At 72.2% G+C, this 57060-nt stretch carries 51 protein-coding genes and 5 tRNA genes (2 of these 56 cut by a window edge); 22 read left to right on the plus strand and 34 right to left on the minus strand.

Annotated elements, in window-relative coordinates:
• Positions 1-988, minus strand: the 5' portion of a protein-coding gene (recG, locus tag ACF09K_RS00705; RefSeq protein WP_392240317.1) for an ATP-dependent DNA helicase RecG. It extends 1217 nt beyond the left edge of the window; the window shows 988 of its 2205 coding nt (coding positions 1-988); its start codon is at positions 986-988; its stop codon lies off the left edge, out of view.
• Between the two features lie 167 nt (positions 989-1155).
• Here recG and ACF09K_RS00710 point away from each other — a divergent pair, with 167 nt between their 5' ends.
• Together ACF09K_RS00710 and ACF09K_RS00715 are read left to right on the plus strand one after the other, a co-directional pair.
• On the plus strand, positions 1156-3000 hold the full coding sequence (locus ACF09K_RS00710; RefSeq protein WP_392240318.1) for an HSP90 family protein: 1845 nt from the start codon (positions 1156-1158) through the stop codon (positions 2998-3000).
• Positions 2997-5999, plus strand: coding sequence for a tetratricopeptide repeat protein (locus ACF09K_RS00715; RefSeq protein ID WP_392240319.1), 3003 nt, complete (start codon positions 2997-2999; stop codon positions 5997-5999). Before ACF09K_RS00710 ends, ACF09K_RS00715 begins: the two co-directional genes overlap by 4 nt.
• A 49-nt stretch (positions 6000-6048) precedes the next feature.
• On the opposite strand, the gene ACF09K_RS00720 is transcribed toward ACF09K_RS00715, so the two are convergent.
• Positions 6049-7770 carry a DAK2 domain-containing protein gene (locus ACF09K_RS00720; RefSeq protein ID WP_392240320.1) on the minus strand — a complete coding sequence of 574 codons (1722 nt, stop codon included), beginning with the start codon at positions 7768-7770 and terminating at the stop codon, positions 6049-6051.
• Between the two features lie 255 nt (positions 7771-8025).
• Here ACF09K_RS00720 and rpmB point away from each other — a divergent pair, with 255 nt between their 5' ends.
• On the plus strand, positions 8026-8211 hold the full coding sequence (rpmB, locus tag ACF09K_RS00725) for a 50S ribosomal protein L28 (protein ID WP_004924906.1): 186 nt from the start codon (positions 8026-8028) through the stop codon (positions 8209-8211).
• Between the two features lie 217 nt (positions 8212-8428).
• Here rpmB and thiD read toward each other — a convergent pair whose 3' ends face one another.
• Both thiD and ACF09K_RS00735 read right to left on the minus strand, forming a co-directional pair.
• Entirely contained in the window at positions 8429-9250 is an 822-nt protein-coding gene (gene thiD, locus ACF09K_RS00730) for a bifunctional hydroxymethylpyrimidine kinase/phosphomethylpyrimidine kinase (protein ID WP_392240321.1), read from the minus strand.
• Positions 9247-10212 carry a thiamine-phosphate kinase gene (locus tag ACF09K_RS00735; protein WP_392240322.1) on the minus strand — a complete coding sequence of 322 codons (966 nt, stop codon included), beginning with the start codon at positions 10210-10212 and terminating at the stop codon, positions 9247-9249. Before ACF09K_RS00735 ends, thiD begins: the two co-directional genes overlap by 4 nt.
• A 206-nt stretch (positions 10213-10418) precedes the next feature.
• Here ACF09K_RS00735 and ACF09K_RS00740 point away from each other — a divergent pair, with 206 nt between their 5' ends.
• Positions 10419-10652 carry an Lrp/AsnC family transcriptional regulator gene (locus ACF09K_RS00740; protein ID WP_392240323.1) on the plus strand — a complete coding sequence of 78 codons (234 nt, stop codon included), beginning with the start codon at positions 10419-10421 and terminating at the stop codon, positions 10650-10652.
• Positions 10653-10672: 20 nt separating this feature from the next.
• Entirely contained in the window at positions 10673-11170 is a 498-nt protein-coding gene (locus tag ACF09K_RS00745; protein WP_392240324.1) for a DUF3515 domain-containing protein, read from the plus strand.
• A gap of 96 nt (positions 11171-11266) precedes the next feature.
• Here the strand turns inward: ACF09K_RS00745 and ACF09K_RS00750 are convergent, their stop codons facing one another.
• From ACF09K_RS00750 to ACF09K_RS00760, 3 genes are read right to left on the minus strand one after another with little or no spacing between them, the layout of a single operon-like run.
• Positions 11267-12424: a D-alanine--D-alanine ligase family protein gene (locus tag ACF09K_RS00750; RefSeq protein ID WP_392240325.1), complete on the minus strand. Its 1158-nt coding sequence runs from the start codon at positions 12422-12424 to the stop codon at positions 11267-11269.
• A 59-nt stretch (positions 12425-12483) separates the two neighbouring features.
• The gene (locus ACF09K_RS00755; RefSeq protein ID WP_392240326.1) at positions 12484-13494 is read right to left on the minus strand and encodes an NAD(P)H-dependent glycerol-3-phosphate dehydrogenase; all 1011 of its coding nucleotides are present in this window, start codon (positions 13492-13494) and stop codon (positions 12484-12486) included.
• Positions 13491-14282, minus strand: a complete 792-nt coding sequence (locus ACF09K_RS00760; RefSeq protein ID WP_392240327.1) for a lysophospholipid acyltransferase family protein — start codon at positions 14280-14282, stop codon at positions 13491-13493. The genes ACF09K_RS00755 and ACF09K_RS00760 overlap by 4 nt, the downstream gene beginning before the upstream one ends.
• 171 nt (positions 14283-14453) lie before the next feature.
• Here ACF09K_RS00760 and cofC point away from each other — a divergent pair, with 171 nt between their 5' ends.
• Entirely contained in the window at positions 14454-15092 is a 639-nt protein-coding gene (gene cofC / locus ACF09K_RS00765) for a 2-phospho-L-lactate guanylyltransferase (protein ID WP_392240328.1), read from the plus strand.
• 10 nt (positions 15093-15102) lie between these two features.
• Positions 15103-15306 (plus strand): hypothetical protein, encoded by a 204-nt coding sequence (locus ACF09K_RS00770; protein ID WP_392240329.1) that lies wholly within the window; start codon positions 15103-15105, stop codon positions 15304-15306.
• 136 nt (positions 15307-15442) lie between these two features.
• Here the strand turns inward: ACF09K_RS00770 and ACF09K_RS00775 are convergent, their stop codons facing one another.
• The 4 genes from ACF09K_RS00775 to leuC form a co-directional block, all read right to left on the minus strand.
• On the minus strand, positions 15443-16102 hold the full coding sequence (locus tag ACF09K_RS00775) for an HU family DNA-binding protein (protein ID WP_392240330.1): 660 nt from the start codon (positions 16100-16102) through the stop codon (positions 15443-15445).
• A 137-nt stretch (positions 16103-16239) separates the two neighbouring features.
• Entirely contained in the window at positions 16240-16470 is a 231-nt protein-coding gene (locus ACF09K_RS00780; RefSeq protein ID WP_392240331.1) for a hypothetical protein, read from the minus strand.
• Positions 16471-16741: 271 nt separating this feature from the next.
• Complete coding sequence (leuD, locus tag ACF09K_RS00785) at positions 16742-17335, minus strand: 3-isopropylmalate dehydratase small subunit (protein ID WP_392240332.1); 594 nt, start codon at positions 17333-17335, stop codon at positions 16742-16744.
• A 6-nt stretch (positions 17336-17341) separates the two neighbouring features.
• Positions 17342-18772, minus strand: coding sequence for a 3-isopropylmalate dehydratase large subunit (leuC, locus tag ACF09K_RS00790; protein WP_392240333.1), 1431 nt, complete (start codon positions 18770-18772; stop codon positions 17342-17344).
• A gap of 207 nt (positions 18773-18979) precedes the next feature.
• Between leuC and ndgR the strand changes: the two genes are divergently transcribed.
• Positions 18980-19696 (plus strand): IclR family transcriptional regulator NdgR, encoded by a 717-nt coding sequence (gene ndgR / locus ACF09K_RS00795; protein ID WP_081219617.1) that lies wholly within the window; start codon positions 18980-18982, stop codon positions 19694-19696.
• Between the two features lie 119 nt (positions 19697-19815).
• Here the strand turns inward: ndgR and ACF09K_RS00800 are convergent, their stop codons facing one another.
• Positions 19816-20337, minus strand: coding sequence for a DUF4188 domain-containing protein (locus tag ACF09K_RS00800; RefSeq protein WP_392240334.1), 522 nt, complete (start codon positions 20335-20337; stop codon positions 19816-19818).
• A gap of 80 nt (positions 20338-20417) precedes the next feature.
• On the opposite strand from ACF09K_RS00800, the gene ACF09K_RS00805 reads away from it, so the two are divergent.
• The gene (locus ACF09K_RS00805; RefSeq protein ID WP_392240335.1) at positions 20418-21062 is read left to right on the plus strand and encodes a MerR family transcriptional regulator; all 645 of its coding nucleotides are present in this window, start codon (positions 20418-20420) and stop codon (positions 21060-21062) included.
• A gap of 96 nt (positions 21063-21158) precedes the next feature.
• Here the strand turns inward: ACF09K_RS00805 and ACF09K_RS00810 are convergent.
• The 9 genes from ACF09K_RS00810 to ACF09K_RS00850 all read right to left on the minus strand — a co-directional run bounded on the left by ACF09K_RS00810 (position 21159) and on the right by ACF09K_RS00850 (position 25308).
• Positions 21159-21231: transfer RNA gene (locus ACF09K_RS00810), tRNA-Glu, on the minus strand.
• A gap of 28 nt (positions 21232-21259) precedes the next feature.
• Positions 21260-21331: transfer RNA gene (locus ACF09K_RS00815), tRNA-Gln, on the minus strand.
• A 20-nt stretch (positions 21332-21351) separates the two neighbouring features.
• Positions 21352-21424, minus strand: a tRNA-Glu gene (locus ACF09K_RS00820).
• A gap of 62 nt (positions 21425-21486) precedes the next feature.
• Positions 21487-21559, minus strand: a tRNA-Glu gene (locus ACF09K_RS00825).
• Positions 21560-21615: 56 nt separating this feature from the next.
• A tRNA-Gln gene (locus ACF09K_RS00830) sits at positions 21616-21687 on the minus strand.
• Between the two features lie 91 nt (positions 21688-21778).
• Positions 21779-22510, minus strand: coding sequence for an HAD family hydrolase (locus ACF09K_RS00835; RefSeq protein WP_392240336.1), 732 nt, complete (start codon positions 22508-22510; stop codon positions 21779-21781).
• Positions 22511-22737: 227 nt separating this feature from the next.
• Positions 22738-24222 carry a glutamate--tRNA ligase gene (gene gltX, locus ACF09K_RS00840; protein WP_392240337.1) on the minus strand — a complete coding sequence of 495 codons (1485 nt, stop codon included), beginning with the start codon at positions 24220-24222 and terminating at the stop codon, positions 22738-22740.
• Positions 24215-24991 (minus strand): fumarylacetoacetate hydrolase family protein, encoded by a 777-nt coding sequence (locus ACF09K_RS00845; RefSeq protein WP_392240338.1) that lies wholly within the window; start codon positions 24989-24991, stop codon positions 24215-24217. The genes gltX and ACF09K_RS00845 overlap by 8 nt, the downstream gene beginning before the upstream one ends.
• 131 nt (positions 24992-25122) lie before the next feature.
• A complete protein-coding gene (locus tag ACF09K_RS00850; protein ID WP_392240339.1) occupies positions 25123-25308 on the minus strand; it encodes a hypothetical protein in 186 nt (61 codons plus the stop codon).
• 596 nt (positions 25309-25904) lie between these two features.
• Here ACF09K_RS00850 and ACF09K_RS00855 point away from each other — a divergent pair.
• The 8 genes from ACF09K_RS00855 (at position 25905) to ACF09K_RS00890 (ending at position 36480) form a co-directional block, all read left to right on the plus strand.
• Positions 25905-29657 (plus strand): nitrate- and nitrite sensing domain-containing protein, encoded by a 3753-nt coding sequence (locus tag ACF09K_RS00855; RefSeq protein WP_392240340.1) that lies wholly within the window; start codon positions 25905-25907, stop codon positions 29655-29657.
• Between the two features lie 9 nt (positions 29658-29666).
• Positions 29667-30080, plus strand: coding sequence for a roadblock/LC7 domain-containing protein (locus ACF09K_RS00860; protein WP_003993189.1), 414 nt, complete (start codon positions 29667-29669; stop codon positions 30078-30080).
• Positions 30081-30193: 113 nt separating this feature from the next.
• Positions 30194-30592 (plus strand): DUF742 domain-containing protein, encoded by a 399-nt coding sequence (locus ACF09K_RS00865; protein WP_019058642.1) that lies wholly within the window; start codon positions 30194-30196, stop codon positions 30590-30592.
• Entirely contained in the window at positions 30573-31148 is a 576-nt protein-coding gene (locus tag ACF09K_RS00870; RefSeq protein ID WP_030793795.1) for an ATP/GTP-binding protein, read from the plus strand. Before ACF09K_RS00865 ends, ACF09K_RS00870 begins: the two co-directional genes overlap by 20 nt.
• 380 nt (positions 31149-31528) lie before the next feature.
• Positions 31529-34810, plus strand: coding sequence for a nitrate- and nitrite sensing domain-containing protein (locus ACF09K_RS00875; RefSeq protein ID WP_392240341.1), 3282 nt, complete (start codon positions 31529-31531; stop codon positions 34808-34810).
• A 10-nt stretch (positions 34811-34820) separates the two neighbouring features.
• Positions 34821-35234, plus strand: a complete 414-nt coding sequence (locus ACF09K_RS00880; RefSeq protein ID WP_030948713.1) for a roadblock/LC7 domain-containing protein — start codon at positions 34821-34823, stop codon at positions 35232-35234.
• Between the two features lie 96 nt (positions 35235-35330).
• Positions 35331-35918: a DUF742 domain-containing protein gene (locus ACF09K_RS00885; protein WP_392240342.1), complete on the plus strand. Its 588-nt coding sequence runs from the start codon at positions 35331-35333 to the stop codon at positions 35916-35918.
• Positions 35899-36480, plus strand: a complete 582-nt coding sequence (locus ACF09K_RS00890; protein WP_363092071.1) for an ATP/GTP-binding protein — start codon at positions 35899-35901, stop codon at positions 36478-36480. Before ACF09K_RS00885 ends, ACF09K_RS00890 begins: the two co-directional genes overlap by 20 nt.
• A gap of 155 nt (positions 36481-36635) precedes the next feature.
• Here ACF09K_RS00890 and ACF09K_RS00895 read toward each other — a convergent pair whose 3' ends face one another.
• A complete protein-coding gene (locus tag ACF09K_RS00895) occupies positions 36636-36833 on the minus strand; it encodes an acyl-CoA carboxylase subunit epsilon (RefSeq protein WP_392240343.1) in 198 nt (65 codons plus the stop codon).
• A 56-nt stretch (positions 36834-36889) separates the two neighbouring features.
• Positions 36890-38485, minus strand: coding sequence for an acyl-CoA carboxylase subunit beta (locus tag ACF09K_RS00900; protein ID WP_392240344.1), 1596 nt, complete (start codon positions 38483-38485; stop codon positions 36890-36892).
• A gap of 413 nt (positions 38486-38898) precedes the next feature.
• Here ACF09K_RS00900 and ACF09K_RS00905 point away from each other — a divergent pair, with 413 nt between their 5' ends.
• The 4 genes from ACF09K_RS00905 (at position 38899) to ACF09K_RS00920 (ending at position 42436) form a co-directional block, all read left to right on the plus strand.
• On the plus strand, positions 38899-39507 hold the full coding sequence (locus ACF09K_RS00905) for a YceI family protein (protein WP_392240346.1): 609 nt from the start codon (positions 38899-38901) through the stop codon (positions 39505-39507).
• A gap of 491 nt (positions 39508-39998) precedes the next feature.
• Positions 39999-40634 carry a hypothetical protein gene (locus tag ACF09K_RS00910; RefSeq protein WP_392240347.1) on the plus strand — a complete coding sequence of 212 codons (636 nt, stop codon included), beginning with the start codon at positions 39999-40001 and terminating at the stop codon, positions 40632-40634.
• A 156-nt stretch (positions 40635-40790) separates the two neighbouring features.
• Positions 40791-41297, plus strand: coding sequence for a GNAT family N-acetyltransferase (locus ACF09K_RS00915; protein WP_392240348.1), 507 nt, complete (start codon positions 40791-40793; stop codon positions 41295-41297).
• Between the two features lie 356 nt (positions 41298-41653).
• Positions 41654-42436 carry a serine protease gene (locus ACF09K_RS00920; protein ID WP_392240349.1) on the plus strand — a complete coding sequence of 261 codons (783 nt, stop codon included), beginning with the start codon at positions 41654-41656 and terminating at the stop codon, positions 42434-42436.
• Between the two features lie 127 nt (positions 42437-42563).
• Here the strand turns inward: ACF09K_RS00920 and ACF09K_RS00925 are convergent, their stop codons facing one another.
• From ACF09K_RS00925 to ACF09K_RS00975, 11 genes are all read right to left on the minus strand, one after another.
• Entirely contained in the window at positions 42564-43967 is a 1404-nt protein-coding gene (locus ACF09K_RS00925; RefSeq protein ID WP_392240350.1) for a hypothetical protein, read from the minus strand.
• A gap of 561 nt (positions 43968-44528) precedes the next feature.
• Positions 44529-46133, minus strand: a complete 1605-nt coding sequence (gene cimA, locus ACF09K_RS00930) for a citramalate synthase (protein WP_392240351.1) — start codon at positions 46131-46133, stop codon at positions 44529-44531.
• Positions 46134-46461: 328 nt separating this feature from the next.
• The gene (locus tag ACF09K_RS00935) at positions 46462-47073 is read right to left on the minus strand and encodes a TetR/AcrR family transcriptional regulator (protein ID WP_392240352.1); all 612 of its coding nucleotides are present in this window, start codon (positions 47071-47073) and stop codon (positions 46462-46464) included.
• 19 nt (positions 47074-47092) lie between these two features.
• The gene (locus ACF09K_RS00940; protein WP_392240353.1) at positions 47093-48130 is read right to left on the minus strand and encodes an agmatine/peptidylarginine deiminase; all 1038 of its coding nucleotides are present in this window, start codon (positions 48128-48130) and stop codon (positions 47093-47095) included.
• An 11-nt stretch (positions 48131-48141) separates the two neighbouring features.
• Positions 48142-49851 (minus strand): urease subunit alpha, encoded by a 1710-nt coding sequence (locus tag ACF09K_RS00945; RefSeq protein WP_392240355.1) that lies wholly within the window; start codon positions 49849-49851, stop codon positions 48142-48144.
• Complete coding sequence (gene ureA, locus ACF09K_RS00950; RefSeq protein ID WP_392240356.1) at positions 49848-50552, minus strand: urease subunit gamma; 705 nt, start codon at positions 50550-50552, stop codon at positions 49848-49850. Before ureA ends, ACF09K_RS00945 begins: the two co-directional genes overlap by 4 nt.
• 184 nt (positions 50553-50736) lie before the next feature.
• Positions 50737-51825 carry a branched-chain amino acid aminotransferase gene (locus tag ACF09K_RS00955; RefSeq protein ID WP_392240358.1) on the minus strand — a complete coding sequence of 363 codons (1089 nt, stop codon included), beginning with the start codon at positions 51823-51825 and terminating at the stop codon, positions 50737-50739.
• 247 nt (positions 51826-52072) lie between these two features.
• A complete protein-coding gene (locus ACF09K_RS00960; protein ID WP_392240359.1) occupies positions 52073-53116 on the minus strand; it encodes a 3-isopropylmalate dehydrogenase in 1044 nt (347 codons plus the stop codon).
• A 252-nt stretch (positions 53117-53368) separates the two neighbouring features.
• Complete coding sequence (locus tag ACF09K_RS00965) at positions 53369-53500, minus strand: hypothetical protein (protein WP_392240361.1); 132 nt, start codon at positions 53498-53500, stop codon at positions 53369-53371.
• Between the two features lie 358 nt (positions 53501-53858).
• Positions 53859-55490, minus strand: a complete 1632-nt coding sequence (pruA, locus tag ACF09K_RS00970; protein WP_392240362.1) for an L-glutamate gamma-semialdehyde dehydrogenase — start codon at positions 55488-55490, stop codon at positions 53859-53861.
• A 63-nt stretch (positions 55491-55553) separates the two neighbouring features.
• Positions 55554-56480 carry a proline dehydrogenase family protein gene (locus tag ACF09K_RS00975; protein WP_392240363.1) on the minus strand — a complete coding sequence of 309 codons (927 nt, stop codon included), beginning with the start codon at positions 56478-56480 and terminating at the stop codon, positions 55554-55556.
• A gap of 164 nt (positions 56481-56644) precedes the next feature.
• Between ACF09K_RS00975 and ACF09K_RS00980 the strand changes: the two genes are divergently transcribed.
• A protein-coding gene (locus ACF09K_RS00980) for a PucR family transcriptional regulator (RefSeq protein WP_392240364.1) crosses the window boundary here: on the plus strand, positions 56645-57060 show its 5' portion. It continues 772 nt past the right edge of the window; only the first 416 of its 1188 coding nucleotides appear in the window; the start codon lies at positions 56645-56647; its stop codon lies off the right edge, out of view.

Here is a 57060-nt window from a genome sequence, read left to right on the forward strand (position 1 = left end):
GCGCGAGCATGGCGGCCTGCCCGCCGGCGTCGACGACGGCGAGCATGGCGCGCAGGGCCACCAGCGTCTTGCCCGACCCGACCTCGCCCTGGAGCAGCCGGTGCATCGGGTGCTCGGTCGCCAGGTCGTCGAAGATCTCCTTCGAGACCTTCTGCTGGCCCTCGGTGAGGGTGAAGGGGAGGCGGTCGTCGAAGGCGGAGAGCAGGCCGTCCGGGGCGGGTCTGCGGGGGACGGCCGGGAGTTGGGCGTCGGCGTGGCGCCGGCGGGCGAGGGCGACCTGGAGGACGAAGGCCTCGTCCCACTTCAGGCGGGCGCGGGCGTCGTCGATGTCGGCCTTGGTGTGCGGACGGTGGATCTTGAGGAGGGCCTCGGGGAGGGCGAGCAGGCCGCGGCCCTCGCGCAGGGAGTCCGGGAGCGGGTCGACGGCCTCCTGGACGCTGGGCAGGACCGTCTGGATCGCCTTGCCGATCTTCCAGGACTCGAGTTTGGCGGTGGCCGGGTAGATCGGGATGAGGGCCCCGGCCCAGGTCTCGACCGTTTCTCCGGTGTCGCCGCGCAGCAGTTCGTAGGCCGGGTGGGCCAGTTGGAGGCGGCGGTTGAAGAGGGAGACCTTGCCGGAGAACATCGCGCGGGTGCCCGGCAGGAGGTCCTTGTGGGGCTTGTGCACGCCGTTGCCGAAGAAGACCAGCTGGAGGCGGCCGCTGCCGTCCGTGATGGTGACCTCCAGGCGCTGGCCCTTGCCGCGGGGGGCCCTGGCCGAGGCGAAGGTGTGCAGGCGGGCGTCGGCGACCTGGGCGACCACGGTGACGTGCTCGTCCATGGGGAGGTCGGCGAGGTGCGTGAGCTGGCCGCGCTCCTCGTATCTGCGCGGGTAGTGGTGCAGGAGGTCGCCGACGGTGTGCAGGCCGAGGTGCTCGGCCATCACCTTCGCGGTCGGTGGGCCGAGCACCTTCTTGAGCGGTTCTTCGAGCGCGGGCACGGGATCCATTGCACACCACCCCACTGACATTGCCGTACAGGTGTCCCGAAACCCCTGGTCAGGCGGCTCGTTCGGGCTCTAGGATGGCGCGCTCCGGCCATCCCCCGCGGTCACCGCCCCACCGGGACCGCCCGACCCCGCGCCGTCGGCCCTCCCCGAGCCGCGGCGCAGCAGCGATGGACTCCCAGACCTCATCGTCATCCCAGGCATCCCCGTCCCCCCGTACCTTCCAGGTCGACCTGCGCGGCCTGGTGGACCTGTTGTCCCATCACCTCTACTCCAGTCCCCGGGTCTACCTGCGCGAGCTGCTCCAGAACGCCGTGGACGCGATCACCGCCCGGCGGGCGGAGGAGCCCGGGGCCCCGGCGCGGGTGCGGCTGTCCGCCGCGGGCGGGGAGCTGCGGGTGGAGGACTCCGGTGTCGGGCTCACCGAGTCCGACGTGCACAGCCTGCTGGCCACCATCGGCCGCAGTTCCAAGCGCGCCGACGGCCTGCAGGAGGCCCGCTCGGACTTCCTCGGCCAGTTCGGCATCGGGCTGCTGGCCTGTTTCGTGGTCGCCGAGCGCATCCGGGTGGTCAGCCGCAGTTCCCGTACGCCCGGCGCGCCGCCGGTGGAGTGGACGGCCCGCGACGACGGTTCGTACACGGTGCGGACGCTGCCCCACGAGGAGCGCCCCGAGCCGGGGACGACCGTGCACCTGGTGGCGCGGGCCGGTGCCGGTGAGTGGCTCACCGAGCAGCGGGTCCTCCGGCTGGCGCGCGACTTCGGCTCGCTGCTGCCGTACGACGTCCGGGTCGGCGAGGAGGCGGTCACCGATCTGCCGGCGCCCTGGGACCGGCCGTACGCCTCGCCCGCGAACCGGCGGGTGGCGCTGGCCCGGCACTGTCACGAGCTGTTCGGGTTCACGCCGCTGGACTCGATCGAGCTGAACGTGCCGCTGGCCGGCATCCGCGGGGTGGCGTACGTGCTGCCGGCCGCGGTCAGTCCGGCCCAGCGGGCGGGTCACCGGGTGCACCTCAAGGGCATGCTGCTGACCGACCGGGCCGAACAGCTGCTGCCGGACTGGGCGTTCTTCGTGCGCTGTGTCCTGGACACCGACAGCCTGCGGCCCACGGCCTCGCGCGAGTCGCTGTACGAGGACGAGACGCTGGCGGCCGTGCGGGAGGCGCTGGGCGAGCGGATCCGGGCGTGGCTGACGGGGCTGGCCGCCGGGGATCCGGAGCGGCTGGCGGCGTTCCTCGCCGTGCACCACCTGGGGGTGAAGTCCCTGGCGCGGCACGACACGGAGATGCTGCGGACGATGCTGCCGTGGCTGCCGTTCGAGACGAGCGACGGCCGGCTGTCGCTGGAGGAGTTCGCGCAGCGGCACCCGGTGGTGCACTTCACGCGGACCGTGGAGGAGTACCGGCAGGTCGCGCCGATCGCGTCGGCGCAGGGCGTCGGGGTGGTCAACGGCGGTTACACGTACGACAGCGAGCTGGTCGAGGCACTGCCGTCGGTACGGCCGGGGACGGTGGTCGCCGAGCTGGACGCGGACACCGTGACCGCGCACCTGGACGCCGTGGACGCGGCGGAGGAGCTGGCGCTGTCGGGTTTCCTGGCGGCCGCGCGGGCGAAGCTCGACCCGCTGGGCTGTGACGTCGTCCTGCGCGCCTTCCACCCGCTGTCGGTGCCCGCGCTGCACCTGGACGACCGGGCGGCCCGGCACGAGCAGGCGCGGGCGGACGCCGAGTCGCGGGCGGACGACCTGTGGGCGGGCATCCTGGGCTCCCTGCGGGGCAGCGCCCCGCGCGCGCGGCTGGTGCTCAACCATCTCAACCCGCTGGTCCGGCGGATCAGTTCCCTGCGGGACGCCGAGCTGATCGGCACCGCCACGGAGTCGCTGTACGGGCAGGCGCTGCTGATGGCGCAGCGGCCCCTGCGGCCGGCGGACTCCGCCCTGTTGAACCGGGCGTTCATCGGCCTGCTGGAGTGGGCCACGCACGGGGAAGCCACACCTGAGGAGGACGGGCGGCGATGACCGCGATCACGGACTTCGACTCCCTGCGCCGGGCGATGGCGGAGAACGGCGAGCAGCCGGAGGGCCCGGCCCGCAACGCGCGCGCGGAGGCGCTGCTCGCGGAGGCCGAGAGGCTGGACATCCCGCTCGCCGTGATCGAGGCGCTCGGGCACCAGCTGAAGGTCTACAACTACAGCTCCGAGAAGGACAAGATGTTCGTCCCGTTCGCGCGCCTGCTGCGCATGTGGGACGAACGGCCCGAGGACTTCGACGCGCACGAGACGCACTCGCTGCACTGGGTCTTCAAGTGGATGTCGGCCGGCATGCTCGACCAGCCGCACGTTCCGCTGGCGTCGGTGGAGAAGTGGCTCGGCGAGATGGAGCGCCGCTACCGGCTCGCCGGGCACTCCGAGCGAGCCGTGCGCGGTGCCGAGTTCAGCGTGGCCGCGCACGTCGGGGACGTGGAGCGGGCCGAGCGGGCGTTCGCCGCCTGGCTGGCCGCGGAGCGCGACGGCATGGCCGACTGCCACGCGTGCGAGCTGCACGGTCAGGGCTGGTGGCGGGCGGAGCGGGGCCGGGACGCGGAGGCCCTGGAACTGTGGGCGCCCGTCCTGGAGGGCGCGTACACGTGCGCGCACGAGCCGCACACCGTGCTCGCGTCGTCCCTGGTGCCGCTGTTGCGGCTGGGGCGGGCGGACGAGGCCCGGGCGAACCATCTGCGCGGCTTCCGGCTGGTGCGGGCGATGGAGAGCATGCGGGGCGCGTACGCCGACCACGTGGAGTTCTGCGCGCTGACCGGCAACGAGGCGCGGGGCCTGGAGCTGCTCGCGGAGCGTCCGGCGTACTTCACGGACGAGGGACAGCCGCGCAGCAGGCTGGACTTCCTGAGCGTGGTCGTGCTCCTCATGGAGCGGCTGTCCGCGCTGGGCCTGGGCGGGCAGCGGGTGCCCGGGCCGGCCGGGCGGGCGTGGACGGCGGCGGAACTCGCGCTGCACGCGCGCGGGGAGGCACTCGCGCTGGCCGCGCGGTTCGACGCGCGCAACGGCACGTCGCACGTCGGCGAGCGGGCACGCGCGCGGATGTCGCAGCCGCCGCTGGTGGAGCGGTTGCCGTTGGGGGTGCGCACGATACGTCCGCCGGCCCCCGCGCCCGCTCCCGCTCCCGCACCCGCCACGGCGGTGGCCGGGACGGGTACGGAGGCGGGTGCGCCGGACCTGGCCGCGCTGCTCGCCGAGGCGCGGCGGCTGTCGGACACCCTGCGGCCGCACGCCGTGGAGGCGTGGGCGGCGGTGGCGGTGGCCGCCGAGGGGGCCGGGGGCGCCGGGCTGGACGCACGGGACCGCGCCGAGATCGCCGACCACCGGGCGATGGGACTGGGCGCGGAGGGCGCCGAGACGTTCGAGCTGGCGGCCGGGCTGTACGCGGAGGCGGGCGATCCCGGCGAGGCCCTGGCGGCACGCACGCGCGCGGCCTACGTCCGGGCGCTCACCGGGGAGGTCGACGAGGCGCTCGCCGCGGTCGCCGAGCCGTACGACCGGGTCCTCGCGCTGTACGCCGAGGGCGGCACGGAGGTGCGGCAGGCGGCGGGGGTCCTCATGGGCCGCGCGCGGATCCTGATGCGGCGCGTGCACGAGGCCGACGGGCCGGTCGCCGAGCACGTGCTGACGGAGGCCGAGGGGGCCGTCCGGGAGGTGCTCGCGCTCGTGGAGGGGCGGGCCGGGGACGACGTGCGGCTCGTCGCGCGGGTCGCCGAGGGGCACGCGATGCTCGCGGAGCTGACGGTGCGCTCGGGCGACCCCGGGGCGGGCGCCGAGCTGTTCGCGCGGGCCGCGGCGGAGTTCGTCGGGGCGGGGCTGCCCTGGTTCGCCGTGGAGTACGAGGCCAGGCTGGCCGCTCTCGCGCACCACCTGGGCGACATGGCGGAGGCGGAACGGGCGCTGCGTGCGGCGCTGGAGCACGGCGGCGGCTTCCTGGAGCCGGTCGGCCGGGCACAGCTGCACCTCCAGCTCGCCGAGGTCGTCGGGGGCCGGGGACAGGCGGCGGAGGCCGCCGAGCACGCCCTGGAGGCGGCGCACTGGGCCGACGAGGCGGGCGAGGGCCCGGCGTTCGGCGCGTGGGCGCGGCATCAGCTGGGCGGGTTCCTGGTGCGGCAGGGCCGGTGGGCGGAGGCCGCGGAGGTGCTGGAGTCGGCGCTGGCGGACCTGACCGTCGAGACGCACGGCGACGGCGCGGTCGTACAGACGCAGTGGTGGCTCGGCGACTGTCTGAGCGAGCTGGGCGAGCACCGGGCCGCGGCCGAACGCCGTCTGCAGGCCGCCGAGACCGCCCGGCACTGGCCCGAGCAGCACGACCACGCGACGCTGGCGCACCTGGCCGCCGAGTCCCTCGGCCAGGCGGGACTGCACGCGGACGCGGACCGGGCGTACGCGCGCGCGGGCGAGCTGTGGCGCTCCCTGGGAAACGTGCACGGGCTGGTGCGCTCCCTGCGCGCGCGTGCCTGGCTGGCGTTGCGGGCGGAAGGCGGTCAGCAGGCGGCGCGGAAGCTGATGGCGGACGCCGTCGGGGAGTGCGCCGACGCGCTGGAGGTCGCGGACGACGAGGAGACGCGTCTGCGGCTGGTCTTCGAACTCGGTCACACCCACCGTCAGTTCGGCGACCTGCTGGCCCGCTCGGCCGCCGAGGACGCCGACGACGACTCGATCCGTGCCACCATGGACGAGGCGCTGTCCCAGATGTCGGAGGCGGTCGCGGTGTTCGTCTCCCTGGGGGCCGCCGCCCTGCCGCCGCGCACCGGCGCCGAGCTGGCCGCGGGCTGGCTGGAGACCGACCTGGGCCGTCCCGCGGCGGCGGCGGCACGCGCGCGTGCGGTGCTCGCGGCGTACGCGGACGCGGAGACGGACCCCGCCTTCGAGGGCGGGGACGAGGAGACCGTACGGGCTCGGCGGGCGGAGGCGGAGCAACTGCTCCAGGCGGCGGCGGAAGCGGCGGAGGCCTCGGGGCGGGAAACGACAGGGGAGTAGCGGGAGCGGAACGGGCGGGGAGGCGGCGCTCACCGCCTCCCCGCGTCCCTCACTCCACGCCGATCAGCAGCAGTGCGCCCTGCCGTCCCCCGCGGTACACCACCGTGTCGACGGCGAGGTACGCCTCGCGCACCCGCGCCTCCAGTCGTTCGGCGACGCCTTCGGGAGCCTCCTCGCCGAGGACGAGGGTGACGAGTTCCCCGCCCGCCGCCAGCATGCGGTCCAGGACCGTTTCGGCGATGACGGTGACGTCGGCGCCGATGACGGCCACGTCGCCGTCGACGAGGCCGAGGACGTCGCCGGCCTGGCAGATGCCGGCCATGGTCCAGGACTGGCGTTCGGCGACGACGACCTCGGCGTAACGGGTGGCGCCGGCCGCCGAGGTCATCGCGACGACGTCCTCGTCGAAGCGGCGGTCGGGTTCGTGCACGGCGAGCGCGGCGATCCCCTGGACCGCGGAGCGGGTCGGGATGAGGGCCACCCGGATGCCCTCCGCGCGGGCCTGCTCGGCGGCCGCGGCCGCGGTGTGGCGCAGATCGGCGTCGTTGGGCAGCAGGACGACCTCGCGCGCGTGGGCCCGCCGTACGGCCTGGACCAGCTCACCGCTGGCGGGCGGCTCCCCGGGGCGCGCGAGGACGGTGGTCGCGCCGGCGTCCGTGTACAGCCCGGCCAGGCCCTCGCCGGGCACGACGGCGACCACCGCCCGCTGGACGCGCGCGCGGGGCGGACGCCCCGCCCCGCGCGCGTGGACGTCGTCGGCGCCGAAGTGCGTGACGCGGATCCGGTACGGCCGGCCGGCCTCGACGCCCGCCTCCACGGCCGCGCCGGCGTCGTCCACGTGCACGTGCACGTTCCACAGCCCGTCCCCGCCGACCACGACGAGCGAGTCCCCCAGCGCGTCGAGCCGCTCCCGCAGCCGGGCGACGGCGGCGTCCTCGGCCTCCAGCAGGTAGATCACCTCGAAGGCGGGCCCGTCGCTCCCGGCGCCGTCGTCCGGGCAGGACTCCGCGCCCGTCCGCGGCTCCGGGGCTCGCGGGTCCTCCGGGCCCGCGGCGCGGTCACCCCCCTGGGCGGCCGCGGACGCGCCGGCCCCGGCGGGGGCCGGCGCCGTCTCCCCCGTGAGCGTCTCCACCAGCGCCGCGAGCACCGCCACCAGTCCGCGCCCGCCCGCGTCCACGACTCCGGCACGCTCCAGGACGGCCAGCTGGCCCGGCGTCGCGGCGAGCGCCGTGCACGCGCCCCGGTGGGCCGCCTTCGCGACCGTGCCGCAGTCGCCCTCGGCCTCCGCGGCCGCGTCGGCGGCGGCCTCGGCGACCGACAGGACCGTGCCCTCGACCGGGCGGGCCACGGCCTGGCGGGCGGAGTCGGCGGCGCGGCGCAGCGCCCGGCGCAGCCCCGCCGCGTCGGTGTGCGGGCCCTCCCCCTCGGCGGCGAGCACCTGGGCCATGCCGCGCAGCAGCTGCGCCAGGATCGTCCCGGAGTTCCCGCGCGCGCCGATGAGGGCTCCGTGCGCCATCGCGCGCACGGCGTCGGCGAGGGAGGGGGTGCCGTGCGCGGCGGCACCGGCCGCGTGACCGGTGAACACCGCCTCGACCGCGGTCGCGGCCGACTCCACGGTCAGGTACAGGTTGGTCCCGGTGTCCCCGTCGGCGACCGGGTACACGTTGATCGCGTCGATCTCCTCACGCGCGCGTCCCAGGGCCCGGAGCGCGAGACCACACCAGGTGCGCACCGCGAGAGCATCGAAGAATGTCTGCGGCACCTGCGGCACCTGGGCCTCCCTGAGCTGCTGGACTGGGACGCAGCGTAGACCGTGGACGGGTGCCGGCGGCCGTCGGGCGAGGACGGGGCCCCTGAGCAGCCATGGTAGTTTCGTTGTACTGGCGCAGCCGTTGTATGCTGCTCCGGTTGCCCGATCCCATCGGGCCATCCCCCTGGCACCGCCACTCAGATCTCTGATCCCACGATCTTGATCCCGGCATGCCGGGATCAACCGTAAGTGCATCTGAAGTCTTTGGAGTGACCGGTGGCTGCCAACTGCGACGTCTGCGGCAAGGGGCCGGGCTTCGGCAACAACATCTCGCACTCGCACCGCCGTACGCCCCGTCGCTGGAACCCGAACATCCAGCGCGTGCGTACCGTGGTCGGTGGGACGCCGAAGCGCGTGAACGCTTGCACCTCGTGCATCAAGGCCGGCAAGGTCTCGCGCTGACGCACATCCCCCACCTCTCGGCTCCGCCCGAGGCGGGGGGACCCCCGTCGCGCGCGGCCCTGCTGGTTGCTGAAAGAGCCGGTCCACCTCTGGTGGGCCGGCTCTTCGCGTGCTCCGGGGGCCGTCCCTTCGCGTGCTCCGGCGGACCGGTTCCCCGCGTCACCCTCGGCGGGCCGTACGCACGCGTCACCCGGCGGGCCGTGGGCGCGCGTCCGCGTCACCGCGCGGGGCCGTCCCCCTCACCGGTGCCCCGGCCCCCGAACCGCCAGCCGTGGTCCACGGGGCCGATCCCGCCGCCGAGGGCGAACCCGGCGGCGATCGCCCCGGTGACGTACTCCTTGGCCGTCGCCACCGCCCGCGGCACGGTCTCCCCCTTGGCGAGCTGAGCCGCGATCGCCGAGGCGAGGGTGCAGCCCGTGCCGTGCGTGTGCCGGTTGTCCAGCCGGGGCGCGCGCAGCCAGTGCTCCTCCGAGCCGTCGGTGAGCAGGTCGACGGCGTCGCCGGGCAGATGACCGCCCTTGATCAGCACCCACCGCGGGCCGTACGCCAGGACGGCCTCCGCGGCCTGTCTGAGCCCGCGCTCCGACTCGACCCGTACGCCGGTCAGCCGGGCCGTCTCGTCGAGATTGGGGGTGGCGACGGTGGCGACGGGAAGCAGCCTGGTGCGGACGGATTCGAGGGCCGAGTCGGCCAGCAGCGCGTCGCCGTGCTTGGAGACGCCGACCGGGTCGACGACGGCCGGGGCGTCGGTGCCGGCGATCAACTCGGCGACCTCTTCGACGAGTTCGGCGGAGGAGAGCATCCCGGTCTTCACGGCCTGGACCCCGATGTCGTCGACGACGCTGCGGTACTGGGCGCGCACCGCCGCCACAGGCAGGTCCCAGGCGCCCTGGACGCCGAGGGAGTTCTGCGCCGTGACCGCGGTGATCACGCTCATGCCGTGCGTGCCGAGCGCGAGCATCGTCTTGAGGTCGGCCTGGACGCCCGCGCCCCCGCCGGAGTCGGAGCCGGCCACCGTCAGCACTCTCGGGGGGATCACGACTCCATGTCCCCGAAGTGGTCCCAGCCGCCCTTGCTCGTCCAGGGCGCCCCGTCGACCGTCACCTGGGGCAGGGCCGAAGGGTTGAGGACCTCGCCGATCACCTTCCAGCGGGCCGGGAGCTTCACGTCCGGCGGGAAGGTCGCCACGATGGCGTGGTCCTCCCCACCGGTCAGCACCCACTGCATGGGGTCGACGCCCACGGCCTGTCCGATGTCGTTCATCTGGGTGGGCACGTCGATCGCGCCGGAGCGGATGTCGATGCGGACCTTGCTGGCCTCCGCGATGTGCCCCAGGTCGGCGATCAGCCCGTCGCTCACGTCGCACATCGCGGTCGCGCCGAGGGCGGCGGCCGCCGGACCGGCGTGGTACGGCGGCTCGGGGCGGCGGTGGGCCTCGACGAAGGCGCGGGGCGAGCGGAACCCGCGGGAGAGGACCGCGTATCCGGCGGCGGACCAGCCCAGCCAGCCCGTCACCGCGACGAGGTCGCCGGGCTGGGCGCCGGAGCGGGTGATCGGCTCCTGGTTGCGCAGATCACCGAGGGCGGTGATCGACACCATGATCGTGTCGCCGCGCACGACGTCGCCGCCGACCACGGCGGCACCGGCGACCTGGCACTCGTCGCGCAGCCCGTCCATCAGCTCGGTGGGCCAGGTGACCGGGAGTTCGCCGGGGACGACGAGGCCGAGGAGCAGCGCGGTCGGCACGGCCCCCATCGCGGCGATGTCGGCGAGGTTCTGGGCGGCGGCCTTGCGGCCGACGTCGTAGGCCGTGGACCAGTCGCGGCGGAAGTGCCGGCCCTCCAGCAGGATGTCGGTGCTCGCCACGACCCGGCGGTCGGGCGCGGCCACCACCGCGGCGTCGTCCCCGGGTCCGACCCGGACCGCCGGCGTGGTGGTGAGACGGGAGGTGAGCTCCCTGATGAGCCCGAACTCCCCGAGCTCACCAACCGTGCCCTTCATCGCCCCAGCTCTCCTTCTGTCCCAGTCCGTGCCCGGTCGCGCCCCACCGGTGTCCCCGATACGGTCGAGGAGACCGTCAACCTCTGCCGTGCCCGTACCCCGGCGCGCGAGCCGTAGGGCCCGCGGGTCTCCCCGCGGCGAGCGGCGACGCGATACCGTGGCGTTCCTTTTCCCCACATGATCCTCGTGGCCGCCCTGGAGGTTCCGTGGTACAGGCGTACATCCTGATCCAGACCGAGGTCGGCAAGGCCTCGGCCGTCGCCGAGACGATCGGCAAGATCCCCGGCGTCGTCCAGGCCGAGGACGTCACCGGCCCCTACGACGTGATCGTGCGGGCCCAGGCCGACACGGTCGACGACCTCGGCCGCATGGTGGTCGCCAAGGTGCAGCAGGTGGACGGGATCACCCGCACCCTGACCTGCCCGGTGGTGCATCTGTAGCCCCCGTCTACCCTTGGCCGGTGAACCTTTTCCGTCACCGGCTCAGTGGTCTGCCCGCCCTCGTACTGCTGTGCGCCGCCGTGGGCTGCTCATCGGCAGACGACAGCGCGTCGGCGACGGTTCCCAGTCCCGCGGCGGAGGCCGCGAAACTGTGCCGGAACCTGGACGAGGCGCTGCCGTCGAAGGTGGACGGCCAGGGCCGCCGGGATCCCGAGCCCGCCTCCGCGCTGACGGCGAGCTGGGGGAACCCGGCGATCATACTGCGCTGCGGTGTGGAACAACCGCCGAAGATGGTGGACCCGAAGGTGGCCCAGGGCCAGGACGCGGACGCCGTGGCCGGCGGGGTGAACGGCGTCGACTGGCTGATGGAGAAGCAGGACGGCGGTGGGTACCGCTTCACCAGCGCCAATCGCCGCGCGTACGTCGAGGTGACGGTGCCGGGGGACGCGGACAGCTCGTCGGTGCTGATCGACCTGGCCCCGGCCGTGAAGAAGGCGATCCCCGAGGGGATCGCCTGACACCGACGGGGCCTGCGGTGGCCGGCTTCGGCAGGGGCGAGGGCCCGGGCCTGGGCCCGCGCCCGCTCCGGTCTCCGCGCCCGGGTCCGCCCGCGCCTACCTCAGTCCCGTGCGGCGGCCGAGCGCGGCCCGCACCAGGCGGTCGATCAGCTCCGGGTAGGAGACGCCGCTCGCCTGCCACATCGCCGGGTACATCGAGATCGGCGTGAAGCCAGGCATCGTGTTGATCTCGTTGATGACGAACTCGCCGTCCTCGGTGAGGAAGAAGTCCGCCCGGACCAGCCCCTCGCAGGAGGCGGCCTCGAAGGCCTCCACCGCGAGCCGCTGGACCTCGGCGGTCTCCTCCGGCGTCAGCGGGGCCGGCACCAGCCCGGGGGTGGAGTCGATGTACTTGGCGTCGAAGTCGTAGTACGCGTGCGCGTCCGGCGGCGGGATCTCGGCCGGCACGGAGGCGCGCGGCCCGTCCTCGAACTCCAGGACGCCGCACTCGATCTCGCGGCCGCGCAGCGCCGCCTCGACGAGGATCTTCGGGTCGTGGCGCTGGGCCTCGGTGATCGCCTCGTCCAGGCCGGACAGGTCGTCGACCTTGGTGATGCCGATCGAGGAGCCCGCGCGCGCGGGCTTCACGAACAGCGGCCAGCCGTGCTCGCCGGCGAAGTCGACGATCTTCTTGCGGGCGGCGGACTCGTCCGACTCCCACTCGCGCGGGCGGACCACCACGTACGGGCCGACCTTGAGCCCGAAGGAGGTGAACACCCGCTTCATGTACTCCTTGTCCTGGCCGACGGCCGAGGCGAGCACGCCCGAGCCCACGTACGGCACGCCGGACAGTTCCAGCAGTCCCTGCAGGGTGCCGTCCTCACCGTAGGGGCCGTGCAGGACCGGGAAGACGACGTCGACGTCGCCGAGGGCCTTGGGCACCGATCCGGGCTCGCTGTAGACGACTTCGCGGTTGGCGGGGTCGACGGAGAGCACCACGGCGCCCTCCTGCGAGTCGGTCAGGTCCCCGACGCCGGGGGTGCGGCGCTCGGTGATCGCCATCCGCTCCGGCTCGTCGGCGGTGAGCACCCAGCGGCCCTCCCGGGTGATGCCGATCGGCAGGACCTCGTACTTCGTCCGGTCGATGGCCTTGAGGACGGCGCCTGCGGTGACCGTGGAGATCCCGTGCTCGGAGCTGCGTCCGCCGAACACGACGGCCACACGCGGCTTACGAGACGGCTGCTCAGGGCTCTGGGGAAGGTTCTCGGTGCTCATATCGGCATGAGAGTACCCGGTGGTAGGGCCCGGACACAGCGTCGACTCAGGGGGGTCGCTCAGCGTCGTTCCGGCTTCGCGCTGCGCGACATCAGCTCCTTGAGGGCGACCACCGGGGGCTTGCCCTCGTGGACGATCCCGACGACGGTTTCCGTGATGGGCATGTCGACGCCGTGCCGGCGGGCCAGATCCAGCACGGACTCGCAGGACTTGACGCCCTCGGCGGTCTGCCGGGTGACCGCGATGGTCTCCTGGAGGGTCATGCCCCTGCCGAGGTTGGTGCCGAAGGTGTGGTTGCGGGAGAGCGGCGAGGAGCAGGTCGCCACCAGGTCGCCGAGGCCCGCGAGCCCGGCGAAGGTCAGCGGGTCGGCGCCCATCGCCAGGCCCAGCCTGGTGGTCTCGGCGAGTCCGCGGGTGATGAGCGAGCCCTTGGCGTTGTCGCCGAGGCCCATGCCGTCCGCGATGCCGACGGCCAGGCCGATGACGTTCTTCACGGCGCCGCCGAGCTCGCAGCCGACGACGTCGGTGTTGGTGTACGGGCGGAAGTACGGCGTGTGGCAGGCCGCCTGGAGCCGCCGGGCGACGCCCTCGTCGGTGCAGGCGACCACGGCGGCGGCCGGCATGCGGGAGGCGATCTCCTTGGCGAGGTTGGGCCCGGTGACCACGGCGATCCGGTCCCGGCCCACCCCGGCGACGTCCTCGATCACCTCGCTCATCCGCATGGTCGTACCGAGTTCGACGCCCTTCATCAGTGAGACGAGGACGGTGTCCGGGGCGAGCAGCGGGCGCCAGGCGGCGAGGTTGGCGCGCAGGGTCTGCGAGGGGATCGCGAGGACGGTGAAGTCGGCGTCGCGGGCGGCCTCGGCGGGGTCCGCGGTGGCGCGCAGGTTCGCCGGGAGCTCGATGCCGGGGAGGTAGTCGGGGTTGGTGCGCGTGGAGTTGACCGTGTCGGCGAGCGAGGCGCGGCGCGCCCACAGCGTCACCTCGCAGCCCGCGTCGGCGAGGACCGTGCCGAAGGCCGTACCCCAGGAACCGGTGCCGAAGACGGCGGCCTTGACGGGCTTGCTCACTTGCTGTTCTCCCCTTGGTGACCGGTCCGCGCCTGGGACCTGCCGTGGCTGGTCTGCGCCTGGGTGCGGAGCCGCTGCTCGATCCGCTCCCGGCGCGGGTCGTAGGGCCTGTCGGGCGCCTTCTCGCCGCGGATCTCCTCCAGCAGGCGGGTGACGTCGGCCATGATGGCCTCCGTGGCCTCCTTCAGCAGCTCGGGAGTCATCTCCCGGTCGTAGAAGCGGCTGAGGTCCACGGGCGGGCCCGCCAGGACGTGGTGGGTCTTGCGCGGCAGGAGGTCGGGCTTCCTGGCGTAGGGCGGCAGCAGTTCGTTGACGCCCCACTGCGCGACCGGGATGACCGGGCACCGGGTCTGCAGGGCGACGCGCGCGGCCCCGGTCTTGGCGGTCATCGGCCAGCCGTCGGGGTCACGGGTGAGGGTGCCCTCGGGGTAGAAGGCGACGCACTCGCCGCGCTCCACGGCGTCGATCGCGGCCCGGAAGGCGCTGAGCGCGTCGGTGGACTCGCGGTAGACGGGGATCTGCCCGGTGCCGCGCATCGCGGCGCCGACGAACCCCTTCCCGAACAGCCCGCTCTTCGCCAGGAATCGCGGCACGCGCCCGGTGTTGTACTGGTAGTGCGCGTAGGCGAAGGGATCGACGTGCGAATTGTGGTTCACCGCGGTGATGAAGCCGCCCTCGGCCGGCATGTGCTCCATTCCGCGCCAGTCCCGCTTGACCAGAATCACCAGCGGCGGTTTGCAGAGCACCGCGGCGAAGCGGTACCAGAAGCCGATTCTGCGGCGGGGCACACGGACACCTTCCTCTAGGACTTCCCTGACTTCCCTGACGTCTTCCGGGCCGGGGGCCGGACAAGTGTCGCCCCGTGCCGTCCGTCTGTCGAGAACACCGTACGCCCCGATCGAGGGGGTGCCGGAAGAGCCGGGGGACAATGTCCGCGACGAGAGAGGGACGGTACGCCGGTGCAGTGGAGCTTGGTCATCCCCCTGAAGCCCTTGGCGCTGGCCAAGAGCAGGCTCGCGGACACCGCCGGCGACGCCCTGCGTCCGGGCCTGGCCCTGGCCTTCGCCGTGGACACCGTGACGGCCGCGCTGGCCTGTGCCGCGGTGCGCGATGTGGCAGTGGTCACGGACGACGTACTGGCCGGACGCGAACTCGCGGCGCTCGGCGCGCGCGTCGTCGCCGACGAGCCCCGCGCGGGGCTGAACGCCGCGCTGGCGCACGGGGCGGCCGACGTGCGCGCGAGGCGGCCCGACGGCGCGGTGGCCGCTCTCAACGCCGATCTTCCGGCACTGCGTCCGGCGGAATTGACCCGCGTCCTGGACGCCGCCGCGGAATTCCCCCGTGCTTTTCTCCCCGATGCGGCCGCAATCGGCACCACTCTTCTCGCGGTGGCCGCCGGCCGTGAATTGCTCCCCGCTTTCGGCGCCGATTCCCGCGCCCGTCACCGCGCGTCGGGCGCCGTGGAACTCCGGCCGACGGCGGTGGATTCCGTACGCCAGGACGTGGACACCGGCGAGGACCTGCGGGCGGCGCTGGCGCTGGGGGTGGGCCCTCGAACGGCCGCCGCGGCCGCGCGCCTGCTGATTCCGGGGCAGTAGGCTGCCGGTCATGCAGGCCACCGCATACACCTACGATCCCGGCACCCGCAGCGGACAGGTGCTGCTGGACGACGGCACCCCGGTGCCCTTCGACGCGCCGGCGTTCGACGCGGGCGGGCTGAGGCTGCTGCGCCCCGGGCAGCGCGTGCGGATCGAGACCGAGGGCGACGGGGACTCCCGGCGCATCACCCTGATCACCCTCCAGACCTTCTGATCCTCCAGGCCTTCCGGGCTTCCGGGCTTCCGGGCTTCCGGCCCGGCAGGGTCCAGGGAACCGCGGCGGAAAACGCCGCGGGCCGGACTCCGTGGGGAGTCCGGCCCGGCGCGTGAGTGCCGTGAACGCGTGCGCCTCAGCGAGCAGTGGTCTTCTTGGCGGCGGTCTTGCGGGCGCTCGACTTCTTGGCGGGGGCCTTCTTGGCCGTCACCTTCTTCGCCGGAGCCTTCTTGGCGGTGCTCTTCTGGGCCGTGGCCGTCTTCGCGGTGGTCTTCTTGGCGGCCGCCGTCGTCGTCTTGGCGGTCGACTTCTTCGCGGTCGTCTTCTTCGCGGCGCCCGTGGCCTTCTTCGCGGCGGCCGTCGTCTTCTTCGCCGGGGCGGCCTTCTTCGCGGCGGCCGTCGCCCTCTTCGCCGGGGCGGCCTTCTTCGCGGCGGCCTTCTTGACCGTGGCGGTGGCGCCGCCGGTCAGGCTGCCCTTGGGGGCCTTCTTGACGGCGACCTCGCCGCCGCGCGGGAGCTTCTTCGAACCGCTGACCAGGTCCTTGAAGCCCTGGCCCGCGCGGAATCGCGGCACGGACGTCTTCTTGACCCGAACCCGCTCGCCCGTCTGGGGGTTGCGGGCGTAGCGGGCCGGACGGTCGACCTTCTCGAACGAACCGAAGCCGGTGACCGAGACCCTGTCCCCCGCGACGGTCGCGCGGACGATGGCGTCCAGGACCGCGTCGACCGCGTCGGCGGCCTGCTGGCGACCGCCGAGCTTGTCGGCAATCGCTTCTACGAGCTGCGCCTTGTTCACGTCTTCCCCTTCGGAGACATTGCCAGAACGAAAGTGTTCAAGCGTTTTCGCACGTTAGGCAGATATATACCGCAAATCAAACACGAAACGGGCTAATCACCCTTGTGCCGCAACGAACTCGGTTGCTCCGGAGACGATCAACGCTCCTCTTCCGGGACGCGTCCCGCGTCGAGGTCCGCCATGAACCGCTCCAGCCGCCTTGTCGCGTCGGCGAGATCGTGTTTGGCCGCGGCCGTAATGACCAGCAGCTTCCGGGCCAGCGCCATCCGTACGCCCTCCGGGACTTGCAGTGCGCGCACTCTTGCGTGCGCTTCCTTGAGCTGGTTCGCGACCGCCGTATAGAGCTCGAGTTGGCCGTCGTGTCCCATGCACAGATTGTGCCATCTGGGGCGAGTTGTCGCCCCCGCAGGGGGCAACTGGCGCCCGGCGCGGCGCGTCCGGCACCTCGGCAGATCACGTCCCGGTTGATCACCTACCCCGGCAACCACCCCTCTAACGTGGGAAGTTGTCGGCGGGGGCGCGGATCCGCGGGCGCGGACGGACGCAGACACGGCCGTACCCCCGATCGGGCCGATCGGGGGTACGGAGGGGGTTCGGGGTGGCCGGAATTCGACCAGGGCCGGTCGTCCCGGCCGGCGGTCAGACCTGGAGCGTCCTCGGCTTGTACGACGGCCGCTTGGCCTCGTAGGCGGCGATGTCGGCCTCGTTCTGGAGCGTGATCGAGATGTCGTCCAGCCCGTTCAGCAGCCGCCAGCGGGCGTTCTCGTCGAGTTCGAAGGGGGCGGTGATGCCTTCGGCCCGCACTTCGCGCCGCTCGAGGTCGACCGTGATCTCGACCGTGGGGTCCTGCTCGGTCAGCTCCCACAGCGCGTCCACGGTCTTCTGCTCCAGGAGGACCGTGAGCAGGCCGTTCTTCAGCGAGTTGCCGCGGAAGATGTCGGCGAAGCGGGAGGAGATCACGGCCTTGAAGCCGTAGTTCTGGAGCGCCCAGACGGCGTGTTCGCGGGAGGAGCCGGTGCCGAAGTCGGGGCCGGCGACCAGGACGGTCGCGCCCTCGCGCTCGGGCTGGTTGAGGACGAAGGACCCGTCCTTGCGCCAGGCCTCGAACAGCCCGTCCTCGAATCCGTCCCGCGTGACCTTCTTGAGCCAGTGGGCGGGGATGATCTGGTCGGTGTCGACGTTGGAGCGGCGCAGCGGGACGGCCCGGCCGGTGTGCGTGGTGAATGCTTCCATGGCTGATCAGACTCCAGCGGGCGTACGGGTCTCGGCGTCGGACAGGTCGGCCGGGGAGGCCAGGTGGCCCAGGACGGCCGTGGCGGCTGCGACCTGGGGCGACACCAGGTGCGTGCGTCCGCCCTTGCCCTGCCTGCCCTCGAAGTTGCGGTTGGAGGTGGACGCGGAGCGCTCGCCCGGGGCCAGCTGGTCGGGGTTCATGCCCAGGCACATCGAGCAGCCCGCGTGCCGCCATTCGGCGCCGGCCTCCTTGAAGACGACGTCCAGGCCCTCGGAGACGGCCTGGAGGCCGACCCGCGCGGAGCCGGGGACGACCAGCATCCGTACGCCGTCGGCGACTTTGCGGCTCCGGACGATCTCGGCGGCGGCGCGCAGGTCCTCGATCCGTCCGTTGGTGCAGGAACCCACGAAAACGGTGTCCACCTTGATGGAGCGCAGCGGCTGCCCGGCCTCCAGCCCCATGTACTCCAGGGCCTTCTCGGCGGCGAGGCGCTCCGAGGCGTCCTCGTACGAGGCGGGGTCGGGGACCGCGGCCGAAAGCGGCGCGCCCTGGCCGGGGTTGGTGCCCCAGGTGACGAACGGCGACAGCTCGTCGGCCTTGATGACGACCTCGGCGTCGAACGCGGCGTCCTCGTCCGTCCTCAGCGTCTTCCAGTACGCGACGGCGGCGTCCCAGTCCTCGCCCTCCGGGGCGTGCGGGCGGCCCTTGAGGTACGCGAACGTGGTCTCGTCGGGGGCGATCATGCCCGCGCGGGCGCCGGCCTCGATCGACATGTTGCAGATGGTCATCCGGGCCTCCATCGAGAGCTTCTCGATGGCGGAGCCGCGGTACTCCAGGACGTAGCCCTGGCCGCCGCCGGTGCCGATCCTCGCGATGATCGCCAGGATCAGGTCCTTGGCGGTGACGCCGTCGGGCAGTTCGCCGTCGACGGTGATCGCCATGGTCTTCGGGCGGGCCATCGGCAGCGTCTGGGTGGCCAGCACGTGCTCGACCTGCGAGGTGCCGATGCCGAAGGCCAGGCCGCCGAAGGCGCCGTGGGTGGAGGTGTGCGAGTCGCCGCAGACGACGGTCATGCCGGGCTGGGTCAGTCCGAGCTGCGGGCCGACGACGTGCACGACGCCCTGCTCGACGTCGCCGAGCGGGTGCAGCCGCACGCCGAACTCGGCGCAGTTCTTGCGCAGCGTCTCGAGCTGGACGCGCGAGACCGGGTCCGCGATCGGCTTGTCGATGTCGAGGGTCGGGGTGTTGTGGTCCTCGGTGGCGATGGTGAGGTCGAGGCGGCGCACCTGCCGGCCGCTCTTGCGGAGGCCGTCGAAGGCCTGCGGGCTGGTCACCTCGTGCAGCAGGTGCAGATCGATGAAGAGGAGGTCGGGCTCGCCCTCGGCGCGCCGGACGACGTGGTCGTCCCAGACCTTCTCCGCGAGTGTCCTACCCATCGCTTTCCCTCCGACCGGCAAGCCGCGCCGGCCCAACTAGAGATCTTGTGGAGGCGACGAAGCGCCCCTCCGGCTGACCGGCCGCCCCTGCTTCCCGGGCGCCCGCCGCCTGGCCCGTTGGTCCTCGGGCCGCTGTGTGTCCAAGGGTCGCGCGTCTCACGGAAAATTGAACTTGCGTTTCACAGAGTGAGACGGGAATATCGTTTCATGGACAACAGTAGCGGCGTCGGCGTTCTGGACAAGGCAGCCCTCGTCCTGAGCGCCCTGGAGTCCGGTCCGGCCACCCTCGCAGGCTTGGTCGCTGCCACCGGACTCGCACGACCCACGGCCCACCGTCTGGCCGTGGCCCTGGAACACCACCGTATGGTGGCGCGGGACATGCAGGGCCGTTTCATCCTCGGCCCGCGCCTGGCCGAACTGGCCGCGGCCGCGGGCGAGGACCGCCTGCTCGCGACCGCCGGCCCGGTGCTCACCCACCTGCGTGACATCACGGGCGAGAGCGCCCAGCTCTACCGCCGCCAGGGCGACATGCGCATCTGCGTCGCCGCGGCGGAGCGCCTGTCCGGCCTGCGGGACACGGTCCCGGTCGGCTCGACGCTCACGATGAAGGCCGGGTCCTCGGCACAGATCCTGATGGCCTGGGAGGAGCCCGAGCGCCTCCACCGCGGCCTCCAGGGCGCCCGCTTCACGGCGACGGCCCTGTCGGGCGTACGGCGCCGGGGCTGGGCCCAGTCGATCGGCGAGCGGGAGCCGGGCGTCGCGTCCGTCTCCGCGCCGGTGCGCGGGCCGTCCAACCGGGTGGTGGCCGCCGTCTCGGTGTCCGGCCCCATCGAGCGCCTGAGCCGCCACCCGGGCCGGATGCACGCCCAGGCGGTCATCGACGCGGCGGGCCGCCTGTCGGAGGCGCTGCGCCGCACCGGCTGACGCGGGAAACCGGAAGCCGAGAGCCGGAATCCGGAAGCCGGAAGCCGCAGGACAGGGAAGCAGGAAGACAGGGAACCGAGCGGGCCTCAACGCCGCGGCACGCTCGGCTCCCGGAACCCCTACGCCGCCGGGGCGCGCCAGGCGAGCCGGTCCTTCCCGGTCCGTCCCCGCTCCGCCAGCGGCACCTGGCCGTGCGCCGCCGCGAGCCCGAACGCCGGCATGTCGCCGTAGATCGCCTCGTACCGCCCCTCCGGCACGACGTACGCCTCGTGCCAGATCCCCACGTGTCCGCGCGCCTTCCCGCCCCGCTCCATGCGGTTGACCCGGGCCCACACCTCGCGGTGGAAGGCGTCGGGCGCGCTCGCGTAGGCGTACAGCTTCTCCGCCGACTCCCAGTACTGGACGACGTAGTACGTCCGCGGCGAGGCCGTCAGCAGCACGCGGGAGAGCAGCCCGCGGGCCGGGTCCTTCTTCAGTTCGGCCAGCATGCGGAACATCGCCAGCATGACCGGGATCCACTGGTGCACGGCCCGGAAGTGGTTGACGCGCATCCCGATGAGCAGGACGACGACGTCACCGCGGGCGTCGGCGGTGGTGCGGCCGGCAGCTGCGGTGCGGCCGGCGGTGGGCTTCGCGGACATGTGCTCCCCCTCGTTGGCTAGCGACGCTCTCCAAGTTGTCCTGCTTGGATAGTGCCGCTGACCAAGGAGGGCCGCAAGGGATGCGACTGGCCGAGCTGAGCGAACGCAGCGGGGTGTCCACCGCGACGATCAAGTACTACCTGCGCGAGGGCCTGCTGCGGCCCGGCCGTCAGGTCAACGCGACGACCTCCGAGTACGACGGGGAGCACCTGCGGCGACTGCGGCTGGTGCGGGCGATGATCCAGGTGGGCGGGGTGCCGGTGGCCACGGTCCGCGAGGTCCTCGGGCATGTCGACGACGACTCCCTGGGCCGCACGATCCGCCTCGGCGCGGCCCTGTGGGCCCTCCCCCAGGTGCCCGAGCCGGACGCCGACGACGAACACCTCCAGGCCGCCCACCGCGAGGCGGGCGAACTCCTGCGGGCCCTGGGCTGGCAGAACGCCGAACTACTCACCAGCATCTCGCCCGCCTACCGCTCACTGGTGGTGGCGGTGGCCGCGATGCGGCGGCTCGGCTACGACTGGGACGCCGAACTCCTCGTCCCCTACGCCCGGTTGATGCACCGGGCAGCCGTCCTCGACCTCGATTTCGTGGAGACGCGGGAGTCGGAGGCGGAGCGGGTCGAGGCGGCCGTGCTGAGCGCGATCCTGGTCGAGCCGATGCTCCAGTCCCTGCACCGGCTGGCCCAGGAGGAGGAGTCGGCCAGGCGGTACGGATTCGAGTGAGCCGTGCCGAGCCCGAGCCGATGACGGTGGGTGCCGGTGCCGGTGCCGGGAAACGGCGAAGGCCCTCCACCGAAGTGGAGGGCCTTCCCTGATGCGTACCCCCGACCGGATTCGAACCGGCGCTACCGCCTTGAGAGGGCGGCGTGCTAGGCCGCTACACAACGGGGGCCTGGACACTGCGTTTCCGCAGGTCCGAGCTGGTCTACCTGGACTCGAACCAAGACTAACTGAACCAGAATCAGTCGTGCTGCCAATTACACCATAGACCAAAGTGGTTTAGACCAGACAGTACCCCCGACCGGATTCGAACCGGCGCTACCGCCTTGAGAGGGCGGCGTGCTAGGCCGCTACACAACGGGGGCCCTAGCGATCCTGCATCGACGACAACGGGTGCGACCCGGACTGTCACCGCGGGAAGGATCTGTACCCCCGACCGGATTCGAACCGGCGCTACTGCCTTGAGAGGGCAGCGTGCTAGGCCGCTACACAACGGGGGCTTTGCGGATGTCATCCGCGATGCAGATACCGTGCTGGATTTCACAACATCTGCGAGCTGGCCTACCTGGACTCGAACCAAGACTAACTGAACCAGAATCAGTCGTGCTGCCAATTACACCATAGGCCACTGGAACTCAAGCCCCGGAGGGGATCTTGTTCTAGTTCGCTCCCCCGGGTCCCGGCCTTTCGGCCCGCTCCCCGGCGGCGCAGGAAGAACATTACCCGAAGGTGGACTGCGCTCCAAAACGGGTATCGGCGCCGAGGAGGGCGGGCAGTTCGGCGAGGGTGGCGATCCGGTGGCGCCCCGACGGGAGGTCGACGGCGGCCGTGCCGCCGAAGCGGTCGATCCACACCGAGAGCAGGCCGGCGTCCGCCGCGCCCCGGCCGTCGATCTCCGGATGGTCGCCGACGTACGCCACCTCGTGCGGGGGCAGGTCCAGGGCCTCGCAGGCCGCGAGGAAGGCCTCGGCCTGCGGCTTGGAGACGCCCAGCTCGGCCGCGCACAGGATGGACTCGAAGCGGTCGTGGACGCCGAGGACACGCAGCTTGCGGTCCTGGACGTGGATGCTGGAGTTGGAGAGCACCGCGTGCCGGTGGCTGGTGGCGAGGGCGTCCAGGACGGGCAGGACGTCCGGGAAGAGGGCCCAGGCGGTCTCGTAGTGCACGAGGTAGCGCCGGAACCAGGCGTCGGCCTCGGTGTCGTCCATCTCCCGTTCCAGGAAGGCGCGGACCCGGTCGCGGCGCTGCTCCTCGAAGGTGAGGCCGCCGGCGGAGAAGCGCGCCCACTGCTGGTGGGTCACCTCCCGCCACCGCTCCAGGGCCCGCTCTGCGGTGCCGTACCGGTCGAGGAGGCCCTCCGCCGCGAGGTGGCCCCGCATCCCCTCGCGGTCGGCGGTCGTGTAGTCGAAGAGGGTGTCGTCGACGTCCCAGACGACGGCTGTGATCGCCATGACACCGACGGTACCCGGACCGGCCGGGGGTCCGGGGGCCGTCCCCCGATGTGAGCAGCGTCGAAGAGGGTGCCGTCGACGTCCCGGACGACCGCGTGACCGCCGTGACACCGACGGTGACGCGCGGGCGGGGCGCGTGTCCGGTGGGCCGGTGGGCCGGTGGGCCGGTGGAACGAGGAAGGTGCGGCACCCGAACGGGGTGCCGCACCTCACGGGGGTGGGACGGGTCAGGCGGTGAGCCTGGCCAGGGCCGCGTCGATGCGGGCCAGCGACTTCTCCTTGCCCAGGACCTCCAGGGACTCGAAGAGGGGCAGGCCGACCGTGCGGCCGGTGACGGCGACGCGGACCGGCGCCTGGGCCTTGCCGAGCTTGAGGCCGTGGGCCTCGCCGGCGGCCAGGACGGCCTCCTTGAGCGACTCCGGGCTGGTCCAGTCGGCCGCGTCCAGCTTCTCGCGGGCCGTGGCGAGGAGGGCGTCCGAGCCCTCCTTCATCGCCTTCGTCCAGCTCGCCTCGTCGACGGCCGGCTCGGCGAGGAAGAGGAAGTCGACGTTGTCGGTGATCTCGGAGAGGACCTTGAGGCGGGTCTGCGCGTGCGGCGCGATGGCCTGCCACTTCGTCTCGTCGAAGTCCTCCGGCGCCCAGGGGGCGAACGGGGCCCCCAGCCACGGACGGCAGCGCTCGGTGAAGTCCTCCACCCCCAGCAGGCGGATGTGGTCGGCGTTGATCGCCTCGCACTTCTTCAGGTCGAAGCGCGCCGGGTTGGGGTTGACGTCGCCGATGTCGAAGGCCGCGACCATCTCGTCCATCGTGAAGATGTCCTGGTCGGCCGAGAGGGACCAGCCGAGCAGCGAGAGGTAGTTGAGCAGGCCCTCGGGGAGGAAGCCGCGCTCCCGGTAGAGGTTGAGCGACGACTCCGGGTCGCGCTTGGAGAGCTTCTTGTTGCCCTCGCCCATCACGTACGGCAGGTGGCCGAAGGCGGGGATCTCCTTGGCGACGCCCAGCTCGATCAGCGCCTTGTACAGGGCGATCTGGCGGGGGGTGGAGGAGAGCAGGTCCTCGCCGCGCAGGACGTGGGTGATCTCCATGAGGGCGTCGTCGACCGGGTTGACCAGCGTGTAGAGCGGGGCGCCGTTGGCGCGGACGATGCCGTAGTCCGGGACGTTCTCCGGGGTGAAGGTCAGCTCGCCGCGGACCAGGTCCGTGAAGGTGATCGCCTCGTCGGGCATCCGGAAGCGGACGATCGGGATGCGGCCCTGCGCCTGGTACTCCTCGACCTGCGCGGCGGTCAGCTCGCGGCAGTGGCCGTCGTAGCCGGAGGGCCGGCCGGCGGCGCGGGCGGCCTCGCGGCGGGTGTCCAGCTCCTCCTGGGAGCAGTAGCAGCGGTAGGCGTGGCCGGCGGCGAGGAGCCGGTCGGCGACGTCCTTGTACAGGTCCATCCGCTGCGACTGGCGGTACGGCGCGTGCGGGCCGCCGATCTCGGGACCCTCGTCCCAGTCGAAGCCGAGCCAGCGCAGCGAGTCCAGGAGCTGCTCGTAGGACTCCTCGGAGTCGCGGGCCGCGTCGGTGTCCTCGATGCGGAAGACCAGGGTGCCCTGGTGGTGCTTGGCGAACGCCCAGTTGAACAGGGCGGTGCGGACCAGGCCCACGTGGGGGTTACCGGTGGGCGACGGACAGAAACGGACGCGTACGGGGGAGCCGGGTGCGCTAGCCACGCTTGACAACCTTGTTGGTGAGAGTGCCGATGCCTTCGATGCTGACGGAGACCTCGTCGCCGACAGCGAGCGGGCCGACCCCTGCCGGGGTGCCCGTGAGGATCACGTCGCCGGGGAGCAGCGTCATGGCCTCGGTGATGTTGACGATCAGATCCTCGATCGAGTGGATCATCTCGCTGGTGCGGCCCAGCTGCCGCTGCTGCCCGTTGACCGTCAGCTGGACGGTGAGGTCGTTCGGGTCCAGGTCGGTCTCCACCCAGGGGCCGAGCGGGCAGGCGGAGTCGAAGCCCTTGGCCCTGGCCCACTGCTTCTCGCGCTTCTGGACGTCGCGCGCCGTGATGTCGTTGGCGCAGGTGTAGCCGAAGATCACGTCCTTGACGCGCTCCCGCGGCACCTCGCGGCACATCCGGCCGATGACCACGGCCAGTTCCGCCTCGTGGTGGAGGTCCTCGGAGAAGGACGGGTACCGGATGTCGTCCCCGGGTCCGACCACGGAGGTGGACGGCTTGAAGAAGGCGAACGGGGCGTCGGGCACCTCGTTGCCGAGTTCGCGTGCGTGCTCGGCGTAGTTGCGGCCGAAGGCCACGACCTTGCTGGGAAGCACGGGCGGCAGGAGCCGGACCTTGCTCAGCGGCACCTTCGTGCCGGAGAGCTCGTGTTCCGTGAACGGGATGCCCTTGATGATGTCGAGGACGAGCTCGTCCGGCTTGTCGCCCTCGACCGCGCCGAAGGCGACGTTCCCGTCGATGGAGAACCTGGCGATGCGCACGGGTTGGTTGGCCCCTTGGTGAGCTGGCTGGAGTCTGACGCTCCAGGCTAACGCGGAAGGGCGTCCCCGGCCGGGGACGCCCTTGACATTCGGGGCCGCCGCCTTGAACATGCGGCGGCGGCTGCGCGTACTTATCCGGCGGAGGGGGCCGCGGGGACGTCGACGAGGACGGTGCGCCTGGGGTTGGCGGTCTGGGCCGGAAGGTCGACGGAGTGCTCCTGCTGCTCCGGGAGCTGCAGTTCGTCGGCGGCCTTGAGGTGCGCCAGCGTCGTGCGCCGCGGGTTGGCGATCTTGTGGAACATCGTCGTCGTCTTCACTGTGGTGGTGAACCCTGTCCTGTCGGGCGCGCCGGGCGGCCGCGGGAGCCCCCGTGAGCGCGTCTTGTCGGTTTTGCCATGTCGGTAAAGCGTCAGGCTAAACACGCGATTCCCGGAGAACGCGTGGAGGTCCCATGATCAAGGTGTGAGTTTGCTCACGAAGCAGCGCTCAAACCGGTCAATCCAGACTCTCGAGCGACCGCTACGAAACGGACATTGCACACCTGAAGCTCTCATTCCGCTCCTGATCATGGCGACTGGGACACCTCTCGCGACCCGAGCGTTCGCCCCCTTACGGGTGAATTGCCCGGGATCACTTTCTACGTCTGGTGATGCGCCACTCACCCGCTGTCACGGATGTCACAGCCCGGCCAACAAGCCTTGTTGGAGATCCTGCACTGTGCTGGAATTCCACGGACCGCCGCGGGAACGAGCCGGCGCGCAGGGCGCACAGCAGCGCCGAGCGGCGGCTGGAAGGGGGAACCAGCGCCGGTACTCACGACCAATCGGGGGGCGTATTCAGGGCGCCCCTCAAGACGCCGACACCGTCCTTCCGTTCACGCGGAGGGGCGCCTGGTCCAGAGGTTGCGACGCTAGTGCAGGGACGTTTCAAGAGGGATGGCAGCGCTTCGGCCGAGCCGGAGCCGCACGGCGGGACTGGCCCGATGGCCGGCGGCTCCTCGCCCCAGCACGCCCAGAACCCGGGCCAGGCCGCGTCCGGTGACGGCGGTGAGCGCCCCGGCGCGTCCGCGTCGCCGAGCACCCCGACCCCCGTGGTCAAGCCGCCGGCCGGCACTCCCGGCCCCGGACCGCGCGTGGCCCTGCGCAACTGGCGCATCTCCACGCGTCTGGTCGCGCTGCTGACACTGCCCGTGGTCGCGGCCACCACGCTGGGCACGCTCCGCATCAACCAGTCCATGGACGACATCCAGCAGCTCGACAACATGAAGCTGCTGACGGACATGACCAAGCAGGCGACCGAGCTGGCCATCCGGCTCCAGGACGAGCGCGACAAGTCCGCCGGCCCCCTCGCCCACGGCAAGACCGCCGCCGACTTCACGGTCAAGGGCGCCCGAGAGAAGACCGACCAGTCGCTCACCGCCTTCAAGGACGCCTCCGAGGAGATCGACGCCTCCAGCACGGACGGCAACCTCCAGGGCGTCCGCGACAGCCTCGTGGGTCTCCTCAGCGACCTCGGCAACCTCGCGAAGGTCCGCAAGACGGCCTTCGCGGAGCAGAAGAACTCCGCCCAGACGGTGGAGGCCTACCACCGCCTCATCAGCCACCTGCTCGACCTCTCGCAGGACATGGCGCAGGCCACCAGCAACCCGGACATCATCCAGCGCACCCGCGCGCTGGCCGCCTTCTCCGCCGCCAAGGAGTACGCCTCCGTCCAGCGCGCCGCCCTCGCCGCCGCGCTGCCGGTCAACGCCGACACCTACGGCGAGATATCGGAGAACGACCGGCAGTACGCCGAGGCCGCGCTGGAGAACCAGGACTCCGAACTCGCCAGCTTCCGCAGCATCTACGGCGACGAGGGCGCCGAGGAACTGCTCCAGCCCATCGAGCAGGGCAGCCCGACCATCGAGGACGCCGACACGTACGCCACGCGTGCGCTCAGCTCCCCCACCGGTCTGCGGTCACTGGACAAGCGGTCGTACCAGGACTGGTTCGACGCCAGCACGACCAAGATCCGGCAGATGAACAACATCGAGACCACGCTGCTCGAGGACATGGAGCAGAAGGCCCGTGAGCTGCGCGCCGAGTCCGAGCGCGAGGCGATCATCTCCGGTGCGCTGATCCTGCTGGTGCTCGGTGTGTCGCTGGTCGGCGCGTTCGTCGTCGCCCGGTCCATGATCCGCTCGCTGCGCCGGCTCCAGGAGACGGCCACCAAGGTCGCCCAGGACCGGCTGCCCGAGCTGGTCAAGCAGCTGTCCGAGTCCGACCCGCAGGACGTCGACACGTCCGTGGAGTCGGTCGGTGTGCACTCCCGGGACGAGATCGGCCAGGTGGCCGCGGCCTTCGACGACGTGCACCGCGAGGCCGTCCGCCTCGCCGCCGAGCAGGCCCTGCTGCGGGGCAACGTCAACGCGATGTTCACCAACCTCTCGCGCCGCTCCCAGGGCCTCATCCAGCGTCAGCTCTCGCTCATCTCCGAACTGGAGTCGCGCGAGGCCGACCCGGACCAGCTGTCCTCGCTGTTCAAGCTCGACCACCTCGCGACCCGTATGCGCCGGAACGGCGAGAACCTCCTCGTCCTCGCCGGTGAGGAGCCCGGCCGCCGCTGGACCCGCCCGGTCCCGCTGGTCGACGTGCTCCGCGCCGCCGCCTCCGAGGTGGAGCAGTACGAGCGCATCGAGCTGTCCTCCGTGCCGACCACCGAAGTGGCCGGCCGGGTCGTCAACGACCTCGTGCACCTCCTCGCCGAGCTGCTCGAGAACGCGACCTCGTTCTCCTCCCCGCAGACCAAGGTCAAGGTCACCGGTCACGCGCTGCCCGACGGCCGCGTCCTGATCGAGATCCACGACACCGGCATCGGCCTCTCCCCCGAGGACCTCGCCGCGATCAACGAGCGGCTCGCGTCGCCGCCCACCGTGGACGTCTCCGTCTCCCGCCGCATGGGCCTCTTCGTGGTCGGCCGGCTGTCGCAGCGGCACGGCATCCGCATCCAGCTCCGCCCGTCCGACTCCGGTGGCACGACCGCGCTGGTCATGCTGCCCGTGGACGTCGCCCAGGGCGGCAAGAAGCCGCAGCCCAAGCCCGGTCAGGGCGGCGTGTCCGGCGGCCCCGCCGCCGCGCAGGCCGCCGCCGGTGTAGCCGCGGCCCGTCGTCAGAGCGGCCAGGGCGGTGCCCTCGGCGCCGGCCCCGGCACGGGTGGTCTGCTCGGCGCGGGCCAGGGCCCTCGGGCCGCGCTGCCCGGCCGTGACGGCGGTGGCCGTCCCGGTGCGCCGCGCGGGCCGCAGGGTCCGGCCTCGCCCGCGCAGGGCCGCCCGGCTCCGGCCGGCGCCGGCTTCGGCGGTCAGGCCCCGGGTGCGCCGCAGGGTTTCCCGTCGGCCGGTGCCGGTACGCAGGGCCAGGGCCAGGACCTGTTCGGCGCCGGGCGTCCGCCCGCGCCGCGCCAGAACGACAACCGCGGTGAGCAGGGCGGCCGTGGCCGTCAGCCGCAGCTGCCGCCGCGCGGCGGTCCGCGCGCCGAGCTGCCGGGCGGCAACCCGCAGCCCCGCGGCACGAGCTGGGGCGACGAGAACGCCCAGCCGCCGGTCGCGCGCACTCCGCTGGACGCCCCGCGCGGGCACGACGAGCCCGATGTCGCGCAGACCTCGCAGATGCCGCGCGTCGACGACCGCCAGGGCCCCGGCGCCACCGCCGAGATCCCGCGGATCGACGAGCACCAGGGTCCGGCCGGTCCCGCGGACTTCGCGCGCCCCGGCACGAGCGGCCCGCAGCACACCGGTCAGTACCAGGACACGGGCCAGTACACCGGCCTGAACGGCGCCCAGGACACGGGCCAGTTCCCGGCTCCGGGCGCGGGCGGCGGGCAGGACGGCTTCGTCCGCAACGACGTCTTCGGCACGCCGGGCGGGCAGAACGCGCCGGCGGGTCCGGGCCGGTTCGCCGCTCCGCAGGGCTACGACAACGGCTCCACCGGCCAGTACCCGGCCCCCGGCCACGACGGCTCCGGCACCGGTCAGTTCCCGGCCCCCGGCCAGAACGGTTCCGGCACCGGTCAGCACGCGCTGCCCGGCCGCCAGGACCCCTCGTCCACGGGCCGGTTCGACCGTCCCCAGAACACCGGCGGCGGCAACGGCGACGGCAGCGGCTACGGTTACCCGCAGCAGCAGCCCGGCCTGCCGCGTCCCGCCGCCCGCCCCGAGCCGGAGGCCCTGCCGCCGGCCGGTCCGGGGGACGGCCGCACCCCGCTGTTCGACACCCTGGAGACCAACTGGTTCCACGGACAGCAGGCGGGCGGAAACGGCAACGGCTCGGCCCCCACGCCGCAGCCCCAGCAGCCGCAGGCTCCGGCTGCTCCCCAACGTCCCGCGGCGACGGGCGCCTCCTGGCGCACCTCGCCGAACGACGAGCTCGTCCGTCAGGCCGAGCGCGTCCGGCAGCCCGCCGCGGGCGGCGTCACCACCTCCGGCCTGCCGCGCCGGGTGCCCAGGGCGAACCTCGTCCCGGGCACGGCTCAGCAGCAACAGCACCAAACCGGTCCGCAGGTCTCGCGTGCGCCTGACGACGTACGCGGACGGCTGACCAATCTCCGTCGGGGCATCGCACAGGGTAGGCAGGCCGGCAACGGCCCGCAGACCGGCAGTTTCCCCAGCCCCACTCACCAGCAGGAGCGTTAGTTGAGCCAGATGAGCCAGGCGGCACAGAATCTGAACTGGTTGATCACCAACTTCGTGGACAACACCCCCGGGGTGTCCCACACCGTTGTCGTGTCCGCCGACGGCCTCCTGCTCGCCATGTCCGAGGGCTTCCCGCGCGACCGTGCCGACCAGCTGGCGGCCGTCGCGTCGGGCCTCACCTCGCTGACGGCGGGCGCCTCCCGGATCTTCGAGGGCGGCAGCGTGGCCCAGACGGTCGTCGAGATGGAGAGGGGTTTCCTCTTCCTCATGTCCGTCTCGGACGGCTCGTCCCTCGCCGTGCTCGCGCACCCCGAGTGCGACATCGGCCTCGTCGGCTACGAGATGGCGCTCCTGGTCGACCGCGCGGGTGCGGTGCTGACGCCCGACCTGCGCGCCGAGCTACAGGGCAGTCTGCTCCACTGACCCGCCCGGGTACCACCCGCCTCACGAAATCACCGTCCGGCCGACACAACCCCCCCACCGGCCTCGACGGACGGCACGACTGACCGAGACTTGCTGTCCCGCCCGGAGGATTCATGACCCCGCCCACCGCCTCTCATGATCCGTACGCGGAGCCGTACGGGGACGAGGGCGACCAGCCGCTGGTACGTCCGTACGCGATGACCGGCGGCCGGACCCGGCCGCGCTACCAGCTCGCCATCGAGGCGCTGATCAGCACGACGGCCGACCCGGCAGCGCTCATGGGGCTGCTCCCCGAGCACCAGCGCATCTGCCACCTCTGCCGTGAGGTGAAGTCGGTCGCGGAGGTCTCGGCCCTCCTCGCCATGCCGCTGGGTGTGGCTCGGATCCTCGTGGCGGACCTCGCCGAAGCCGGACTGGTGGCCATTCACCAGCCGGGCGGCGACGAGAACAACGGTGGCGCACCTGACGTGACGCTGCTCGAAAGGGTGCTCAGTGGACTTCGCAAGCTCTGACGGAGGGCGGGCCACCACCTCCGCGAAGATCGTGGTGGCGGGTGGCTTCGGCGTGGGCAAGACCACGTTCGTGGGCGCCGTCTCCGAGATCAACCCGCTGCGCACGGAGGCCGTGATGACGTCCGCGAGCGCGGGCATCGACGACCTCACCCACACCGGGGACAAGACCACCACCACGGTGGCCATGGACTTCGGACGCATCACGCTGGACCAGGACCTGATCCTGTACCTGTTCGGTACGCCGGGTCAGGACCGCTTCTGGTTCATGTGGGACGACCTGGTGCGCGGTGCCATCGGCGCCGTGGTGCTGGTGGACACCCGTCGGCTGGCCGACTGCTTCCCGGCGGTGGACTACTTCGAGAACTCGGGTCTGCCGTTCGTCGTCGCCCTCAACGGCTTCGACGGTCAGCAGCCGTACCAGCCGGAGGAGGTCCGCGAGGCGCTGCAGATCGGTCCCGACACCCCGATCATCACGACCGACGCGCGGCACCGTTCGGACGCCAAGTCGGCGCTGATCACGCTGGTGGAACACGCGCTCATGGCGCGCCTGCGGTAGGCAGGCCCCCTGCAGGCAGCACCGTGCGCCGGTCGTCGCAGGCGTTGCGGAGCCGGCCGTGGCCTTGGACACGGCCGGCTCCGGTGTTCATAACGTTTCGGCAGAGGAATCGGGTGACGGCGCCACGCGTCGCGGTCATTCGGTGTCGCTGCGCGCACGAAAGCCCCGCCATTTGGCGGGGCTTGCTCTTTTTGACCGTTTTATCTGGGGTTTACATCACAGCGAACCGGCACTTCTCCATGTTTGGAACTGCACTGGTCGTCATGCTGGAATGCCTGAACTGCCCAATAGTCAATGACGTACTCATGGTCGATGGCTGACCGGGCTCTGAGACACTGCGGCACGACGAAGGTGCCGACCGCCGAGAGGTTGTTGGTCGAGTGAGGCGAAGCAAGAAAAGTCCCGAGCCGGCGGCCCGGGGCAACTTCACCCCGCCGCCGCGCGGAGCGGCACCCTCCCCTGTGCCCGGTCCGGAGCCGATGGCCGCGCCCGCGAAGAGCGGCGGCCGCCTCTCCCCGCGCAACTGGCGGGTGCCCACCAGGCTGAACGCGATCCTGCTCATACCCGTGCTGGTCGGCCTCGTCATGGGCGGCTTCCAGGTGAAGGGCTCGATCGACACCTGGCAGGAGGCCGAGGACGCGCAGAAGACCGCGCAGCTGGTGCGCGCCTCCCTCCTCTACGCCGACGCCCTCTACAACGAGCGCGACGTCAGCGCCGCACCGCTGCTGCTGAACAAGGACGAGGACGTCGTCACCGACGCCCGCAAGAAGACGGACCAGGCGGCCGACGCCTTCGACGAGGCCGCGCAGGACATGCCGCAGAAGGCCGGCCTCCAGCGCCGCCTGAAGCTGTTCCGCGACCAGGAGCCCACGCTCCAGACGCTGCGGGCCGGCGCCTACGTCTCCCCCAAGCTCACCGGCGTCATGACCGAAGAGGGCTACACGACGATCGCGCACCCCTTGATGGAGTTCGCGAACGAGCTCGGCCTGGGCACCGGAAACATCACCAGCTACGGCCGTACGGTCTACGCGATCTCGCTCACCAAGGCGGCGCTGTCGCTGGAGCGCTCCATCGGCATGCACCTGCTGGTCAAGCCCGGACCCGGCAAGAGCAGTTTCGCCAGCCAGAAGGTCGCCCTCTCCTCGTACGCCTACCTCGAGCGGATCGCGCTCGAGGAGTACACCGGCGGTGGCACCGAGGCCGACGCGCAGAAGCTCGAGGAAGCCAGGGCGCAGATCGAGACGGACGGCGCGGCGATGGCCAAGGACGCCGCGGCCGAGGACCCGGACTACGTGGCCCCGCCGTCCAACCCCACCGACATGATCTCGGCCATCGCGACGCTGCCGTCCACGGACGCGGGCGACCGCCAGGCGATCGCCGCGCGCGGTGTCACCGCGGAGAACTGGTGGGCGGTCAACACCCTCAAGTACAACGCGTACCTGAAGATCGAGACGGACCTGACCGACAAGGCGGTGAGCGAGGCCGCCCAGATCGCCGACGACGCCAGGCAGTCCGCGATCATCACCGGTGCCGCCGTCGTCATCGCCCTGCTCGCCGCGTTCATCCTGGCCGGCATGGTGGCCCGCCAGATGAGCCGTTCCATGCGCCAGCTGCGCAACGCCGCCTTCGGCATCGCCGAGCAGCGGCTGCCGATGCTGGTCGACCAGCTCTCGCGGACCGACCCCGGCCGGGTCGACACCCGGGTGGCGCCGATCCCGATCAGCACCACGGACGAGATCGGCGAGGTCGCCCGCGCCTTCGACCAGGTCCACCGCGAGGCCGTCCGGCTCGCCGCCGAGCAGGCCCTGCTGCGGGGCAACATCAACGCGATCTTCACCAACCTCTCGCGCCGCAACCAGTCCCTGATCGAGGGCCAGCTCACCCTGATCACCGACCTGGAGAACAACGAGGCCGACCCGGACCAGCTGGAGAACCTCTTCCGTCTGGACCACCTCGCGACCCGCATGCGCCGCAACGGCGAGAACCTCCTGGTCCTCGCCGGCGAGGAGCCGGGCCGCCGCTGGGACCAGCCGGTTCCGCTGGTCGACGTGCTGCGCGCCGCCTCCTCCGAGGTGGAGCAGTACGAGCGCATCGAGCTGTCGGGCGTTCCGGAGGCCGAGATCCACGGCCGTGCCGTGACCGACCTCGTGCACCTGCTGGCCGAGCTCCTGGAGAACGCCACCACGTTCTCCTCCCCGCAGACCAAGGTCCGCGTCACCGCGACCCGTCTCCCCGACGGCCGCGTGATGATCGAGATCCACGACAAGGGCATCGGCCTCACCGCCGAGGACTTCGCGGACATCAACCACAAGCTGGCCAACCCGCCGACCGTGGACGCCGCGATCTCGCAGCGCATGGGCCTGTTCGTGGTCGGCCGGCTGTCCGACCGGCACGGCATCCGGGTCCAGCTGCGCCCCTCGGGCGAGCAGGCCGGCACCACCTCGCTGGTCATGCTGCCCGACGCGATCACCCACGGTGGCGGTGGCGAGCAGCCCGAGCGCGACGACTTCACCGTCTCGCAGATCATCCCGGAGCAGCGGTTCCCGGGTGAGGACTTCAACCACCAGCCGCTGCGCACGGCGGCCGAGCTGGGCTTCGACGACAGCCAGTACGTGGAGGTCCCCGACGACCCGCGCGACCTGGACCCGGTCGGCCGCTCCCTGACGCGCGAGGACCACCGCGCGGCCCCGGACTCCCCGGCGCCGGAGGGGCCCGACCAGCAGCGGCCCGCCGCGACGCCCGCGTACGGCGACGGTTTCGACCAGCCGCAGCAGCAGTCCGCGTTCGACGCCTCCCCCGACGGCTACGCCCCGGCGCGGGGCGGCTACGACAACGGCGCGACCGGCTACGCCGACCAGTCGCCGGCGTACGACCGCCAGACGTCGTACGAGGAGCAGCGGCAGACGTCGTACGAGGACCCGTACGGCACGTCCAACGGCGGTGTGCCGCAGGGCGAGGCCTTCCCGTCCGACGGCACGGGGTCGCGGGACGGTGCCTTCGGGCAGCACGGCGGCTACCCCGACCCCGCCTATGCGGAGGGCGTCCAGGAGGAGCGGGCGCCGGAACGGCAGGCCGCGCCGGAGGGCTTCCAGCCGTACGGGGAGCAGCCCTACCAGGACGACTGGCCGCAGCAGAGCGGTTACCAGAACGGCTACCCGGACCAGTACGCTCCGCAAGCGGAACCGGCGCAGGCCGCTGACGCCGGTGAGCGGGACAGCGTAGGCTTCGAACGTCCGGGACCGGCATCCGCCGCCCACGAGCTGACCGACGCCGGACTGCCCCGCCGCGGATCCCCCGCGGCGAACGGTGCGCGGCCCGTGGCCCAGGAAGCGCCGGCCCCCGTCGCGGACGGCCCCGCCGACTGGCGTTCGGCGAACGACGAGCGCTGGCAGCAGGCCGCCCAGCTCAAGAAGCCGAAGGCGGGCGGAGTCACCTCCTCCGGTCTGCCGCGTCGGGTGCCCAAGGCCAATCTGGTCGAGGGCACCGCCGAGAGCACCCCCCAGGGAGGCCCCCAGGTCTCCCGCGCCCCGGAGGACGTCCGAGGCAGGTTGAGCAACCTGCGCCGGGGCGTCCAGCGCGGACGCAACGCAGGAAGTGAACCGAACGGTCAGGCCAGGAATCAGCACAGTGGTCCTGACAGCACCTACGACCAGGAGCGTTAGTGTGAGCCCGATGAGCCAGGCGGCACAGAACCTGAACTGGTTGATCACCAACTTCGTGGACAACACCCCGGGGGTGTCCCACACGGTGGTGGTCTCCGCCGACGGACTCCTTCTGGCGATGTCCGAAGGCTTCCCCCGCGACCGTGCCGACCAGCTCGCGGCCGTCGCCTCCGGTCTGACGTCGCTGACGGCAGGCGCCTCCCGGATCTTCGAGGGCGGCAGCGTGAACCAGACGGTTGTGGAGATGGAGCGGGGATTCCTGTTCCTCATGTCCATCTCCGACGGTTCGTCGCTCGCGGTTCTCGCCCACCCCGAGGCGGACATCGGCCTCATCGGGTACGAGATGGCCCTTCTGGTGGACCGTGCCGGTACGGTCCTGACGCCCGACCTTCGGGCGGAGCTCCAGGGGAGCCTTCTCAACTAACAGACGGACGGTGCGTTTTGGCGTCCCGAGGCCATAAGGTTTCGGGACGCGGCTTCCACGTGACGGATGCCAGGCACAGTCGGAGGAGGAGAAAAAGTGGCAACACCCCCAGACGGTTCCCCTGCGGGCAACTGGTCGTACGGCCCTGCCCAGGGCCAGGGCGACGGTTCGCAGAACCCGAACCACTACGCCTTCCCCTCCGCTCCGAACCAGCGTCAGCCGTACGCGCCCCAGGGGCCGCAGGGCCCCGGGTACTCGCCGTACGACCAGCCGCACCAGCCGCACATCCAGCCCGTGCAGCCGCAGCGCCGCGCCCCCGAACCGGCGCCCGCCGGGGCGTCGCACAACCCCTTGGTGCGTCCGTACGCCATGACCGGCGGCCGGACTCGCCCGCGGTACCAGCTCGCCATCGAGGCGCTGGTGCACACCACCGCGGCTCCGCACCAGATGCAGGGGCAGCTGCCCGAGCATCAGCGGATCTGCAACCTCTGCCGGGAGATCAAGTCGGTGGCCGAGATCTCGGCCCTCCTGACGATCCCTCTCGGTGTGGCCAGGATCCTCGTCGCCGACTTGGCGGAGGCGGGACTGGTCGCCATCCATCAGCCCGGCGGCGACGAGAGCGCCGGCGGCCAGCCAGACGTGACACTGCTCGAAAGGGTGCTCAGTGGACTTCGCAAGCTCTAGCGGCGGTCCTTCCCGCTCCACCACCTCGGCGAAGATCGTGGTGGCGGGTGGCTTCGGCGTGGGCAAGACCACGTTCGTCGGGGCCGTCTCGGAGATCAACCCGCTGCGTACCGAGGCCGTCATGACGTCTGCTTCGGCAGGCATCGACGACCTCACCCACACCGGGGACAAGAAGACCACGACGGTCGCCATGGACTTCGGACGCATCACGCTGGACCAGGACCTGATCCTGTACCTGTTCGGTACGCCCGGTCAGGACCGCTTCTGGTTCATGTGGGACGACCTGGTGCGCGGCGCCATCGGCGCGATCGTCCTGGTGGACACCCGCCGACTCGCCGACTGCTTCCCCGCGGTCGACTACTTCGAGAACTCGGGTCTCCCCTTCGTCATCGCCCTCAACGGCTTCGACGGCAACCAGCCGTACCAGCCGGACGAGGTGCGCGAGGCCCTCCAGATCGGCCCCGACACCCCGATCATCACCACGGACGCCCGCCACCGCGCGGACGCCAAGTCGGCGCTGATCACGCTGGTGGAGCACGCGCTCATGGCGCGCCTGCGGTAGGACTCGACGTGAAGAGGCTCCCGCCCCTCCTCGGGGAGGCGCGGGAGCCTTTTCGCGTCCCCGGCCCCGCGGTGACCGGTCATCGGGGGCCGCCGTACGCGCGAGGACCCCGGCCGCCCGTGGGGCGCCGGGGTCCTCGTCGTGCTCGCGGGCGGTCAGCGCCAGCTGTGCGGGGCGCGGAAGCCGCCCTCGCGCTCCAGGCGGCGCCAGCCGGCCCTGGGGCGGCCGTGGTGGGCCCGGGCGGACTGGTCGGAGGAACGGGAGGCGGCGCGGGCCAGCAGGATCGCCGTGAGGGCGGCGACCTCCTCGGGCTCGGCGTGGCCCTTCTCGACGCGGATGTCAGGCGTGGTCATGGGTTCAGTCTCCGTGAGAGAGGTTTCCGCGCGGGGGGCGCGGAAAGTCCGCTGGGTTACTGCGGGGGGTTGCCGTGCTTGCGCGAGGGCAGGTCGGCGTGCTTGGTCTGCAGCATCGCCAGGGACCTGACGAGGATCTCGCGGGTCTCGGCGGGGTCGATGACGTCGTCGACGAGGCCGCGCTCGGCGGCGTAGTACGGGTGCATCAGCTCGGACTTGTACTCCTTGACCATGCGGGCCCGCATGGCCTCGGAGTCCTCGGCCTCGGCGATCTGGCGGCGGAAGATGACGTTGGCGGCGCCCTCGGCGCCCATGACGGCGATCTCGTTGGTCGGCCAGGCGAACGTGAGGTCGGCACCGATGGACTGGCTGTCCATGACGATGTAGGCACCTCCGTACGCCTTGCGCAGGATCAGGGAGATCCGGGGCACGGTCGCGTTGCAGTAGGCGTAGAGGAGCTTCGCGCCGTGGCGGATGATCCCACCGTGCTCCTGATCGACGCCGGGCAGGAAGCCGGGTACGTCCAGAAGAGTGATGATCGGGATGTTGAAGGCGTCGCACATCTGCACGAAGCGGGCGGCCTTCTCGCTGGCCTCGATGTCGAGGACGCCGGCGAGGCTCTGCGGCTGGTTGGCGACGATGCCGACGGCCTGGCCGTCGAGCCGGGCCAGGGCGCAGATGATGTTGCGCGCCCAGCGCTCGTGGACCTCCAGGTACTCGCCGTCGTCGACGATCTCCTCGATGACCTTGGTCATGTCGTACGGCCGGTTGCCGTCCGCGGGGACCAGGTCGAGCAGGGCGTCGCCGCGGCGGTCCGCCGGGTCCGTGCACTCGTGGCGCGGCGGGTTCTCGCGGTTGTTCTGCGGGAGGAGGGAGAGGAGGTAGCGCACCTCCGCGATGCAGGTCTCCTCGTCGTCGTAGGCGAAGTGGCACACGCCGGAGGTCTCGGCGTGCACGTCGGCGCCGCCGAGGCCGTTCTGGGTGATCTCCTCGCCGGTGACGGCCTTGACCACGTCCGGGCCGGTGATGAACATCTGCGAGGTCTCGCGGACCATGAAGACGAAGTCGGTGAGGGCGGGGCTGTAGGCCGCGCCGCCCGCGCACGGGCCGAGCATCACGCTGATCTGCGGGATGACGCCGGACGCCCGGGTGTTGCGCTGGAAGATGCCGCCGTAGCCGGCGAGCGCGGAGACGCCCTCCTGGATGCGGGCCCCGGCGCCGTCGTTCAGCGACACCAGCGGGGCGCCGGCCGCGATGGCCATGTCCATGATTTTGTGGATCTTGGTGGCGTGGGCCTCGCCCAGGGCGCCGCCGAAGATGCGGAAGTCGTGGGCGTAGACGAAGACCGTGCGGCCCTCCACCGTGCCCCATCCGGTGATGACGCCGTCGGTGTACGGCCTCTTGGCCTCCAGGCCGAACCCGGTCGCCCGGTGCCGGCGCAGCTGCTCCACCTCCTGGAAGGACCCCGGGTCCAGCAGCAGCTCGATCCGCTCCCGGGCGGTCAGCTTGCCCTTGGCGTGCTGCGCCTGGGTCGCCTTCTCGCTCGGCCCGGCCAGCGCCTGCGCACGGATCCCGTGCAGCTCGGCCACGCGCCCGCGCGCGTCCGTGGGCTCGGCGGTCGGCTCACCGGTCGTCTCTTCCAAAACGGTCATGTAGTGACCTTACGAAGGTCACCAAGGAAAGTGAGACGTCGACTCCGTACAGTCTCCGGCACGTTTTCCTGGTAGCCCTGAACAGAACCATGTCGGCATGCAGGCGTTCCGACTGCTCAGGGCCCGCGCTGCTTGTGGGGGTCACACAAAGGGATGCCGTGAGACCAACTTCACATCATCGCCCGACGGGCGCCGCCCAGTGGAGTGACGCGGACCGGGCGGAGTCTCCGGGAGGGCGGCCTCGCGCGACGATGGAAGGGTGCGCGGAAGTCCTGCGCGAATGAAGTTGAAAGTTGAACGGAATAGGTCTACGGTCTGCCGTGTTGAAGTCTTCGTTGAACATTCAACATCACCGCCCGTTTCCCCGACCCGTTCATCGATCCACTGATCGATCCGTCTCCAAGGAGCACGCCATGGGCATCTTCGGCCGCAAGAACACCGACGACACCACCACCGCCACGGCCGCCGCCGTGAACCCGGACCTCGCCGCCCTGACCGGCGACTACACGATCGACCCGGCGCACTCCACCATCGGGTTCGTCGCCCGGCACGCGATGGTCACCAACGTCAAGGGCAAGTTCGGCGAGTTCACCGGCTCGCTGCACCTCGACGGCGCCGACCCGTCCAGGTCCACCGCCACCATCGACGTCGTGATGCAGAGCGTCGACACCGGGTCCGCCGACCGCGACAACCACCTCAGGACCGCGGACTTCTTCAAGACCGACGAGTTCCCGACGATGACCTTCCGCTCGACCGGCGCGGAGGCCCTGGGCGGCGACGACTACCGCGTCACCGGCGACCTGAGCATCCTCGGCATCACCAGGCCGCTCACCATCGACCTGGAGTTCAACGGCGCCGCCAAGGACCCGTTCGGCAACGAGCGCGTCGGCTTCGAGGGCAAGGCGGAGATCCTGCGCTCGGACTGGGGCCTGACCTGGAACGCGGCGCTGGAGACCGGCGGTGTCCTGGTCTCCGACAAGATCAAGCTGAACTTCGACATCTCGGCCATCAAGAACGCGTGACGCGGCACCGCCGCCACGCCCCCTGAGCGCGCCCGCCCTCCACTCCCCCCGTGGGGAGGGCGGGCGCTCGGCGTGTCCGGGTGCGGGCGATGGGGCGGGTGCGGGGAGCGCGGGCGGTACGGGCGCGCGGGGCGTGGGCGCGGGGCGGGATCCGGCGCGTGGAGCGCGGGCGCGGGGTGGGTGGGCGCCGGCGCGGACGGGGCGCGCACGGAACGCGGGTGCGGGGCGGGACGCCGGAGCGGACGCGGACCGGGACGTGCCCGCAGGTCCGGACGCGGACGCGGGACGCGGCGCGCGCCCGGTGCTCCGCGCGGTGCGGGCACGGGCGTCGGCGCGCGGCGGGGCGCGGGGACCCGGCGGGGCGGGGTGCGGGGGCGGGGGCGGGCCCGGACACAGGTGCGGGGCCGCAGGGTGCGCGACGGTCGCGGGTGCCGCTCGTTCATCAGGGCGTCCCCGCCGGCCCGGCCGGGGATCGTGACCGAGGAGGCGCCATGACCAGGACCGGACCGCAGCACTACCCCGGCGCACACCGTGACCACTGGTACCAGGACGACTTCGGCGGCGACCGCATGGAGGTCAACGTCGTCGTCCTGCACACCACCGAGGGCCGCTCGCTGCCCGGCTACCAGGGCGGCGCCTCCGCGCCCAACCTCACGGCGGTGCCGGACCTCGCGGCGAAGAAGCTGACGTGGTACCAGCACTTCGACATCGACATCTCCTCCCGTGCCCTGCGCAACAGGCCCGGCGGGGTGGAGACCAACACGCTCAACGTCTGCCAGGTGGAGCTGGTCGGCACCTGCGATCCCGAGACGCACACCAAGTGGCGGACGGGCGGGAAGGCCCACGTCTACTGGCCGAAGGCGCCGGGGTGGGCACTGAGCGGGCTCGCCCGCTTCCTGGCGTGGGCGCACGAGGAGCACGACGTGCCGCTGCGCGGTCCGGCACTGTGGCCGGCGTACCCGAAGTCCTACGGGAACGGGGCCGGGCAGCGGATGAGCGGGGCGCGCTGGAACGCCTTCAAGGGCGTGTGCGGGCACATGCACGTGCCGGAGAACGACCACGGCGACCCGGGAGCCATCGACTTCGACGAACTGATCCGGCTGGCGAAGGCGGCCGTACCGGACTGACCGCCCTCGTCGAAGGGCCGGCGGCGCATCACCGGCCGCCGGCCGCGGCCGCCCGCCGCCCGCCGCCCGAGGACCGCGCGGGCCCGTGGACCGCGTCCCGGGACGGAACGCCCGTCGCTTGGACAGCCCCGGGTCCCGTGCCGCATGATCCCTCCCATGATCCGAACCGCCACCGTGGACGACGTCGCCGAGATCCGGGCGATGATCCGTGAGCTCGCCGCGTACGAACGGGCCGCCGAGCAGGCCCGGGCCACGGAGGAGCAGTTGCGGGAGGCTCTGTTCGGCGAGCATCCCGCGGCACGGGTGCTGATCGCCCAGGACGACGACGGCGGGGAGACGGTCGGCTTCGCGCTGTGGTTCCCCCGGTTCTCGACCTGGACCGGGACGCGGGGCATGCACCTGGAGGATCTCTACGTTCGTCCGCACGCCCGTGGCGGGGGGTACGGCAAGGCGTTGCTGGCGGCCCTCGCCGCGATCTGCGCGCGCAGCGGTTTCGAGCGGTTCGAGTGGTGGGTCCTGGCCTGGAACGAGCCCGCCGTCGGCTTCTACAAGTCACTCGGCGTGGAACTGCTGGAGGAGTGGAAGGTGTGCCGGCTCAGCGGGGGGCCGCTCGCGGACCTCGCCGCCCTCGCGCCGGCCGTCGACGGCCGGACGCCCGCGTAGGCGGGGCCGCGCTCCGCGGCGGACGCCCGCGCCACCGGAGGGGCCGTGCCTGCCGGGAGAGCCGCGCCGTCGGGAGGGCGGCCGGGGTGCCCGGGCGGACCCGCCGGGGCCGACGGGGCCCGCCCGGAGCCACCGGGGCCCGTCGGGAGCCGTCCGGTGCTCGGGCGTGGCCGGATCGCACCCCTTGTGCGAAAGCTTGCGGCGTTCTCATACTCCAGCAACAGATTTGACCTGTCCATGACGGCACACGCGCACTTCTTTGTTGCCGACTTTGTCATGCGCGCGTCAATTCTGTGTTTCGGGCACCACCGGATCTCTCCCCCCACTCCCGGTCACCCTCCACGGAAGGCACCACGTTGAAGAAACTCCTCACGGCCCTCAAGAGACTCGCGGCCGTCGGCGCCGCCGCCCTCGCGATCGCGAGCCTTCAGCCCGTCTCCTCCGCCCAGGCCGCGCCCTCGCCCGTCGTGGGCGGTACCCGCGCCGCACAGGGCGAGTTCCCGTTCATGGTCCGGCTCTCCATGGGCTGCGGCGGCGCGCTCTACACCCAGCAGATCGTGCTCACCGCCGCGCACTGCGTGGGCTCGACCGGTGCCAACACCGGCATCACCGCCACCGCCGGCGTCGTGGACCTCCAGTCCACCACCGGCCGGGTCCAGGTCCGCTCCACCTACGTCTACCGGGCCCCCGGCTACAACGGCGACGGCAAGGACTGGGCCCTCATCAAGCTGGCGCAGCCCATCAACCTGCCGACGCTGAAGATCGCGACCACCACGCAGTACAACACCGGCACCTTCACCGTCGCCGGCTGGGGTTCCGCCACCGAGGGCGGATCCCAGCAGCGGTACCTGCTCAAGGCGAACGTGCCGTTCGTCAGCGACGCCACCTGCCGTTCCTACAGCGGTTACAGCGGCCTGATCGCGAGCGAGGAGATCTGCGCCGGGTACGCGGCCGGCGGGGTCGACACCTGCCAGGGCGACTCCGGCGGCCCGATGTTCCGCCGCGACTCGGCCAACGCGTGGATCCAGGTCGGCATCGTCAGCTGGGGCATCGGCTGCGCCCGGCCCAACGCGCCCGGCGTCTACACCGAGGTCTCCACGTTCGCCTCCGCCATCGCCTCGGCGGCGTCCTCGCTCTGACCCACCCGTCGTCCCGTCACCGCGTCCGTACGACGTCCACGGGCCCGGCGCGTCCGGCGCCGGGCCCGTGGACGGTGGCCGACGGTACGCGGTGGGCGGTCGGCCGTCGGCGGTAGGGGGTGGGCGGTCAGAAGCCTCCGCCGAAGTCCCCGCCGCCGCCGAAGTCCCCTCCCCCGCCGCCGAAGTCGCCGAAGTCCCCGAAGCTGCCGGTGTCGAAGTCCGCTCCGGACACGTCGCCGCCCTCGTAGCCGCCGCCGAAGTCGCCGTAGCCGCTGCCGTAGTCGGAGGCGTAGGAGGGGGTGGCCATCAGGCCGCCGAGCATCGTGCCGACGAGCAGGCCGGGCAGCAGGCCGCCGCCGAAGTAGCCGCCCGCCCAGGGGCCGTAGGCCGGGCCCGCCTCCCAGTAGGGGCGGCGGCCGTGGTCGGTGTCGACCTCGCGGACCACGGGGTCGCGGCCGTCCGCGAGGCGGGTGCGGTCCGCCGCGCAGACCGGGACCCGGCGGGCGGCCCCGCCGGGCGGGGTCCAGTCGGCGTCGGCGACGGAGGGTCCGTGGCGCGGGTCGAAGAAGCACGGCGGGCGGCGCTCGGGCAGCGGTTCGCCGGCCCGGCGGGCGGCGAGCCGGGTCAGGGTGAAGCGGCCGTCCTCCAGGATCTCCGTGACGGGACGCACGTCCTCCGGCCTCGTCGCGTCCGCCATGGACGACTTGGCCTTCTCGTAGGCGTCGAGGGCGTGCTCGTAGTCGCCGCGCATCGCGTCGTCGGCGCCGGGTTCGGCCGGGTGGAAGTCGAGCCGGTCGAGTTCCTCGCCGTAGGCGGTGATGTCCTCGTCGACGACGACCCGGAGCCGTTCCAGGGCGGCCCGCTGTTCCTGCGCGTGCCGCCGGCGGTTGCGCCGTACGAGGGTGTACGCGCCGGCGCCGCCGACCGCGACCAGCACGCCCGCGGTGACCAGGCCGGTCGTCGACACCCCGCCGCCGCGGTCCGGGGAGCCCCAGCCCGTGGGGGCGGAGCCGCCCATGTTGGCGACGGCGCGGTCGGTGAAGTCGTTCAGCTGGGCCGCGGCGTCGCTCTCGCCCCGGACACTGGTGACGAGGTTGCGCACGGCGGCCGTCGGCAGGACCGAGGAGTCGGCGCGGGCGTCGAAGCGGTCGCCGAGGCGGATCGCGTAGAGGCCGGTCACGCCGGTGGCGGTGCGCAGGTCGGTGAACAGGTTCTCCGTCGGGTAGCCCGCGGGGAGGACGGCGACGAAGACGGGTTTGTCGGCGTCCTCGATCTTCTTCTGGAGGGCGTGGGCGTCCGCCTGGGAGAGCTGGGCGGACGCCGCCGGGTCGACGTAGACGGGGCTCTCGCGCAGGGCCGCGGCGATCGTCGACACACTGGTCTCGGTCACGCCGGCCCCGGCGGCACCGGTCCCGGACACACCGGTCCCGGCCGCGGCGCGCGGGGCGGCCGCCGGCAACAGGGTCAGGGCGGCGAGCGCCAGGACGAGGAGCAGTCCGGCGAAGCCTCGGGTCGAAAGTGCGACCTTCATACTTCGAAGCTACCTCGCGCGAGGACGAAGCAGGGCAACCGGAACGGAAGCGGGTGGTACCGCCGACCGCCCTCCTCCCCTGCCCGCGTGCCGCAGGGCTCGGCGTGGACCTTTCCTCGACGCCCTGGTCCGGTCGGACTCCCGCGGTTCGCTCACGCGTTGGATCACGGCGTGAGCCGACCGGCGCCCGCACACTCGTCAGGACGTCCCGTCGGGGGAAGGGCGAGGCGTCATGAGGAGTTCCCCCACCGGGTCCGGCCGCTGCCGGCCGGGCCGCTCACCACGGTCGGCCTCGGCGCCGCCGTACCCCCGCGCAGGCGGCCGGCGGGCGGGTCACCGCGCGGCCGGCCACCACCGGCGACGCCGGCGGACGCCGTGTCGCGCGCGGCCTCCGGCGGCGGACCCCGGCGGACGGCTCCCCCGCCGACGGCGCCCGGGCCCGGACAGGGGCCGCACGGGCGCCGCCGACCAGAAGGGGACCCCTGCGGTGATCCCGGTGGCTCCGGCGGTTCCGGCGGCTCCGGCGGCTCCGGCGGTTCCGGCGGTTCCGGCGGTTCCGGCCTACTCGGCCGGGGTCACTCCCGCCCGCAGCAGCCCGTAGGTGCAGGCGTCCTCCAGTGCCTGCCAGGACGCGGCGATCACGTTCTCGGCGACGCCCACCGTGGACCACTCGCCGTTGCCGTCGGTGGTGGAGATCAGGACGCGGGTCGTGGACTGGGTGCCGTGGACGCCTTCCAGGATGCGGACCTTGTAGTCCACCAGCTCCAGCTCGGCGAGCTGGGGGTAGATCTTCTCCAGGGCCACGCGCAGGGCGCGGTCGAGGGCGTTGACCGGGCCGTTGCCCTCCGCGGTGGCGACGATGCGCTCGCCCTTGGCCCACAGCTTGACGGTGGCCTCGTTGGCGTGGGTGCCGTCGGGGCGGTCCTCGGTGATGGCCCGCCAGGACTCGACGTCGAAGTACTTCAGCGGCCGGCCCTCGACCTCGGCACGCAGCAGCAGCTCGAAGCTGGCGTCGGCCGCCTCGTACGTGTAGCCCTTGAGTTCGCGTTCCTTGACCCGGTCGACGACGCGGCCGACCAGTTCGCGGTCGCCGCCCAGGTCGACGCCGAGCTCCTTGCCCTTCAGTTCGACCGAGGCGCGGCCGGCCATGTCGGAGACGAGCATCCGCATGGTGTTGCCGACCAGCTCGGGGTCGATGTGCTGGTACAGGTCCGGGTCGACCTTGATCGCGGAGGCGTGCAGGCCCGCCTTGTGGGCGAAGGCGGAGACTCCCACGTACGGCTGGTGGGTGGAGGGCGTGAGGTTGACGACCTCCGCGATGGCGTGCGAGATGCGGGTCATCTCGCGCAGCCGGCCCTCGGGGAGGACCTTCTTGCCGTACTTCAGCTCCAGCGCGGCGACCACCGGGAACAGGTTGGCGTTGCCGACGCGCTCGCCGTAGCCGTTGGCGGTGCACTGCACGTGGGTGGCGCCCGCGTCCACGGCGGCGAGGGTGTTGGCGACCGCGCAGCCCGTGTCGTCCTGGGCGTGGATGCCGAGGCGGGCCCCGGTGTCGGCGAGGACGGTGGAGACCACGGCCTGGATCTGGGCGGGGAGCATGCCGCCGTTGGTGTCGCAGAGGATGACGACGTCCGCGCCGGCCTCCGCCGCCGCCCGGACGACGGCCTTGGCGTACTCGGGGTTCGCGCGGTAGCCGTCGAAGAAGTGCTCGCAGTCGACGAAGACGCGGCGGCCCTGCTCCTTGAGGAAGGACACCGTGTCGGCGACCATCGCCAGGTTCTCCTCCAGCGTGGTGCGCAGGGCCAGTTCCACGTGCCGGTCGTGCGACTTGGCGACCAGCGTGATCACGTCGGCGCCCGCGTCCAGGAGGGCCTTGACCTGGGGGTCCTCGGAGGCCTTGGCGCCGGCCCGGCGGGTGGCGCCGAAGGCGACGAGCCGGGCGTGCCGGAAGTCGATCTCCTGCCGGGCCCGGGCGAAGAACTCGGTGTCGCGCGGGTTGGCGCCCGGCCAGCCGCCCTCGATGAAGCCGACGCCGAACTCGTCCAGGTGCCGTGCGATCGCGAGCTTGTCGGCGACCGTGAGGTTGATGCCCTCGCGCTGGGCGCCGTCGCGCAGGGTGGTGTCGAAGACGTGGAACGAGTCGTCGAGCTCGCTGGTTTCCGTCATGGTCTCAAGGCTCCTGTTTTGGATCTCGGTCTACCGGAATGACCGGCTCCACCGTCCCCCCATGGTCCCTCGCGCTTGCCTCCCGGCTGAAGGTGGGCCAGGAAAACGAAAAACCCCTCGCGGGTGCGAGAGGTCTGCGCGCGGGTCGAGGACGACGGTGGCCGCCCGTACCTGGTCGTACGTGGCGGTCACTGCGGACCGGCGCGCCTGCTGCCAATAATCGTGGCGAACGAGAGCACGGGGGGAGTCTGGCACAGGGCGGCCCTGCGCTCACCGACCGTCTCAGGATGCGAACAGAGCGTCCGTCACGATGCGAGCGGGGTGTTTGTCACGATGCGAGCAGGGCGTCCGTCACGAACTCCGTCACATGTCCGATGACCTGCTCGCGGCCGGTGCCGCGCAGCCCGATCGCCACGTGGATGGAGAAGCCGTCGAGCAACGCCCGCAGCCGGGCGGCGAACCGGTCGGGGTCGACGGGGCGGAACTCGCCGCGGGAGACGCCCTCCGCCAGCAGGGCCACCAGGTCGCGGTGCCAGGCGCCCTCGATGGCCGCCTGCCGGTCGCGGGCGTCCGCGTCGGCGGCGGCGTTCTGCGAGCGGTTCCAGACCTCCAGCCACAGGGTCCAGTGCGGGTCGCGGTGCCCGGCGGGGACGTACAGGTCGACGTAGGCGTCGAGCCGCTCGCGGGCCGTGGCCGTGCTCGTCAGCAGCCGGCCGCGCTCGGCGCCGAGGCGGCCCTCGCTCCACTCCAGGGCCTGCAGGAGCAGTTCGTCCTTGGAGCGGAAGTAGTAGAGGAGGTGCCCGCTGCTCATCCCCACCTCGCGGCCGAGCGCCGCCATGGTGAGCTTCTCCAGACCGCGCTCGGCGATCATCGCCATGGCGGCGGCGAGGACGTCCTCGCGGGGCGGGGCGTGCCTGCGCCCACGTGCGGCACCGGGCATCGGGACTCCCCCGTGTCTCTCAGATCTTCGGCTGCTGTTGCGTGACGCAGTGGATGCCACCGCCGCCGGAGAAGATCGTACGGGCGTCGACCGGTGTCACCGTCCGCTCCGGGAACAGCCGGCGGAAGACGCCGGCCGCGATCTCGTCGCGCGGGTCGTCGAAGGCGCACAGGACGACCCCGCCGTTGCAGAGGTAGTGGTTGATGTAGGAGTAGTCGGCCCAGTGGCCGTCGGCCTCCAGGACGGTGGGCGCCGGGACCTCGACGACCTCCAGCCGGCGCCCGCGGGCGTCGGTCTGCGCCCGCAGCAGGCCGACGGCCTCCTTCGTCACCTCGTGGTCCGGATGGGCGGGGTCCGGCTGGCTGTGGGCGACGACCACGCCGGGGCGGGCGAACGCGGCGACGATGTCGACGTGGCCGAGGGTGCCGAAGCCGTGCGGGGGGTAGTCGCCGGTGAGGCCGCGCGGCAGCCAGATCGCCTTGCGGGTGCCGAGCTGGGCGTGGATCTCCGCCTCGACCTGTGCCCGGGTCCAGTGCGGGTTGCGCTCGGGGCCGAGCTGGACGGTCTCGGTCAGCAGCACCGTCCCCTCGCCGTCGACGTGGATCGCCCCGCCCTCGTTGACCAGGGGCGAGGCGTACGTCTTCGCCCCGGCGAGGTCCGAGACGTGTGCGGCGATCTTCGCGTCGTGCTCCCAGCGGGCCCATCCCTGGGCTCCCCACCCGTTGAACGTCCAGTCCACGGCGGCCAGTTCGCGCCCGTCGGTGAGGAACGTGGGGCCGATGTCGCGCATCCAGGCGTCGTCGAGTTCCCGTTCGACGGTGTCGATGCCCGGCCCGAGCAGGGCGCGCGCTTCGGCCGAACTCCCCGGTCCGCACACCACCGTCACCGGTTCGAAGCGGCGGACCGCACGGGCGACCGACGCCCAGGCGGCACGGGAGGCGGCGAGATCGCCGGGGTCGTCGAAGGTGGGGTTGGGGCCGGGCCAGGCCATCCAGGTGCGCTCGTGCGGGGCCCATTCGGCGGGCATCCGGAAGCCGTCGGCGGCAGCCTTGCTCATCGGGGAGGTCCTCACAGGAAGTAGAGGCGGTTGAGGGGGACGGAGTCGGCCGGCGCGGAGCGCAGCGGTTCTCCGTCGAGGGTGACCAGGCCGGTGCGCCGGTCGACGTCCACCGCTCCGGTACGGGAGTTGAGCCGCAGGTCGGCGGGGCCGATGCCGCGGGTGCCGCGGACGGCGACCCGGCGCCGGCGGGTCGGCATCCGGTCGTTGCCCTGGTCGAGCGCGGCCCGCGCGACGAAGGCCACCGACAGGTCGGCGGGTGTGGCGCCGTACGCGCCGAACTGCGGTCCCAGGACGAGGGGTTCGCAGGTGTCGGTGGCGGCGCCCGGGTCGCCGGTGACGCCGTACGCCGGGAAGCCGGCCTTGAGGACGAGCTGCGGCTTGGCACCGAAGTACTCGGGGCGCCACAGCACGACGTCGGCGAGCTTGCCGGTCTCGAGGGAGCCGATCTCGTGCGAGAGCCCGTGCGCGATGGCGGGGTTGATCGTCAGCTTGGCGATGTAGCGCAGGACGCGCTCGTTGTCGTGGTCGTCGGGGGCGCCGAACTCGGCCTTCATCTTCCCGGCCGTCGCGAACGTGCGGCGGACGGTCTCACCCGCCCGGCCCATGCCCTGCGCGTCGGAGGAGGTGATGCCGATCGCGCCCAGGTCGTGCAGGACGTCCTCGGCGCCCATGGTCGAGGCGCGGATGCGGTCGCGGGCCATGGCGGCGTCGCCGGGCAGTTCGGTCCTGAGGCCGTGGACGGAGACGATCATGCCGTGGTGCTCGGCGACCGCGTCCCGGCCGAACGGCAGGGTGGGGTTGGTGGAGGAGCCGATGACGTTCGGGACGCCCGCCATCTTCAGCACGTTCGGCACGTGTCCGCCGCCGCAGCCCTCGATGTGGAAGGCGTGGATCGTGCGGCCCTCCAGCACGCGCAGGGTGTCCTCGACGGACAGGCACTCGTTCAGCCCGTCGCTGTGCAGGGCCACTTGCACGTCGTGCTCCTCGGCGACCCGCAGCGCCGTGTCGAGCGCGCGGGTGTGGGCGCCCATGTCCTCGTGGACCTTGAAGCCGGACGCGCCGCCCTCGGCGAGCGCCTCGACGAGCGGGTCCGGCGAGGAGGAGGAGCCCCGGCCCAGGAAGCCGATGTTGACCGGCCAGGCGTCGAAGGCGTTGAACGCGTGCCGCAGCGCCCAGGGCGAGTTGACGCCGACGCCCCACACCGGCCCGAACTCCTGCCCGACGACCGTGGTCACGCCGGAGGCCAGCGAGGCCTCCATGATCCGCGGCGACAGCAGGTGGACGTGCGTGTCGACGGCGCCGGCGGTGGCGATCAGCCCCTCGCCGGGCACGATCGACGTGCCCGTGCCGACGACCACGTCGACCCCGTCGAGGGTGTCGGGGTTCCCGGCCCGCCCGATCGCGTGGATGCGGCCCTCGCGGATGCCGATGGACACCTTGCGCACGCCCTGCACGGCGTCGATCACGACGACGTTGCTGATGACGACGTCGCAGGTCTCGCGCACGGCGGCGGCCTTCAGGTGCAGTCCGTCGCGGGCGGTCTTGCCGAACCCGGCGAGGAACTCGTCGCCGGGGCGCTGGGAGTCGGACTCGACGCGGATCACCAGCCCGGAGTCGCCGAGCCGGAGGCGGTCGCCCGCGCGCGGGCCGTGCGCGGCGGCGTACTGGTGCGGGGTGAGGCGCCGGTCCTCGGCGGGGTGTCCTCCGGGGCGGCTCATCGTCCGTCCTCCTCGTCCGTCGTTCCCGGTGCGCCGAGGTAGCCGCAGGCGGCGGCCCTGCGCAGGGCCTCCTCCCGGGCTCCCGGCGCGTCCAGCGGCCCGTCGACCAGGCCGGCGAAGCCGATCGCGATCCGGTCGCCCCCGAGGGGGACCAGTCCGACCTCGGCGCGCTCGCCCGGCCCGAAGCGCACGGAGGAGCCGGCGGGGACGGCGAGCCGCATGCCGTAGGCGGCCGGGCGGTCGAAGTCCAGGCGCGGGTTGGCCTCGAAGAAGTGGAAGTGGGAGGTGACGGAGACGGGCACGTCCGCGGTGTTGGTGACCGTCAGCCGGACCGCCGCCCCGGGTTCGGCGTGCTCGGGCCCCGGCAGCAGGGCGCCGGGCGCCCCGGCGCCGAGACCGCCCCCGATCGGGTCGGAGACCACCGCCAGCCGGGAACCGTCGTCGAAGACGGCCTCGACGTGCACCTCCGTGACGACGTCGGCGACGCCCGGCAGCACGTCGTCGGGACCGAGGACCGCGCGGGCGCGTTCGATCGCCTCGGTGAGCCGGGCTCCGTCCCGGGCGGCCTCGCAGACGGCGTCCGCGACCAGCGCGGTGGCCTCCGGCACGTTCAGCCGCAGGCCGCGGGCGCGGCGGGCACGGGCCAGCTCGGCGGCACCGAACAGCAGCAGCCGGTCCCGTTCCGTCGGGGTCAGTCTCACGCCGGGACACCTCCTCACATCCTCTGATTAGAGCGTCACTCTAACTCACTCACCTTTGATCAATGGACATTTTCAGCGAAGGCCGCTCACATTTTGAGCGTCACTCGAACGACCGGGAAGGGGACACGAAAGGGCCGCCCCGGACTCGTGTCCGGGGCGGCCCTGGTGGGGACGGGGGGGGCGGTCAGCCGATCGTGTGCATCCAGCCGTGCCGGTCCTCGGTCTTCCCGCGCTGGACGTCGAGGAGCGCCTCGCGCAGCTTCACGGTGACCGGGCCGGGCTCGCCGCCGGAGTGCTGCCACTCGGCGCCGGCGCGCTTGACGGTGCCCACGGGGGTGATGACCGCGGCCGTGCCGCAGGCGAAGACCTCCGTCAGGGTGCCGTCCGCGGCGCCGGCCTGCCACTCCTCGAGGGAGACGCGGCGTTCCTCGGACGCGAACCCGAGGTCGCGGGCGACCTGGAGCAGGGAGTCACGGGTGACTCCCTCCAGGATGGAGCCGGTGAGGGTCGGCGTGACGATCCTGTCGCCGTACACGAAGTACAGGTTCATGCCGCCGAGTTCCTCGACCCAGCGGTGCTCGACCGCGTCGAGGTAGCAGACCTGGTCGCAGCCCTTGGCGGCGGCCTCGGCCTGGGCGAGCAGGGAGGCCGCGTAGTTGCCGCCCGTCTTGGCGTCGCCCATGCCGCCGGGGACGGCGCGGACGCGGTCCTCGGAGACCCAGATGGACACCGGCTTCACCCCGCCGGCGAAGTAGGCGCCGGCGGGCGAGGCGATGACGAGGAACAGGTACTCGTTCGCGGGCTTCACCCCCAGGCCGACCTCGGTCGCGATCATGAAGGGGCGCAGGTAGAGGGACTCCTCGCCGCCATGCGCGGGCACCCAGGCCTCGTCCTGGCGGATCAGCGCGTCACACGCCTCGACGAACGTCTCGACCGGCAGCTCGGGCATGGCGAGACGGCGGGCGGAGCGCTGGAAGCGCTTGGCGTTCTGGTCCGGGCGGAAGGTGGCCACGGAGCCGTCGGGGCGGCGGTAGGCCTTGAGGCCCTCGAAGATCTCCTGGGCGTAGTGCAGGACGTTCGTCGCCGGGTCGAGCGGGATCGGCGCGTACGGGACGAGCTGGCCGTCGTGCCAGCCGCGGCCCTCGGTCCACTTGATCGTCACCATGTGGTCGGTGAAGTGGCGGCCGAACCCGGGCTTCGCCAGGATCGCCGCGCGCTCGGCGTCGGAGAGGGGGGTGGCGGAGGGCTTGAGCTCGATCGTGGGCGTCGTCATGAGTGGGTGTCCTTCACCGGTGTTGTAGTGACGGGCCGCTTGCGTTCCTCTGCGCCCAGTGCTTGGACGTCCGAGCATTCCCTCATTCCGCGGCTCCGCGTTCGATTATCGCGCGAGGGGGGCGGTGGAAGAAACGGGGTGAAACGCGGCCCGGGTTCGATGGTGGCACCCGGCGGGGGACATGCGGAAGCCGCCGGGTGCGGATGCGACCCGGCGGCTTCGAAAGGTTTCGAAGGTGGCGCGGGCGTCAGCCGGCTACTCGTACGGCGAGCGCGTCGCCGATCTCGGCGGTGCTGCGGGCCGGCTTGCCGGTGCGTTCCGCCAGGTCGGCGGAGACGGCTTCCTCGATGCGGGCGGCCTCGGACTCGTGACCGAGGTGGCGCAGCAGGAGGGCGACGGACAGGACCGTGGCGGTGGGGTCGGCCTTGCCCTGGCCCGCGATGTCCGGGGCCGAGCCGTGGACGGGCTCGAACATGGACGGGAAGTCGCCGGCGGGGTTGATGTTGCCGCTCGCGGCGACGCCGATGCCGCCGGAGACCGCCGCGGCGAGGTCGGTGATGATGTCGCCGAAGAGGTTGTCGGTGACGATCACGTCGAAGCGGGCGGGGTCCGTGACGAGGTAGATCGTCGCGGCGTCCACGTGGATGTAGTCCGTGGTGACCTCGGGGAACTCCGCCGCCACCTTGGTGAAGGTGTTCGTCCACAGGTGGCCCGCGAAGGTCAGCACGTTGTTCTTGTGGACCAGCGTGAGCTTCTTGCGGGGGCGGGCCTGGGCGCGGGCGAAGGCGTCCCGCACCACGCGCTCGACACCGAAGGCCGTGTTCACGGAGACCTCGGTGGCGACCTCGTGCTCGGTGCCCTTGCGGATGGTGCCGCCGTTGCCGGTGTAGGGGCCCTCGGTGCCCTCGCGGACGACCACGAAGTCGATCTGCGGCTCACCGGCCAGCGGGGTGGCGACGCCCGGCAGGAGCTTCGACGGACGCAGGTTCACGTGGTGGTCGAAGGCGAAGCGGAGCTTGAGCAGGAAGCCGCGCTCCAGGACGCCGGACGGCACCGACGGGTCGCCGATCGCGCCGAGCAGGATCGCGTCGTGCTTCTTCAGCGCGTCGAGGTCGGCGTCGGTGAGGGTCTCACCGGTGGCGTGGTAGCGCCGGGCGCCGAAGTCGAACTCCTTGGTCTCCAGCTTCACGTCCTGCGGGAGGACGGCGGAGAGGACCTTGAGACCCTCGGCCACGACCTCCTGGCCGATGCCGTCACCGGGGATCACTGCGAGATTGATGCTGCGAGACATGTGAGCACCCTACTCGGCGTCCCATGGAATGACATGGAGCGTCCGCGATGCGGACATGGGCGGATGTGCCGGTCCGAGGTGCGGCGCGGGTCCCGGAGTCCCGTCCGGGACCCGCGCCGCACCCCGTGCGGACGCGGCTCCCGGACTGCGGGGACCGGCCCGGCCGGACCGGTCGCGGCAGCCGGCCGACCGGCGGGCGGTCGGTCGGCGGGCGGTCGATCGACAGGCGGCGGCCGGTCGACAGGCGGTCGGTCAGTGGCCCGTCTCGCCGCCGTTGTCACGGCGGTCGAGGGCGCGCTGGAGGGCCGCGGCGGCGTTCCTGCGGTCGGACTCGCTCGTGAGGGAGGTGTGGCGGACGCGGCGGCGGGCGGTCTTCTCGGCCATGGGAAATCGACTCCATTCGCGGAACCAGGAAGTTCGGCGGGGTACGCGACTCCCCCACTGCCTCAAGGGCGTGGGAGGTCCCCCAGGATGGGCCGGGGAGCGGTGCCGCAGGGGTTGCCTGCACGGGGCACGGCTCACGACCGCCACGCGCTCGGTCGAGCGAGACGTTCGGCTCCTACAAAACTAAGGGAGGAGCCCGCGCCTGTCTCCACAATTACTCGGACTTCCTACTATCTGAGACGGCGCCTCGCTCGCACCGCCCCGACCTGCGCGTTCGCCGGGGATCTCCGCTCTCCCGGACATGCCGACGGGCCAGGTCGGGAAGGACCTGGCCCGTCGGGGGTGGGCGCCGGGGACGTCAGCCCATGTGCGGGTAGGTGTAGTCGGTCGGCGGGACCAGCGTCTCCTTGATGGCGCGGGTCAGGGTCCAGCGCATCAGGTTCTGCGGGGCGCCGGCCTTGTCGTCGGTGCCGGAGGCGCGGCCGCCGCCGAAGGGCTGCTGGCCGACGACGGCGCCGGTCGACTTGTCGTTGATGTAGAAGTTGCCGGCCGCGTAGCGCAGCTTCTCCATCGTGTACGCCGCCGCCGCGCGGTCGCCCGCGATGACCGACCCGGTGAGGGCGTAGTCGGACACCGACTCCATCTGGGTGAGCATCTCGTCGTACTTGTCGTCCTCGTAGACGTGGACGGCGAGGAACGGGCCGAAGTACTCGGTGGTGAAGACCTCGTTCTCCGGGTCGGTGCACTCGACGACGGTCGGGCGCACGAAGTAGCCGACCGAGTCGTCGTAGCTGCCGCCCGCGACGATCGTGCAGGCCGGGTCCTGCCGCGCGCGGTCGATGGCGGCCTTGTTCTTGGCGAACGCCCGCTCGTCGATGACGGCGCCGATGAAGTTCGACAGGTCGGTGACGTCGCCCATGGCGAGGGAGTCGACCTCGGCGGCGAACTCCTCCTTGAAGCCCGCGTTCCACAGGGACGCCGGGACGTAGGCGCGCGAGGTCGCGGAGCACTTCTGGCCCTGGTACTCGAAGGCGCCGCGGGTAAGGGCGGTCTTCAGCACGGCCGGGTCGGCGCTCGGGTGGGCGACGACGAAGTCCTTGCCGCCGGTCTCGCCGACCAGACGCGGGTAGGAGCGGTACTTCTCGATGTTGGCGCCGACCGTCTTCCACAGGTACTGGAAGGTCTTCGTCGAGCCGGTGAAGTGGATGCCGGCCAGGTCCCGGTGCTCCAGGGCGACCTCGGACACCGCGATGCCGTCGCCGGTGACGAGGTTGATGACGCCCTTGGGCAGCCCGGCCTCCTCCAGGAGCCGCATCAGCAGCACCGCGGCGTGGGTCTGCGTCGGGGACGGCTTCCAGACCACGACGTTGCCCATCAGCGCGGGCGCGGTGGGCAGGTTGCCCGCGATCGCCGTGAAGTTGAACGGCGTGATCGCGTAGACGAAGCCCTCCAGCGGGCGGTGGTCCAGCCGGTTCCACACGCCCGGGGAGTTCGCCGGGGGCTGCTCGGCGAGGATCTGGCGGGCGTAGGCGACGTTGAAGCGCCAGAAGTCGACCAGTTCGCAGGGGGTGTCGATCTCGGCCTGCTGGACGGTCTTCGACTGGCCGAGCATGGTGGAGGCCGCGAGGGTCTCGCGCCAGGGGCCGGCCAGCAGTTCGGCGGCGCGCAGGATGATCGCGGCGCGGTCGTCGAAGGACATGGCGCGCCAGGCGGGCGCGGCGGCGAGGGCCGCGTCGATGGCGTCCCGGGCGTCCTGGTGGGTGGCGTTGGCGTAGGTGCCCAGGCGCGCCTTGTGGTTGTGCGGCTGCACGACGTCGAAGCGCTCGCCGCCGCCCATCCGCTTCTCGCCGCCGATGGTCATCGGCAGGTCGATCGGGTTGTCGGCCAGTTCCTTGAGCCTGGCCTCCAGCCGGGCACGCTCGGGCGAGCCGGGGGCGTAGCCGTGCACCGGCTCGTTGACGGGGGTGGGGACCTGGGTCACAGCGTCCATGGGATCCGTAACTCCTTGTACGTGAGCGGGTGTTGCGGGGAGGCGGGCGGCAGAGGGATCGCCTCAGCCCTTGCTGATCATGCTCCGCAGGAAGAACCGCAGGTTCGCCGGCTTCTCCGCCAGGCGGCGCATGAAGTAGCCGTACCAGTCGGTCCCGTAGGCGGTGTAGACGCGCATGCGGTGGCCCTCCGCGGCCAGGCGCAGGTGCTCGTCGCCGCGGATGCCGTAGAGCATCTGGAACTCGTACTCGTCGAGCTTTCGCCCGGCCTTGCGGGCGAGTTCCTGGCCGATGGAGATCAGGCGGGGGTCGTGGGACCCGATCATCGGGTAGCCCTCGCCGTCCATCAGGGTCCTCAGGACGCGGACGTACGCCTTGTCGATCTCGTGCTTGTCCTGGTGCGCGACCTCGGCGGGCTCCTTGTAGGCGCCCTTCACGAGCCGGACGCGGCTGCCGCTCTCCGCGAGGCGGCGGGCGTCGGCCTCGGTGCGGAAGAGGTAGGCCTGGATGACGCAGCCGGTCTGCGGGAAGTCCTTCCGCAGCTCCTCGTGGATGGCGAACATCGAGTCGAGGGTGGTGTGGTCCTCGGCGTCCAGGGTGACGGTCGTGCCGATGGCGGCGGCGGCCTCGACGACCGGGCGGACGTTGGCGAGGGCCAGCTCGTGGCCGCCTTCCAGCGCCTGGCCGAACATGGAGAGCTTGACGGACATCTCGACCTTCTCGCCGAGGTCGAGGTCCTCGAGGCGGCCCACCAGCTCCAGGTAGGCGTCGCGGGCGGCGGCGGCCTGTCCGGGGGCGGTGATGTCCTCGCCGACGACGTCCATCGTCAGCTCCAGACCCCTGGCGGTCAGCTCCTCGACGATCGGGACGATGTCGTCCACCGTCTCGCCGGGGATGAAGCGGTCCACGACCTGCTTCGTCACCGGGGCCGCCGAGATCAGGCGTCGCATCCGGTCGCTGCGCGACGCGGCGAGAATCACGGGACCCAGCACGGGGCACCTCCACATACCAACCCATACGAGGCCGCTTCCCGACGATTCGGGAACGGCACGGAGAACCACCGTGAAACCTAAGGATCCCTCCGATCGTCGGCCATCGACAGCTGTCACGCATCCGTGCCGTGGATCTCAGACAGATGTATGAAGCGCTTGCGGGGATGCGGGAGAATGACCGGGTGACGGCGGATTTCAAGGGCGAGTACCAGGAGCTGGTCGACGAGATCTCGGAGCTGCTCGGCGCCCCGGCGACCCTGGAGAACCGCGACTTCGAGCTGATCGCCTTCGGCGCCTACGACAGCGAGGACGAGCTGGACGCCGCCGCCCTGGACCCGGTGCGCACCCGTTCGATCCTCACCCGGCGCTCCACCCCGGCGGTCCGGTCCTGGTTCGAGGGTTTCGGCATCACCCGCGCCACGGGCCCGGTCCGCATCCCGCCGGCCCCGGAGGCCGGCGTCCACCGGGGCCGCGTCTGCCTCCCGGTGCGCCACCGGGGGGTGGTCCTCGGCTACGTCTGGCTGCTGGACGGCGACCCGGGCCCCTCCGACGACCAGCTGGCGGGCGCGATGGAGGTCGC

It is taken from the genome of Streptomyces sp. NPDC014882 (genome assembly GCF_043081325.1).
Lineage (GTDB): Bacteria > Actinomycetota > Actinomycetes > Streptomycetales > Streptomycetaceae > Streptomyces.

Coding starts and splice junctions, on each gene's coding strand:
- ndgR (WP_081219617.1), top strand. CDS start 18,980: ATGGACAACAGTAGCGGCGTCGGCGTTCTGGACAAGGCAGCCCTCGTC.
- cimA (WP_392240351.1), bottom strand. CDS start 46,133: ATGACGGAAACCAGCGAGCTCGACGACTCGTTCCACGTCTTCGACACC.
- ACF09K_RS00805 (WP_392240335.1), top strand. CDS start 20,418: ATGCGACTGGCCGAGCTGAGCGAACGCAGCGGGGTGTCCACCGCGACG.
- ACF09K_RS00865 (WP_019058642.1), top strand. CDS start 30,194: ATGACCCCGCCCACCGCCTCTCATGATCCGTACGCGGAGCCGTACGGG.
- ACF09K_RS00910 (WP_392240347.1), top strand. CDS start 39,999: ATGACCAGGACCGGACCGCAGCACTACCCCGGCGCACACCGTGACCAC.
- ACF09K_RS00900 (WP_392240344.1), bottom strand. CDS start 38,485: ATGACCGTTTTGGAAGAGACGACCGGTGAGCCGACCGCCGAGCCCACG.
- leuD (WP_392240332.1), bottom strand. CDS start 17,335: ATGGAAGCATTCACCACGCACACCGGCCGGGCCGTCCCGCTGCGCCGC.
- ACF09K_RS00715 (WP_392240319.1), top strand. CDS start 2,997: ATGACCGCGATCACGGACTTCGACTCCCTGCGCCGGGCGATGGCGGAG.
- ACF09K_RS00835 (WP_392240336.1), bottom strand. CDS start 22,510: ATGGCGATCACAGCCGTCGTCTGGGACGTCGACGACACCCTCTTCGAC.
- ACF09K_RS00925 (WP_392240350.1), bottom strand. CDS start 43,967: ATGAAGGTCGCACTTTCGACCCGAGGCTTCGCCGGACTGCTCCTCGTC.
- ACF09K_RS00880 (WP_030948713.1), top strand. CDS start 34,821: ATGAGCCAGGCGGCACAGAACCTGAACTGGTTGATCACCAACTTCGTG.
- ACF09K_RS00800 (WP_392240334.1), bottom strand. CDS start 20,337: ATGTCCGCGAAGCCCACCGCCGGCCGCACCGCAGCTGCCGGCCGCACC.
- ACF09K_RS00895 (WP_392240343.1), bottom strand. CDS start 36,833: ATGACCACGCCTGACATCCGCGTCGAGAAGGGCCACGCCGAGCCCGAG.
- ACF09K_RS00965 (WP_392240361.1), bottom strand. CDS start 53,500: ATGGCCGAGAAGACCGCCCGCCGCCGCGTCCGCCACACCTCCCTCACG.
- ACF09K_RS00905 (WP_392240346.1), top strand. CDS start 38,899: ATGGGCATCTTCGGCCGCAAGAACACCGACGACACCACCACCGCCACG.
- ACF09K_RS00945 (WP_392240355.1), bottom strand. CDS start 49,851: ATGAGCCGCCCCGGAGGACACCCCGCCGAGGACCGGCGCCTCACCCCG.
- ACF09K_RS00960 (WP_392240359.1), bottom strand. CDS start 53,116: ATGTCTCGCAGCATCAATCTCGCAGTGATCCCCGGTGACGGCATCGGC.
- ACF09K_RS00955 (WP_392240358.1), bottom strand. CDS start 51,825: ATGACGACGCCCACGATCGAGCTCAAGCCCTCCGCCACCCCCCTCTCC.
- ACF09K_RS00935 (WP_392240352.1), bottom strand. CDS start 47,073: ATGCCCGGTGCCGCACGTGGGCGCAGGCACGCCCCGCCCCGCGAGGAC.
- ACF09K_RS00915 (WP_392240348.1), top strand. CDS start 40,791: ATGATCCGAACCGCCACCGTGGACGACGTCGCCGAGATCCGGGCGATG.
- ACF09K_RS00735 (WP_392240322.1), bottom strand. CDS start 10,212: ATGAAGGGCACGGTTGGTGAGCTCGGGGAGTTCGGGCTCATCAGGGAG.
- ACF09K_RS00770 (WP_392240329.1), top strand. CDS start 15,103: ATGCAGGCCACCGCATACACCTACGATCCCGGCACCCGCAGCGGACAG.
- pruA (WP_392240362.1), bottom strand. CDS start 55,490: ATGGACGCTGTGACCCAGGTCCCCACCCCCGTCAACGAGCCGGTGCAC.
- leuC (WP_392240333.1), bottom strand. CDS start 18,772: ATGGGTAGGACACTCGCGGAGAAGGTCTGGGACGACCACGTCGTCCGG.
- ACF09K_RS00750 (WP_392240325.1), bottom strand. CDS start 12,424: ATGAGCACCGAGAACCTTCCCCAGAGCCCTGAGCAGCCGTCTCGTAAG.
- ACF09K_RS00780 (WP_392240331.1), bottom strand. CDS start 16,470: ATGGGACACGACGGCCAACTCGAGCTCTATACGGCGGTCGCGAACCAG.
- ACF09K_RS00940 (WP_392240353.1), bottom strand. CDS start 48,130: ATGAGCAAGGCTGCCGCCGACGGCTTCCGGATGCCCGCCGAATGGGCC.
- ACF09K_RS00860 (WP_003993189.1), top strand. CDS start 29,667: ATGAGCCAGGCGGCACAGAATCTGAACTGGTTGATCACCAACTTCGTG.
- ACF09K_RS00710 (WP_392240318.1), top strand. CDS start 1,156: ATGGACTCCCAGACCTCATCGTCATCCCAGGCATCCCCGTCCCCCCGT.